At 66.9% G+C, this 55262-nt stretch carries 55 protein-coding genes (2 of these 55 cut by a window edge); 32 read left to right on the forward strand and 23 right to left on the reverse strand.

Going from position 1 to position 55262, the window contains the following annotated elements:
- Together tecA and BDI24065_RS07855 are read left to right on the forward strand one after the other, a co-directional pair.
- Window positions 1-441, forward strand: the 3' portion of a protein-coding gene (gene tecA, locus BDI24065_RS07850) for a type 6 secretion system effector deamidase TecA (RefSeq protein ID WP_175030730.1). The gene continues 39 nt to the left of window position 1, outside the view; 441 of the gene's 480 nt are visible here — the last part of the coding sequence; the start codon falls outside the window, past its left edge; the stop codon is at window positions 439-441.
- A 277-nt stretch (window positions 442-718) separates the two neighbouring features.
- A complete protein-coding gene (locus BDI24065_RS07855; protein ID WP_175030731.1) occupies window positions 719-1612 on the forward strand; it encodes an IclR family transcriptional regulator in 894 nt (297 codons plus the stop codon).
- A gap of 44 nt (window positions 1613-1656) precedes the next feature.
- Here BDI24065_RS07855 and BDI24065_RS07860 read toward each other — a convergent pair whose 3' ends face one another.
- The gene (locus BDI24065_RS07860; RefSeq protein ID WP_175030732.1) at window positions 1657-1959 is read right to left on the reverse strand and encodes a DUF1330 domain-containing protein; all 303 of its coding nucleotides are present in this window, start codon (window positions 1957-1959) and stop codon (window positions 1657-1659) included.
- 145 nt (window positions 1960-2104) lie between these two features.
- Window positions 2105-3184 (reverse strand): porin, encoded by a 1080-nt coding sequence (locus BDI24065_RS07865; RefSeq protein WP_175030733.1) that lies wholly within the window; start codon window positions 3182-3184, stop codon window positions 2105-2107.
- 443 nt (window positions 3185-3627) lie between these two features.
- Between BDI24065_RS07865 and BDI24065_RS07870 the strand changes: the two genes are divergently transcribed.
- The 15 genes from BDI24065_RS07870 (at window position 3628) to BDI24065_RS07940 (ending at window position 17684) form a co-directional block, all read left to right on the forward strand.
- Window positions 3628-3945: a non-heme iron oxygenase ferredoxin subunit gene (locus BDI24065_RS07870; protein ID WP_011354710.1), complete on the forward strand. Its 318-nt coding sequence runs from the start codon at window positions 3628-3630 to the stop codon at window positions 3943-3945.
- A gap of 1 nt (window position 3946) precedes the next feature.
- A complete protein-coding gene (locus BDI24065_RS07875; protein WP_175030734.1) occupies window positions 3947-4258 on the forward strand; it encodes a recombinase-like helix-turn-helix domain-containing protein in 312 nt (103 codons plus the stop codon).
- A gap of 52 nt (window positions 4259-4310) precedes the next feature.
- Window positions 4311-5387, forward strand: a complete 1077-nt coding sequence (locus BDI24065_RS07880; RefSeq protein ID WP_039344090.1) for an aromatic ring-hydroxylating dioxygenase subunit alpha — start codon at window positions 4311-4313, stop codon at window positions 5385-5387.
- A complete protein-coding gene (locus BDI24065_RS07885; protein ID WP_175030735.1) occupies window positions 5380-6150 on the forward strand; it encodes an SDR family oxidoreductase in 771 nt (256 codons plus the stop codon). Before BDI24065_RS07880 ends, BDI24065_RS07885 begins: the two co-directional genes overlap by 8 nt.
- A 37-nt stretch (window positions 6151-6187) precedes the next feature.
- Window positions 6188-6715: a cupin domain-containing protein gene (locus BDI24065_RS07890; RefSeq protein ID WP_043177345.1), complete on the forward strand. Its 528-nt coding sequence runs from the start codon at window positions 6188-6190 to the stop codon at window positions 6713-6715.
- A gap of 18 nt (window positions 6716-6733) precedes the next feature.
- Window positions 6734-7630, forward strand: a complete 897-nt coding sequence (locus BDI24065_RS07895) for an alpha/beta fold hydrolase (RefSeq protein ID WP_175030736.1) — start codon at window positions 6734-6736, stop codon at window positions 7628-7630.
- On the forward strand, window positions 7627-8484 hold the full coding sequence (locus tag BDI24065_RS07900; RefSeq protein WP_175030737.1) for an IclR family transcriptional regulator: 858 nt from the start codon (window positions 7627-7629) through the stop codon (window positions 8482-8484). Before BDI24065_RS07895 ends, BDI24065_RS07900 begins: the two co-directional genes overlap by 4 nt.
- Window positions 8481-9278, forward strand: coding sequence for an SDR family oxidoreductase (locus BDI24065_RS07905; protein WP_175030738.1), 798 nt, complete (start codon window positions 8481-8483; stop codon window positions 9276-9278). Before BDI24065_RS07900 ends, BDI24065_RS07905 begins: the two co-directional genes overlap by 4 nt.
- Window positions 9271-10938: a thiamine pyrophosphate-binding protein gene (locus tag BDI24065_RS07910; RefSeq protein ID WP_175030739.1), complete on the forward strand. Its 1668-nt coding sequence runs from the start codon at window positions 9271-9273 to the stop codon at window positions 10936-10938. The genes BDI24065_RS07905 and BDI24065_RS07910 overlap by 8 nt, the downstream gene beginning before the upstream one ends.
- A complete protein-coding gene (locus BDI24065_RS07915; RefSeq protein ID WP_175030740.1) occupies window positions 10931-11746 on the forward strand; it encodes an aspartate dehydrogenase in 816 nt (271 codons plus the stop codon). Before BDI24065_RS07910 ends, BDI24065_RS07915 begins: the two co-directional genes overlap by 8 nt.
- Window positions 11747-11818: 72 nt before the next feature.
- Window positions 11819-13309, forward strand: a complete 1491-nt coding sequence (locus BDI24065_RS07920; protein ID WP_175030741.1) for an aldehyde dehydrogenase — start codon at window positions 11819-11821, stop codon at window positions 13307-13309.
- An 18-nt stretch (window positions 13310-13327) separates the two neighbouring features.
- Complete coding sequence (locus BDI24065_RS07925) at window positions 13328-14290, forward strand: VOC family protein (RefSeq protein ID WP_175030742.1); 963 nt, start codon at window positions 13328-13330, stop codon at window positions 14288-14290.
- Complete coding sequence (locus BDI24065_RS07930; RefSeq protein WP_175030743.1) at window positions 14287-15531, forward strand: NAD(P)/FAD-dependent oxidoreductase; 1245 nt, start codon at window positions 14287-14289, stop codon at window positions 15529-15531. The genes BDI24065_RS07925 and BDI24065_RS07930 overlap by 4 nt, the downstream gene beginning before the upstream one ends.
- A 30-nt stretch (window positions 15532-15561) precedes the next feature.
- Window positions 15562-16962, forward strand: a complete 1401-nt coding sequence (locus BDI24065_RS07935; RefSeq protein WP_175030744.1) for an MFS transporter — start codon at window positions 15562-15564, stop codon at window positions 16960-16962.
- Between the two features lie 170 nt (window positions 16963-17132).
- Window positions 17133-17684: a GNAT family N-acetyltransferase gene (locus BDI24065_RS07940; RefSeq protein WP_175030745.1), complete on the forward strand. Its 552-nt coding sequence runs from the start codon at window positions 17133-17135 to the stop codon at window positions 17682-17684.
- A gap of 44 nt (window positions 17685-17728) precedes the next feature.
- On the opposite strand, the gene BDI24065_RS07945 is transcribed toward BDI24065_RS07940, so the two are convergent.
- A complete protein-coding gene (locus BDI24065_RS07945; RefSeq protein ID WP_175030746.1) occupies window positions 17729-18121 on the reverse strand; it encodes a hypothetical protein in 393 nt (130 codons plus the stop codon).
- Between the two features lie 42 nt (window positions 18122-18163).
- On the reverse strand, window positions 18164-19090 hold the full coding sequence (locus BDI24065_RS07950) for an ADP-ribosylglycohydrolase family protein (protein WP_175030747.1): 927 nt from the start codon (window positions 19088-19090) through the stop codon (window positions 18164-18166).
- Between the two features lie 177 nt (window positions 19091-19267).
- Here BDI24065_RS07950 and BDI24065_RS07955 point away from each other — a divergent pair, with 177 nt between their 5' ends.
- The 5 genes from BDI24065_RS07955 (at window position 19268) to BDI24065_RS07975 (ending at window position 23509) form a co-directional block, all read left to right on the forward strand.
- Window positions 19268-19495, forward strand: coding sequence for a DUF3079 domain-containing protein (locus BDI24065_RS07955; protein WP_011354727.1), 228 nt, complete (start codon window positions 19268-19270; stop codon window positions 19493-19495).
- A 194-nt stretch (window positions 19496-19689) separates the two neighbouring features.
- On the forward strand, window positions 19690-21357 hold the full coding sequence (gene hcp / locus BDI24065_RS07960) for a hydroxylamine reductase (RefSeq protein WP_175030748.1): 1668 nt from the start codon (window positions 19690-19692) through the stop codon (window positions 21355-21357).
- A 13-nt stretch (window positions 21358-21370) separates the two neighbouring features.
- A complete protein-coding gene (locus BDI24065_RS07965; protein WP_175030749.1) occupies window positions 21371-22393 on the forward strand; it encodes an FAD-binding oxidoreductase in 1023 nt (340 codons plus the stop codon).
- Between the two features lie 116 nt (window positions 22394-22509).
- Entirely contained in the window at window positions 22510-22923 is a 414-nt protein-coding gene (locus tag BDI24065_RS07970) for a PPC domain-containing DNA-binding protein (RefSeq protein WP_175030750.1), read from the forward strand.
- A 76-nt stretch (window positions 22924-22999) separates the two neighbouring features.
- On the forward strand, window positions 23000-23509 hold the full coding sequence (locus BDI24065_RS07975) for a DUF4274 domain-containing protein (RefSeq protein ID WP_175030751.1): 510 nt from the start codon (window positions 23000-23002) through the stop codon (window positions 23507-23509).
- 117 nt (window positions 23510-23626) lie between these two features.
- On the opposite strand, the gene acnB is transcribed toward BDI24065_RS07975, so the two are convergent.
- A complete protein-coding gene (gene acnB / locus BDI24065_RS07980; RefSeq protein WP_175030752.1) occupies window positions 23627-26212 on the reverse strand; it encodes a bifunctional aconitate hydratase 2/2-methylisocitrate dehydratase in 2586 nt (861 codons plus the stop codon).
- Window positions 26213-26793: 581 nt separating this feature from the next.
- Between acnB and BDI24065_RS07985 the strand changes: the two genes are divergently transcribed.
- Window positions 26794-27549, forward strand: a complete 756-nt coding sequence (locus BDI24065_RS07985; protein WP_175030753.1) for a BPL-N domain-containing protein — start codon at window positions 26794-26796, stop codon at window positions 27547-27549.
- A 9-nt stretch (window positions 27550-27558) separates the two neighbouring features.
- Here the strand turns inward: BDI24065_RS07985 and BDI24065_RS07990 are convergent, their stop codons facing one another.
- The 3 genes from BDI24065_RS07990 to BDI24065_RS08000 all read right to left on the reverse strand — a co-directional run bounded on the left by BDI24065_RS07990 (window position 27559) and on the right by BDI24065_RS08000 (window position 29753).
- Window positions 27559-28032, reverse strand: a complete 474-nt coding sequence (locus tag BDI24065_RS07990; protein WP_175030754.1) for a nuclear transport factor 2 family protein — start codon at window positions 28030-28032, stop codon at window positions 27559-27561.
- A 411-nt stretch (window positions 28033-28443) separates the two neighbouring features.
- Window positions 28444-28692 carry an adhesin gene (locus tag BDI24065_RS07995; RefSeq protein ID WP_175030755.1) on the reverse strand — a complete coding sequence of 83 codons (249 nt, stop codon included), beginning with the start codon at window positions 28690-28692 and terminating at the stop codon, window positions 28444-28446.
- 626 nt (window positions 28693-29318) lie between these two features.
- Window positions 29319-29753 (reverse strand): universal stress protein, encoded by a 435-nt coding sequence (locus BDI24065_RS08000; protein ID WP_175030756.1) that lies wholly within the window; start codon window positions 29751-29753, stop codon window positions 29319-29321.
- Window positions 29754-30120: 367 nt separating this feature from the next.
- On the opposite strand from BDI24065_RS08000, the gene BDI24065_RS08005 reads away from it, so the two are divergent.
- The 6 genes from BDI24065_RS08005 to BDI24065_RS08030 all read left to right on the forward strand — a co-directional run bounded on the left by BDI24065_RS08005 (window position 30121) and on the right by BDI24065_RS08030 (window position 34946).
- Complete coding sequence (locus BDI24065_RS08005) at window positions 30121-31605, forward strand: amidase (protein ID WP_175030757.1); 1485 nt, start codon at window positions 30121-30123, stop codon at window positions 31603-31605.
- Window positions 31606-31825: 220 nt separating this feature from the next.
- Window positions 31826-32512 carry a hypothetical protein gene (locus tag BDI24065_RS08010; RefSeq protein ID WP_175030758.1) on the forward strand — a complete coding sequence of 229 codons (687 nt, stop codon included), beginning with the start codon at window positions 31826-31828 and terminating at the stop codon, window positions 32510-32512.
- A gap of 120 nt (window positions 32513-32632) precedes the next feature.
- Window positions 32633-33463, forward strand: a complete 831-nt coding sequence (locus tag BDI24065_RS08015) for an arylamine N-acetyltransferase family protein (protein WP_175030759.1) — start codon at window positions 32633-32635, stop codon at window positions 33461-33463.
- 86 nt (window positions 33464-33549) lie between these two features.
- Window positions 33550-33726 (forward strand): ribbon-helix-helix domain-containing protein, encoded by a 177-nt coding sequence (locus tag BDI24065_RS08020; RefSeq protein ID WP_039344130.1) that lies wholly within the window; start codon window positions 33550-33552, stop codon window positions 33724-33726.
- A gap of 1 nt (window position 33727) precedes the next feature.
- Entirely contained in the window at window positions 33728-34078 is a 351-nt protein-coding gene (locus BDI24065_RS08025; protein WP_175030760.1) for a VOC family protein, read from the forward strand.
- Between the two features lie 7 nt (window positions 34079-34085).
- Window positions 34086-34946, forward strand: a complete 861-nt coding sequence (locus tag BDI24065_RS08030; RefSeq protein ID WP_175030761.1) for a class I SAM-dependent methyltransferase — start codon at window positions 34086-34088, stop codon at window positions 34944-34946.
- A gap of 22 nt (window positions 34947-34968) precedes the next feature.
- Here BDI24065_RS08030 and BDI24065_RS08035 read toward each other — a convergent pair whose 3' ends face one another.
- From BDI24065_RS08035 to BDI24065_RS08060, 6 genes are all read right to left on the reverse strand, one after another.
- Window positions 34969-39810, reverse strand: coding sequence for an NAD-glutamate dehydrogenase (locus BDI24065_RS08035; protein ID WP_175030762.1), 4842 nt, complete (start codon window positions 39808-39810; stop codon window positions 34969-34971).
- Between the two features lie 148 nt (window positions 39811-39958).
- Window positions 39959-40180 (reverse strand): hypothetical protein, encoded by a 222-nt coding sequence (locus BDI24065_RS08040; protein ID WP_175030763.1) that lies wholly within the window; start codon window positions 40178-40180, stop codon window positions 39959-39961.
- A gap of 12 nt (window positions 40181-40192) precedes the next feature.
- Entirely contained in the window at window positions 40193-41077 is an 885-nt protein-coding gene (locus BDI24065_RS08045; protein WP_175030764.1) for a hypothetical protein, read from the reverse strand.
- 341 nt (window positions 41078-41418) lie between these two features.
- Window positions 41419-41607, reverse strand: coding sequence for a 4-oxalocrotonate tautomerase (locus tag BDI24065_RS08050; RefSeq protein WP_069251875.1), 189 nt, complete (start codon window positions 41605-41607; stop codon window positions 41419-41421).
- A 51-nt stretch (window positions 41608-41658) separates the two neighbouring features.
- Window positions 41659-42435 carry a class II aldolase/adducin family protein gene (locus BDI24065_RS08055; protein ID WP_175030765.1) on the reverse strand — a complete coding sequence of 259 codons (777 nt, stop codon included), beginning with the start codon at window positions 42433-42435 and terminating at the stop codon, window positions 41659-41661.
- The gene (locus tag BDI24065_RS08060; RefSeq protein ID WP_175030766.1) at window positions 42410-43303 is read right to left on the reverse strand and encodes an urea transporter; all 894 of its coding nucleotides are present in this window, start codon (window positions 43301-43303) and stop codon (window positions 42410-42412) included. Before BDI24065_RS08060 ends, BDI24065_RS08055 begins: the two co-directional genes overlap by 26 nt.
- Before the next feature lie 256 nt (window positions 43304-43559).
- Between BDI24065_RS08060 and BDI24065_RS08065 the strand changes: the two genes are divergently transcribed.
- On the forward strand, window positions 43560-44126 hold the full coding sequence (locus BDI24065_RS08065) for a putative glycolipid-binding domain-containing protein (RefSeq protein ID WP_175030767.1): 567 nt from the start codon (window positions 43560-43562) through the stop codon (window positions 44124-44126).
- On the opposite strand, the gene BDI24065_RS08070 is transcribed toward BDI24065_RS08065, so the two are convergent.
- From BDI24065_RS08070 to BDI24065_RS08090, 5 genes are all read right to left on the reverse strand, one after another.
- Window positions 44075-44998, reverse strand: coding sequence for an alpha/beta fold hydrolase (locus BDI24065_RS08070; RefSeq protein WP_175030768.1), 924 nt, complete (start codon window positions 44996-44998; stop codon window positions 44075-44077). The two genes, BDI24065_RS08065 and BDI24065_RS08070, sit on opposite strands and share 52 nt — an antisense overlap.
- A gap of 4 nt (window positions 44999-45002) precedes the next feature.
- Window positions 45003-45908, reverse strand: coding sequence for a metal-dependent hydrolase (locus BDI24065_RS08075; protein ID WP_175030769.1), 906 nt, complete (start codon window positions 45906-45908; stop codon window positions 45003-45005).
- Window positions 45905-46840, reverse strand: coding sequence for an SDR family NAD(P)-dependent oxidoreductase (locus BDI24065_RS08080; protein ID WP_175030770.1), 936 nt, complete (start codon window positions 46838-46840; stop codon window positions 45905-45907). Before BDI24065_RS08080 ends, BDI24065_RS08075 begins: the two co-directional genes overlap by 4 nt.
- Before the next feature lie 21 nt (window positions 46841-46861).
- Window positions 46862-48451 (reverse strand): flavin-containing monooxygenase, encoded by a 1590-nt coding sequence (locus BDI24065_RS08085; RefSeq protein ID WP_175030771.1) that lies wholly within the window; start codon window positions 48449-48451, stop codon window positions 46862-46864.
- 246 nt (window positions 48452-48697) lie between these two features.
- Window positions 48698-49369, reverse strand: coding sequence for a lysoplasmalogenase (locus BDI24065_RS08090; RefSeq protein WP_175030772.1), 672 nt, complete (start codon window positions 49367-49369; stop codon window positions 48698-48700).
- A 369-nt stretch (window positions 49370-49738) separates the two neighbouring features.
- Between BDI24065_RS08090 and speB the strand changes: the two genes are divergently transcribed.
- The gene (gene speB / locus BDI24065_RS08095; RefSeq protein ID WP_175030773.1) at window positions 49739-50707 is read left to right on the forward strand and encodes an agmatinase; all 969 of its coding nucleotides are present in this window, start codon (window positions 49739-49741) and stop codon (window positions 50705-50707) included.
- Window positions 50708-50939: 232 nt separating this feature from the next.
- Here speB and BDI24065_RS08100 read toward each other — a convergent pair whose 3' ends face one another.
- Entirely contained in the window at window positions 50940-52235 is a 1296-nt protein-coding gene (locus tag BDI24065_RS08100; protein WP_175030877.1) for a citrate synthase family protein, read from the reverse strand.
- Between the two features lie 103 nt (window positions 52236-52338).
- On the opposite strand from BDI24065_RS08100, the gene BDI24065_RS08105 reads away from it, so the two are divergent.
- Window positions 52339-53772: a CoA transferase gene (locus BDI24065_RS08105; protein WP_175030774.1), complete on the forward strand. Its 1434-nt coding sequence runs from the start codon at window positions 52339-52341 to the stop codon at window positions 53770-53772.
- A 38-nt stretch (window positions 53773-53810) separates the two neighbouring features.
- On the opposite strand, the gene BDI24065_RS08110 is transcribed toward BDI24065_RS08105, so the two are convergent.
- The 3 genes from BDI24065_RS08110 to BDI24065_RS08120 all read right to left on the reverse strand — a co-directional run.
- Window positions 53811-54035 (reverse strand): hypothetical protein, encoded by a 225-nt coding sequence (locus tag BDI24065_RS08110; RefSeq protein WP_175030775.1) that lies wholly within the window; start codon window positions 54033-54035, stop codon window positions 53811-53813.
- A gap of 276 nt (window positions 54036-54311) precedes the next feature.
- Entirely contained in the window at window positions 54312-54515 is a 204-nt protein-coding gene (locus BDI24065_RS08115; protein WP_006485974.1) for a cold-shock protein, read from the reverse strand.
- Between the two features lie 320 nt (window positions 54516-54835).
- On the reverse strand, window positions 54836-55262 hold the final stretch of the coding sequence (locus BDI24065_RS08120; protein ID WP_175030776.1) for a sulfonate ABC transporter substrate-binding protein. It continues 557 nt past the right edge of the window; only the last 427 of its 984 coding nucleotides appear in the window; its start codon lies off the right edge, out of view — the gene reads right to left on this strand; its stop codon occupies window positions 54836-54838.

The following is a 55262-nucleotide window of genomic DNA, read 5'->3' on the forward strand; positions in this document are numbered from 1 at the left end:
GGTTTCGGCGAACGGCAGAAGCACGCCCAGGCACTGATGTTCGGTATGGCCGACATCAACGAGTATGTTTCCGGCGGCGTCTGCTATGACGCCGCGGCCTATGTCCGGTATCTGCTGCGCAGCGACGCGATGATCGCGCCCGGTGCGCTGCTCGACACGATCGGCCAGCACTGGCGGACCCGGTTCAACTTCGAGACCGGCGGCGAATGGGACGGGCGCGCGAGCATTCCGGCGGGAACCGCGGTCGGCTTCTCGCGGGCCGGTACGGTCTTTCATGCTGCGATCGCCGTCGGCGGCAGCCGGATCCGTGCCATCAACGGGGGCCGTCTGGGCAGCGGATGGATGTATGCGGTCGACCTGGCACGCGTGCTCGAGCCGGACGCGGCCGGCGGCTTCACGTACGACCGCGCGAACATCCGGGTTCACCTGTCGCGCCTGTAGGCCCCGGCGCCGGCTGCCCCGCCGGCCGCCATGCGCCGGCCGCGCGCCGCGCACACGGCCGGCGCGCCGCCGTCCGGCGATTTCCGCATGGCGTCGCGCTGTCCATCGCTGCTATCCTCTCGACCGTGAACGACTATATGTGGGGCTGTGGATGCGCATGCTGCGCCGCGGCGATGCACGCGGGTGCGACCCTGCGTGCGCGCCGAGGTAGCATGGCCGCCCGTCCACGACGATCCATGACCTGTTTGGTGACTGATTTCCTTCCGTCCATGTCCACATGGCCAAGACAACGATGAGCGGCGCGCCCGAATCCGCGGCGCCCGGCGACGACGAATCGTCCGGCGGCGGGTCGTCCTATCTGGTGCCGGGGCTCGAGCGCGGGCTGCGGATCCTCGCCGAATTCTCCGCGCGCGAGCCGGTGCTCGGCGCGCCCGAGTTGTCGAAGCGCATCGGCATTCCGCGCACGACCACGTTCCGCCTGCTGCAGACGCTCGAAGCGCTCGGTTTCCTCGAGCGCGTGAACGGCGACCGTTATTTCCGGCTCGGCGTCGGCGTGCTGCGGCTCGGCTTCGAATACCTGAATTCGCTCGAACTGACCGATCTCGGCGCCCCCGTGCTCGAACGGCTGCGCGACGCGACCGGCCTGTCGACGCATCTGCTGATCCGCGACCAGCGCGACGTCGTGTTCGTCGCGAAGGCGCAGAGCAATGCGTCGATGTTCGGTTCGGTGAAGGTGCACGTCGGCACGCGGCTGCCCGCGCATGCGACCGTGCACGGCCACGTACTGATGGGCGACCTGACGCGCGACGCGCTGCGCCAGCTCTATCCGGAAAAGCGGCTCGAGCAGTTCACCGAGCGCACGCCGGGCACTGTCGACGAACTGTACGAACGCGTGCGCCATTACGCGCGGCTCGGCTACGCGGTCAGCGAGGCGGCATTCGAGAGCGGCATTTCGGCTGTGACCGCACCCGTGCGCGATCATTCGGGCTCGATCGTCGCGGCGATCACCGCGACGGTGCCGCGCTCGGAGATCGGCGAGGCCCGCGAAAAGGAGCGGCTCGTCGAGGCCGTGTGCGGCGCGGCGGTCGACCTGTCACAGCGGCTGAACTACCGCCCGCTCGAAAGCGACCCGACGTTCGCGCACGCGCGCCACAAGGTCGCGATGTTCTGAGTGTTCCGATCCGCGGCCGGCGCGTGGCCGCGCCGCCGCCGTGCTCACGCGCCCGGCGCGGGCAGGCCGTGCACGAGCAGCGCGAGCGTATCCGCGCCCGCGTGGCGATCCTCGGAAATCTCCCGGTACTCGGGCGACTCGATGAACCGGCGCGCCGACGCCTCGTCGGCAAACGACATCAGCACCACCTTGTTGCGGTCCCATTCGCCTTCGAGCGCCACCGGCGCGTCGTCGGCCGCGAGCAGGCGGCCGTCGAAGCGGCGAAATACGTCCATGAAGCGGGCCTGATACCGGTCGTATGCGTCGCGGTGCGTGAAGCGAAGTTGCGCCAGCAGATAGACGGCCACGTTCGTCTCCGTTCGTCGGGGTCTGGTGATGCTACCCGTTGCCGGCGCGATGCGCAGGGTGGCATGGGCGCATGTCATGCGCGCAAGAACAAGAGCGGCCCGCGGGCCGCTCTTGTCGTTTCAGGCGACGAACGCCTGACGTCGTTCAGAACGAGTGGTGGATGCCGGTGAGCACGATCACCTGGTTCGCGGTGCTCGACACGCCTGCCGTGAAGAACGCGGCCTGCGCACCGCCCGAACCGTGTTCAACCAGCACGTTCGCATACAGCTGCGTGCGCTTCGACAGCGAATAGATGTCGCCGAGCTCGACCTGCGTCCAGCGGCGGCCGGCCAGCGTCGTGGTCGCCGCGCCGCCCGCGATCGTGTTGAACGCGCTGCTGCGGTAGTTCACGCCCGCGTCGTAGCTCTGGAACGTATCCGAAAAGCCGTTCGACTGCATCTTCGTGCGCGTGTACAGGCCGTGCACGAGGAAGTCGCCGAACTGGTAGGACGCGCCCGCGCCGATGTTCTCGACCTTGCTCGCGGTATAGCCGTTCGCGGTGTTCTGCCCCTGGAACGACGTGATGCCGGTCGTGCTGATCAGGATCGAGCGGTCATGCTCGTTCGAGTACACGGCCGACGCCTTGAACGGCCCGTTCGCATAGTTCAGCGCGACGCCGACCGACTTGCCGGTCGAGAAGTTCGTCGTGTTGCCGAGCGCCATCGTCGCCGCGGCCGAGAAGCCCGCGAAGGTCGGCGAGCGGTACTTGACCGCGTTGTTGTACGGCACGTTGCCGGTCGCGGCGAGCCCGTCGATGTTGCCGGGGTGGAACGCGTACCAGCTCATCGCGAGGTAGGCCGTGCTGAGCGGATCGAGATAGTCGAACGACAGCGGCGTCTGGCGGCCGAGCGTCAGCGTGCCGTAGCGTTCGGAGCTGAGGCCGACGAAGGCCGCGCGGTTCCAGATCGTGTTCGCGGTCGCGAACTGGCCGTTGTTCGTATAGAAGCCGTTTTCGAGCTGGAAGATCGCCGACAGGCCGTCGCCGAGGTCTTCCTTGCCTTTCAGGCCCCACCGATCGGGCTGCGTATTGCCCTGGATCATCGCCCACTTCGCATGGCCGCCGACGTTGTTCACGTACGCGACACCCGCATCCATGCTGCCGTACAGCATCACGCTGCTCTGCGCCCACGCGCCCGACGCGGCGCCCAATCCGATCACTGCTGCTGCTACCGCATGCTTGACCATTTGATCTCCTGAATCTCCAACCTGATGAAAACGTGCCGTGGCGGCATGCGCAGGAACGGCCGGCCGTCGCGCGTTTTCGCCATCGGGTGGGCATTCGCGTGTTCCATATAAGGAACGATGTGCCTCTGATGGAATGGAGTATAGAGGCGTCGAGCGCCGGATCAAAAATAATTTTTTCGGGACGGATGGGCTGCGGGCCAATGCCCGGCGTCGCTGCGCGAAGCCCGCGTAAACCCGGTAAATCCCCGTCACATAACAAAAAATTCATTTCATGAGATGGGCGCACGTGATCGCCGACCCGACGGTCAGTGTTTTCCCTAGGGCGTACACCTTTTTGTTTTACTCGTGGAAAGTCGCTCCTATAATCACCATCCATAAACTGCTGTTCCGGGTATGGAACAAATCGGAACCAACCGAGAGTCGATCAGAAGGAAGGGTGTGAGATGTCTGAACAATGGGTTTGCGCCGGGCACGCCGGCGCGCTGTCGGAAGACACGCCGATCGAGTTCAAGCGGACCGACGGCGTCGAAATCGGGATCTACCGCGTCGGCGACGACGTGTATGCGCTCGAGAACGTGTGCCCGCATGCGTACGCGCTGCTGACGCAGGGGTTCGTCGACGAAGGCACGGTCGAATGCCCGCTGCACGAGGCCGTGTTCGACATCAAGACGGGCGAATGCCTGAAGGGTCCGGGCGGACGCGCACTGAAGCAGTACGCGGTGCGTCTCGCCGGCGAGGAAATCCAGATCAAGGTGGAATGACATGAAAGAAGCGACCGTCAACTTCAATCCCTTCCTGAAGCCGTGGGTGGCGCCGCAGCCGAACAACGTCGCGGGCAAGGGGCAGATCGAGATCCCCGGCCAGGTCGAGAACCAGGTCTGGCAGAACCGCAAGGCCGCACCGACCCAGTACGAAAACGACCTCGGCGATGCGCTCGAACGTGTGTTCGAAGCCGGTGCGACCGAACTGGACGATGTCGTCGCGGGCCTGAACCGCATCGGCTTTCGCGCACCGGACGGCACGGTGTGGACCGCCGAGCGCTTCCGCGCCGAACTGGCCTCGCTCGCGGAATGACCGCTGAAGCGCCGACCGCCGACCCGACGACAACCGCATCCGGAGCACACTGATGACGTCCCCCGAACAACACGCAGCACAACACGACCCGGTCCGTGCCTATCTCGACCGCGGCATCAAGAACTACTGGTATCCCGTCGCGCCGAGCTGGCAGGTGTCGAATGCACCCGTCGGCCTCACGCGCCTGTCCGAGCAGATCGTGCTGTGGCGCGATCACGACGGCAAGGTCCACGCGCTCGAAGATCGCTGCCCGCACCGCGGCGCGCGCCTGTCGCTCGGCTGGAACCTCGGCGGCAACATCGCCTGCTGGTATCACGGCATCGAAGTCGACGGCGGCGGCACGGTCAACCGTGTGCCGGCCGTGTCGAACTGTCCGCTCGAAGGCACGAAGTGCGTGAAGTCGTATCCGGTCGAAGAGAAGGCCGGCGCGATCTTCCTGTGGTTCGGCGACGAAGCGCACGGCGAACCGGCGCCGCTGAACCTGCCCGAGGAACTGGTCGACGACGCATACGGCCACTTCCTGTGCGTGTCGAACTGGAAGTGCAATTACCAGTACGCGATCGACAACGTGATGGACCCGATGCACGGCGCGTACCTGCATGCCACCTCGCACTCGATGGCCGAAGGCGACAAGCAGGCCGACATGCGCGTGCGCAAGACGGAAACGGGCCTGATGTTCGAGAAGATCGGCCAGCGCGACGTGAACTTCGACTGGGTCGAGCTCGGCGAAACGGGCTGCCTGTGGATGCGTCTCGCGATTCCGTACAAGCAGAAGTTCGGCCCGGGCGGCAACTTCGGGATCATCGGTTTCGCGACGCCGGTCGACGGCGACAACTGCCAGGTCTATTTCTGGCGCACCCGCAAGGTCAGCGGCTGGCAGCGCGACGTGTGGCGCTTCATGTACCGCAACCGCCTCGAGGGTCTGCACTGGGACGTGCTCGAGCAGGACCGCTACGTCCTCGAAAGCCTCGCGCCGAATGCGCGCGATCACGAATACCTGTACCAGCACGACGTCGGCATGACGCGCGTGCGCCGGATGCTGCGCACCCGTGCGCAGGAGCATCTTTCCGCGCTCGACGCGCATCGCGCGGCGCAGGCGCAGGCCGCATCGGAGCCGGCAAATGGCTGAGCGCGCTCCGGTCGTGTCGCTCGCGGGGCGCCGCGTGCTCGTCACGGGCGGCGCGCGCGGGCTCGGCGCGGCGTTCGTGAAGGCGCTCGTCGAAGCGGGCGCGCAGGTCGCATTCGGCGACGTGCTGGCCGACGAAGGCCGTGCACTTGCCGCGCAACTCTCCGAAGCGGGCCACGTCGCGCATTTCTTCGCACTCGATCTCGCCGATCCGGCGAGCGTCACGGCATTCGTCGCGCAGGGCGCGGCGGCGCTCGGCGGTATCGATGCGCTGATCAACAACGCGGCGATCACGAACTCGGGCGGCAAGCTGTCGACGGAGCTCGACGTGTCGACCTGGGACGCCGTGATGAACGTGAACGTGCGCGGCGTGTGGCTCGTCAGCAATGCGGCGCTGCCGTACCTCGCGCAGTCGGGCCGCGGCGCGATCGTGAACCTCGCGTCGGACACCGCGCTGTGGGGCGCGCCGAAGCTGCTCGCGTACGTCGCGAGCAAGGGCGCGGTCATCGCGATGACGCATGCGCAGGCGCGCGAGTTCGGTGCGCACGGCGTGACGGTCAATGCGATCGCGCCGGGGCTGACCGAGGTCGAGGCGACGGCCTACGTGCCGGCCGAGCGCCACGCGTTCTACATGCAGGGCCGCGCGCTGACGCGTGCGCAGGTGCCCGACGACGTGACGGGCCCGGTGCTGTTCCTGCTGTCGGACGGCGCGCGCTTCGTGACGGGTCAACTGCTGCCGGTGAACGGCGGCTTCGTGATGAATTGATTGAATTGAAGTTTTCACTCTGATGAAGGAGAGGACGATGGCGGACGCCGATCTCGAACGCAAGTCGTGGGACCAGCCGGAAGGCGCAAGCTTCAACGACTGGATGGAAGGGCGCGTGGCGCGCTATGCGACCCGTCGCTACGACTGGGACGCACTGAAGTTCCAGGCCGACTACGACCCGAAGTACCGCCGCGCGCAGATGCGCTACGTCGGCACGGGCGGCACGGGTGTCGCGAAGGACGTCAACACGGTGCCGGCCGGCGGCTTCACGTTCTCGACGATGGTCATCCCGGCCGGCAACATCGGCCCGAGCCACATCCACATGGACGTCGAGGAAATCTTCTTCGTGCTGCGCGGCAAGATGAAGGTGATCTGCGAGCGTGATGGCGAGACGTGGGAAGCGATCCTCGGCGAGCGCGACCTGATCTCGGTGCCGCCGGGCGTGTATCGCACGGAAATCAACATCGGCGAGGAAGATGCGCTGATGTGCGTGATGCTCGGTTCGCCGAAGCCGATCACGCCGACGTATCCGCCCGATTCGCCGCTCGCGAAGATCAAGCGTTGAGACGGAGCGGGTGAAGCAATGAGTGTCATCGACAAACGTGAACGCGACCGCACCGCGGCGTTCGCCGCGCTGCTCGGGCAGTTTCCCGAACAGCGTTGCGCGGCCGGCGCGGCGGGCACGATCGGTTATCGCGAGGCCGGCGCGCAGCATGCGGGCCGTGCGTTGCCGGTCGTGCTGCTGCACGGCATCGGCTCGGGCGCCGCATCGTGGGTCCGCCAGCTCGACACGCTCGGTGCATCGCGGCGCGTGCTCGCGTGGGATGCGCCCGGTTACGGCGTGTCGACGCCGGTGCACGGCGCGTCGCCGGCCGCCGCCGATTACGCGGCATCGCTGAACGCGTGGCTCGAGGCACTCGGCATCGAACGCTGCGTGCTGGTCGGTCATTCGCTCGGCGCGATCATCGCGGGCGGTCTCGCCCGCGTGATGCCCGCGCGGATCGCCGGCCTGCTGCTGGTGTCGCCCGCGGGCGGCTACGGCAGCGCACCGGCCGAAACACGCGAATCGCGCCGCGACGCGCGGCTCGCGATGCTTGCCGAACTCGGCCCGGCCGGGCTTGCCGAGCAGCGCAGCGGCAACATGCTGTCCGGTTTCGCGAACGAGGATGCGCGTGCATGGGTGCGCTGGAACATGGCGCGCATCGTGCCGGCCGGCTACGCGCAGGCCACGCATCTGCTCGCGAACGCCGATCTCGCAACGGATCTCGCCGGTTTTCGCGGTCGCACGGCCGTGGCCGTCGGCGCGAACGACGCGATCACGCCGCCCGCCGCGTGCGAGCGGATCGCCGCGGCCGCGCACGTCGGGTTGCAGGTGATTCCGCAAGCCGGTCATGCCGGCTATGTCGAAGCACCGGCCGTTTATTCCGCACTGATCGACACGTTCTGCCGTCAGTGCGACCAACAGCGGGGACTGGCATGAACGAACCGCTGCAACAACCCGATTCCGAAAACGGCAAGGCCGAAGCCAGCTACGTGGTACCCGGCCTCGAACGCGGGCTGCGGATTCTCGCTGAATTCTCGCCGCGCGAGCCCGTGCTCGGCGCGCCCGAACTGTCGAAGCGGCTCGGCATTCCGCGCACGACGGTGTTCCGTCTGCTGCAGACGCTCGAATCGCTCGGTTTCCTCGAGCGCGCGGACAAGGATCGCAACTACAAGCTCGGCATCGCCGTGCTGCGGCTCGGCTTCGAATACCTGAGCTCGCTGGAGCTGACCGATCTCGGCCTGCCCGTGATCGAAAGCCTGCGCGATGCGACCGGCTTCACGACGCACATCGTGATCCGCGACGGCCGCGACGTGGTGTTCGTCGCGAAGGCGCAGAGCCAGGCGCCGGTGTTCAGCTCGATCCGCGTGAACGTCGGCACGCGCTTGCCCGCGCATGCGACGACGCACGGCCACGTGCTGATGGGCGACCTGTCGTTGAAGGAACTGCATGCGCTGTATCCGGAAGGCGTGCTGAGCCGGATGACGAGCGCGACGCCGGAAACGGTCGACGCACTGTACGAAGTGATCCGCGAGGATGCGTTGCGCGGTTACGGCGTCAGCAACTCGTCGTTCGAGCGCGGCATCTCGGTGGTCACGGCGCCGGTGCGCAACGAGACGCAGAGGATCGTCGCGTGCATCACGGTGACGGTGCCGAGGCCGGAAATCGACGCGGCGCTGATCGCGGACGGGCTGATCGACAAGGTGCAGCGCGCGGCGGCGGAACTGTCGCGGCGGCTCAATTACCGCTCGGATGACGAGCACACGTTTCTCAAAGCTTTAGGACTGCGATGATTCAGATCGATCTGACCGGGCAGGTGGCGGTGGTGACGGGCGGTTCGTCCGGCATCGGCCTCGCGACCGCCGAACGGTTCCTGCAGGCGGGCGCATCGGTCGCGATTTGCGGCCGCGACGGCGAGCGCCTCGCACGCGCCGAAGCGATGCTCGCTGAAAAATACCCGGGCGCGCAACTGCTCGCCGCACGCTGCAACGTGCTCGACGAGCAGGACGTCGCCGCGTTCGCGCAAGCGGTTTCGACACGCTTCGGTCGTGCCGACATGCTGGTCAACAACGCCGGCCAGGGCCGCGTGTCGACCTTCGCCGACACGACCGACGATGCGTGGCGCGAAGAGCTCGAACTGAAGTATTTCAGCATCATCCGCCCGACCCGCGCGTTCCTGCCGCTGCTGCGCGACGCGCAGGCGCCGACGATCACCTGCGTGAACTCGCTGCTCGCGCTGCAGCCGGAGCCGCACATGGTCGCGACGTCATCGGCGCGCGCGGGCGTGCTGAGCCTCGTGAAGTCGCTCGCGACCGAACTCGCGCCGCAGCGCATCCGCGTGAACTCGATCCTGATCGGCATCGTCGAGTCGGGCCAGTGGCGCCGCCGTTACGAAACGCAGGCGCAGTCCGGCGAAAGCTGGGAGGACTGGACGGGCGCGCTCGCCCGCACGAAGAACATTCCGCTGAACCGCTTCGGCAAGCCTGACGAGGCCGCCTGGGCACTCTTTTATCTCGCAACGCATCTGTCGTCCTACACGACGGGCAGCCATATCGACGTTTCTGGAGGCTTTGCACGCCATGTCTGAAAAAACCACGGTTGGCGAGCTGATTGCCGCCTTTCTCGAGCAGTGCGGCGTGAAGACCGCATTCGGTGTCATCTCGATCCACAACATGCCGATTCTCGACGCGATCAACTCGCGCGGCAACATCCGGTATGTCGGCGCACGCGGTGAAGCCGGCGCATTGAACATGGCCGACGGCCTGGCCCGCGTGTCGGGCGGCCTCGGCGTCGCGTTCACGAGCACGGGCACCGCGGCGGGCAACGCGGCCGGCGCGATGGTCGAGGCGCTGACGGCCGGCACCGCGCTGCTGCACGTCACGGGGCAGATCGAGACGCCGTATCTCGACCAGGATCTCGCGTATATCCACGAAGCGCCGGACCAGCTGTCGATGCTGCATTCGATCTCGAAGGCCGCGTTCCGCGTGCGCACGGTCGAAACCGTGCTGCCGACGATCCGCGAAGCCGTGCGCATCGCGCAGACGGCGCCGACGGGCCCCGTATCGGTCGAGATTCCGATCGACATCCAGGCCGCTGAAATCGAATGGCCGGAAGACCTCGCGCCGGCACACGTCGCGGTGCGCGAGCACGACACCGCCCGCGTCGCGAAGCTCGCCGACGCACTGGCGGCCAAGCGCCGTCCGCTGCTGTGGCTCGGCGGCGGCGCGCGCCACGCACGCGAGGAAGTCGAACGCCTCGTGAAGCTCGGCTTCGGCGTCGTGACGAGCGTGCAGGGCCGCGGCGTGCTGCCCGAGGATCACCCGGCGACGCTCGGCGCGTTCAACGTGCACGCGTCCGTCGAAGCGTTCTACAAGACCTGCGATGCGCTCGTCGTCGTCGGCTCGCGCCTGCGCGGCAACGAAACGCTGAAGTACAAGCTCGCGCTGCCGCAGCCGCTGTTCCGCGTCGATGCCGACGCGCTTGCCGACAACCGCGGCTATCGCAACGAGCTGTTCGTGCACGGCGATTCGAAGCGCGTGCTGGCCGAGCTGGCCGACCAGCTCGAAGGCCGCCTGTCGGTCGATCCGCAATTCGCCGCCGATCTCGCGGCAGCTCGCGAGCAGGCGGTGGCCGACGTGTCGAAGGGCCTCGGGCCGTACAAGCAGCTCGTCGACACGCTGCAGGGCGCCGTCGGCCGCGACTACAACTGGGTGCGCGACGTGACGATCTCGAACAGCACGTGGGGCAACCGCCTGCTGAAGATCTTCGAGCCGCGCTCGGGCGTGCATGCGCTCGGCGGCGGCATCGGCCAGGGCATCCAGATGGGCATCGGCGCGGCGCTGGCGGATGCGGCCGCGAAGACGGTCTGCCTGGTCGGCGATGGCGGCCTGATGGTCAACGTCGGCGAACTCGTCACGGCCGTGCAGGAAAACGCGAACGTGATGATCGTGCTGATGAACGACCAGTGCTACGGCGTGATCCGCAACATCCAGGATGCGCACTACGGTGGCCGCCGCTGCTTCGTGCAGCTGCACCAGCCGGATTTCGCGCAGTTCTGCGCGAGCTTCGGCCTCACGCACTACCGGATCACGTCGCTCGACGACGCGGAAGCGATCGTGCGCGAAGGGATGGCGAAGGCAGGGCCGGTGATGGTCGAGGTCGACATGCTGTCGGTCGGCTCGTTCGCATCGAATTTCGCAGGCCCGCCGGTGAAGAAGGAAGAGCCGTCGGAGCGCCAGTATGCGTAACCACCACGCACCCGTCGACGTCGCGATGATCGGCTTCGGTGCGATCGGCGCGGCCGTGTACCACGCGGTCGAGCACGATGCGTCGCTGCGCATCGCGCACGTGATCGTGCCGGAACACCAGCGCGCGGCGGTGCAGGGCGTGCTGGGCGGCGCGGTGGAGGTCGTGTCGTCGGTCGACGCGCTCGCCCGCCGCCCGGAGTTCGCGCTCGAATGCGCGGGCCACAGCGCGCTCGTCGATCACGTCGTGCCGCTGCTGAAGGCCGGCACCGATTGCGCGGTCGCGTCGATCGGCGCGCTGTCCGATCTCGCGCTGCTCGACGTGCTCGCGCAGGCGGCCGACGAAGGCGACGCGACGGTGACGCTGCTGTCCGGCGCGATCGGCGGGATCGACGCGCTGGCGTCCGCGAAGCAGGGCGGCCTCGACGAAGTGCTGTACGTGGGCCGCAAGCCGCCGCTCGGCTGGCTCGGCACGCCCGCCGAGGCACTGTGCGACCTGCGCACGATGACCGAGGAAAAGGTGATCTTCGAAGGCAGCGCGCGCGATGCCGCGCGCCTGTATCCGAAGAACGCGAACGTCGCGGCGACCGTCGCGCTCGCGGGCCTCGGCCTCGACGCGACGCACGTGCGCCTGATTGCCGATCCGGCCGTGGCGCGCAACGTGCACCGCATCACCGCGCGCGGCGCATTCGGCGAGATGTCGCTGGAAATGAGCGGCAAGCCGCTGCCCGACAACCCGAAGACGTCCGCGCTGACGGCGTACAGCGCGATCCGCGCGCTGCGCAACCGCGCGGCCCGCTGCGTGATCTGACCGGGCCATTGAAGGTCCGCCCGCGCCACGGCGAGGGCGGACGTGCAGAGACAGATTTGTGGGACTTGTGACATGACTCCTTTCGATACGAGCCTCGTACCCGACGGCAACATGCTGATCGGCGGCGAATGGCGGCGCGGCCGTGGCGCGCCTTTCGCGAGCATCTATCCGGCCGACCAGTCGCTGAACATGGAAGTGTCGACCGCGAACGCGGAAGACGCGGCCGAAGCCGTCGTGGCGGCCGATGCCGCATGGCGCCGCGCCGACTGGGCGGGGCTGAAGCCGCATCTGCGCGCGCAGGTGCTGTACCGCATCGCCGATCTGATCATGCAGCGCCACGAAGCGCTCGCGAACCTGCAGCGCCGCGACAACGGCAAGCCGATCGGCGAGACGCGCGTGCTGGTGGCCAGCGCCGCGAACACGTTCCGTTATTTCGCGGCGTGCCTCGAAACGCTCGACGAGGAACTGACGCCGTCGCGCGGCGACTACCTGACGATGAGCGTGTACGAGCCGATCGGCGTGATCGCGGCGATCACGCCGTGGAATTCGCCGATCGCGTCCGATGCGCAGAAGCTCGCGCCGGCGCTGGCCGGCGGCAATGCGGTGGTGCTGAAGCCGGCCGAAGTCACGCCGCTCGTGTCGCTCGCGCTGGCACGCATCTGCGAGGAAGCCGGCGTGCCGAAGGGTGTGCTGAGCGTGCTGCCGGGCAAGGGCTCGGTGATCGGCGACGTGCTCGTGCGCCATCCGCTGGTGAAGAAGGTGTCGTTCACGGGCGGCACCGAAGTGGGCCGCGGGATCGCGCGCATCGCGGCCGAGAAGCTGATGCCCGTGTCGCTCGAACTGGGCGGCAAGTCGCCGACCATCGTGTGCGACGACGCCGATCTCGATCACGCGGTCAACGGCGTGCTGTACGGCATCTTCAGCTCGTCGGGCGAAGCGTGCATCGCGGGCTCGCGGCTGTTCGTGCAGCGCTCGGTGTACGACGAATTCATGAAGCGCCTGGTCGCGGGCGCACGCAAGCTGCGCGTGGGCGATCCGACGCGTCCCGATACGCAGATGGGGCCGCTGATCACCGCGAAGCATCGCGAATCGGTGGAGCGCTACGTGGCGCTCGGCCTCGAGGAAGGCGGCCGCCTGCTGTGCGGCGGCGAGCGGCCGTCGGGCGACGGGCGCGAGAACGGCTTCTTCTATCAGCCGACGATTCTCGAAGGCCTGCCGAACAGCGCGCGCATCTGCCAGGAAGAAATCTTCGGGCCCGTGCTCGTCGCGATGCCGTTCGACGACGAAGCGTCGCTGATCGCGCAGGCGAACGACAGCGTGTTCGGCCTGGCGGCCGGCATCTGGACGCGCGACTACAAGCGTGCATGGCGTATTGCGCGTGCGCTCGAAACGGGCACCGTGTGGATCAACACGTACAAGCTGTTCTCGATCTCCACGCCGTTTTCGGGCTGGAAGGAGAGCGGGATGGGGCGCGAGAAGGGCCGCCTCGGCATCCGCGAGTACATGCAGCAGAAGAGCCTCTACTGGGGCTTGAACGACGCGCCGCTGCCGTGGGCGAACTGAGCGAAGGGGAATGACGCAATGAGCATTTTGGGAATCGAGCAGATCACGTACGGCGTCGACGACCTCGCGACCTGCCGGCGCTTTTTCGCCGACTGGGGGATGAAGGAAGTCTCGCACGACGACACGCGCGCACGCTTCGAGACGCTGAACGGCTGCACCGTGCTGGCCGTCAAGGCCGACGATCCGGCGCTGCCGCCGGCGTTCGAAGCGGGCCCGACGCTGCGTGAAGTCACGTGGGGCGTCGCGACGCAACAGGAACTCGACGCGCTGCGCACGAAGCTTGCCGGCCAGCCCGGCTACTACGCGCAGGACGATGCGGTCGGCTGCATCGACCCGAACGGGATGGCGATCCGCATCGAAGTCACGCGCAAGCGCGCACTCGACATCACGGGCTCGCCGTCGAACGTGTGGGGCCAGACGCTGCGCGTCGACCAGCCGAGCCCGATCTATGCACGCGCGGAGCCGGTCGAGGTCGGGCACGTGGTGTTCTTCACGAACTGCCTCGACGCGCAGGAAAAGTTCTATCACGAGCTGCTGGGCTTCGAGACGTCCGACCGTTACCCGGGCCGCGGCGCGTTCATGCGCTGCGCGCCGCACGGCGGTCACCACGACCTGTTCCTGCTCGCGCTGCCGAACGGCAAGCGTGGCCTGAACCACGTCGCGTTCACCGTGCGCGACATCCACGAGGTGTTCGGCGGCGGCATGCACATCGACCGCTGCGGCTGGGAAACGCAACTCGGCCCGGGCCGTCACCCGGTGTCGTCCGCGTACTTCTGGTACTTCCAGAACCCGGCCGGCGGCCTGATCGAGTACTACGCGGACGAAGACGTGCTGACGCCCGAGTGGCAGCCGCGCGAATTCGAGCCGGGCCCGACCGTGTTTGCCGAATGGGCGGTCGACGGCGGCCTCGACGGTAATACGCGCCGGCAGAAGAACGCGAAGGCGCCGGAAGGCAAGTTCATGACGGAGCGCAAATCGTGAGCGAAGAGAATGCACAGGAGCAGGCCGCGCCCGGCACGGTCGTCGTGATCGGTGGCGGCCAGGCCGCCGGCTGGGTGCTGAAGACGCTGCGCGCGGAAGGCTTTGCGGGCCGCCTCGTGATGATCGCCGACGAGCCGCATCTGCCGTACGAGCGCCCGCCGCTGTCGAAGGCCGTGCTGGCCGGCGACGCCGACATCGAAACCGTGCGCGTCGTGCGTCCCGACGAATTCGACGCGCTGAACGTCGAAGCATGGCAGCCGGAACGCGCCGCATCGATCGACCGTGCACGCCGCGTCGTGACAACCGAAAGCGGCCGCGAGATCGAATACGACCGGCTCGTGATCGCGACCGGCGGCACGTCGCGCCGTCTGCCGGACGCGCTCGTGAAGACCCCGAACCTGCATTACCTGCGCACGCTCGACGAAGCGGCCGCGCTCGGCGAGAAGCTGCGCGCAAGCCAGCGCGTGCTCGTGATCGGCGGCGGCTGGATCGGCCTCGAAGTCGCGGCGACGGCGCGCAAGCTCGGCGTCGAAGCAGTCGTGGTCGAAGGCGCGCCGCGGCTGTGCGGCCGCTCGGTGCCGCAGATCGTGTCGGATTTCCTGCTCGACCTGCACCGCGCGAACGGCGTCGACGTGCGGCTCGGCGCGGCGCTCGCGTCGCTCGACGCGCAGCCCGACGATGCATCGAAGGTGCGCGCGACGCTCGCCGACGGCACGACGATCGACGCCGATTTCGCGGTGGCCGGCATCGGCCTCGCGCTGAACGCGTCGCTCGCGAGCGATGCGGGGCTGGCGATCGACGACGGCATCGTCGTCGACGAATTCGGCGCGACGAGCGACCCGGCGATCTTCGCGTGCGGCGACGTCGCGAACCATCACAACGGCTGGCTGAAGCGGCGCGTGCGGCTCGAATCGTGGGCCAACGCGCAGAACCAGGCGATCGCGGCGGCGAAGGCCGTGCTCGGCGTGCATGCGCCCTACGCGGAGATTCCGTGGTTCTGGTCCGATCAGTACGACGTGAACCTGCAGATCCTCGGCGACCTGCCGGCCGATGCGCAGCTCGTCGTGCGCGGCGATCTTGCCGCACGACGCGCGACGCTGTTTTTCGTGGGCGAAGGACATGTGAGAGGTGTCATCGCCGTCAACAACGCACGTGAGCTGAAGCTCGCGCGCAAGTGGATGAACCAGGGCCGGGCAGTGGATACGGAAGCCCTGGCAGACACGAGCAAGACACTGGCCTGACCGGGCGACGAGACACAGGAGACACCCCGCATGAGCACTTTCGACAACGTCGTGGCCGGTCGCGCCACGATGGAAGCTGCCGCCTCCACGCCCGGCGCGATCATCGCGCGGCTCGAGCGGCTTCCGGCCAACGCGATGCAGATCCGCGCGCGCGTGCTGATCGGCACCGCGACGTTCTTCGACGGCTTCGACGTGATCACGATCGCGGCGACGCTGCCGTTGCTGATTCACAAATGGGGGCTGTCGCCGACGCAGATCGGCATGCTGATCGCGTCCGGCGCGATCGGCCAGCTGATCGGCGCGTTCCTGTTTCCTGCGCTGGCGGAGAAGCACGGCCGCGTGAAGGCGATCGCGTGGAGCTCGGCCGTGATCGGCATCACGAGCATCGCGTGCGGCTTCGCACCGACCTTCGAGATCTTCGTGCTGCTGCGGATCCTGCAGGGTCTGGGCCTGGGCGGCGAGCTGCCGGTCGCCGCGACGTACATCAACGAGATCACGCGCGCGCATGGCCGCGGCCGCTTCGTGCTGCTGTACGAGATCGTGTTCCCGATCGGCCTGCTCGTGTCGATGGCGCTCGGCGCGTGGCTCGTGCCGCGCTTCGGCTGGGAAATCATGTACTTCGTCGGCGGGCTGCCGCTGATCCTGTCGCTGGTGCTGACGCGCATCGTGCCGGAGTCGCCGCGCTGGCTCGCGTCGCGCGGGCGCCTGGCCGAAGCGGGGCGGGCGGTCGGCGCGTTTGAAGCGTCGGTGCGCGGCGAGCTGCCGCCGGTCACGCAGGCGGCCGCGTTCGACGAGATGGTGCGCCAGCATCCGAAGCGCAAGATGAGCGACCTGTTCAGCGCCGCGTATCGCAAGCGTACGCTCGCGGTGGCGACGTTGTGGGCGACCTGCGGGTTCATCCAGTACGGGCTGTCGACGTGGCTGCCGACGATCTACAAGAACTTCTATCACGCGCCGCTGCAGCTTGCGCTGAACCTCGCAGTGATCGGCTCGGTGATGGGCGTGCTCGGGTCGCTCGCGTCGGCGCTGCTCGTCGACAAGCTCGGCCGCAAGCCGGTGATCGTGTGGTCGTTCGTGCTGTGCGCGCTGTCGCTGGCGTTCGCGGGCTTCTATCACGCGTCGTCGGTGTATGTCGTGTCGATCTTCTGCTCGCTGTCGCTCGGGTTGATGGCGTCGGGGTTCATCACCGCGTACGTCTATACGCCGGAGCAGTATCCGACCAGCATCCGCGCGTCGGGCTGCGGGCTCGGCAGCGCATGGCTGAAGATCGCGTCGTTCGTCGCGCCGATGGTGGTGCCGCACGCGATCATCGGCGGCAACCTCGCGCCGGCGTTCTACCTGATCGGCATCGTGCCGCTGATCGCGGCCGTAACCGTGCACTTCGTCGGGATCGAGACGAAGGGGAAGGTGCTCGAAGCGCTTGAAGCGTAAGCGCGGCCGGCGGTAGCGGATGGAGTGAAGAGGCCCGGGCGATGTCCGGGCCTTTTTGTTGGGCGGCAATCCGGTTGCCGCGGTGGGGCGCGGTGTGCGAATGCACGAGATGGCTGGCTTGCGGCTCGCGTGTTCTAATTCACGATCCCGTTTTCAGACCGACCGTCGCCATGGCCCTGTTCGACCCCGTCACGCTCGATACCTCCCGCCTCGTCCTGCGGCCGCTACGCGAAGCCGATGCGCACACCTTCTTCGAGATCTGGTCGGATGCGGAGGCGATGCGCTATTTCTCGTTCTCGCCGATGACGCACATCGAACAGGCGATCGAGCGCGTCGCGCGCAACGTGAAGACGTCTGCGAGCGGGCAGGACCTGATCTGCGTACTTGAGCTGCGGGAAACCGGCGAGGCGCTCGGCGAATGCGTGTTGTTCCATGCGAACGAGCAATGCCGGCGCGCCGAGATCGGCTTCAGCCTGCGGCGCCAGTACTGGCGTGGCGGCTACATGCGCGAAGCAGCATCGGCCATGATCGATCACGCGTTCGGCACGCTGCGGCTGAACCGGCTCGAGGCCGATATCGATCCGCGCAACGTCGCGTCGGCGCGGCTGCTCGAACGGCTCGGCTTCGCGCGGGAAGGGTTGCTGCGCGAACGCTGGATCGTCGGTGACGAAGTGTCGGACAGCGCGCTGTACGGGTTGCTGGCGAGCGACCGGCGCGCGTGATGCTTGACGCGTGATGCGGCCGGGCCGGTGATGGCCCGGTTGTATCAATCCCAGCGGCTGTCTTCCATGTCGGCTTCCACGTCGGCGGTGCCGCCGAATCCCAGCTGCTTGAGCTGTGCGTAGTAGCGCGTGTAGTCGAATTCGCCGTCCGCTTCCCACGGTTCGAGATCCCAGATCACGTCGGCCATCCACGGAATCCAGCGTGGCGGAGGCGGCCACTTCAGGAAGTAGGTCACGCGCTCGCGTTCCGGCCACGCATGTTGTTCCCACCATTCCTGAAACACCATCATGAACGTTTCGCCGCCGCCCATTCGCCATCGCATGCTGTACGGATGCGAATCGGCCGCGATGACCCACGGTGGCGGAACCGTGCCGTACTGCGCGGTGTACTCGGCCACGCTTTGTCTGTACCAGTCTGCGTCCGCGTACTGCCCCATCCGATCTCCTTCCGCTGTTTGCCGCGTATTCTCTTCGAGCGCTCACGGTTTCGCGAGCCAGCCCTCGACCTGTTCTTTCCCGTGCAGCGCCGCGACCCATCGATCGGGCAATGCGTGCTCGCCGTACAGCGCGCCGGCAAGGCTGCCGGCAATGGCCGCCGTCGTATCCGTGTCGTTGCCGAGCGCGATCGCGCGCTTTACGCAGTCTTCGTAGCTGCTCGTCGACAGCAGGCAATGGATCGACGACCAGAAACTGTCGACCACGTAACCGGACCCTTGCGGCGCGTCGAAGCGGCCATCGAGCACGATCTTCAGTTCGATCTCGTCGGCGGTGCCCGCGTAGCGCGTCAGCAACTCGTCTTCGGCCGCGCGCACCGCAGCGGGCGCTGGCTGGCCTTCGAGAATGCCCATTGCCGTCAGGCCATGGAGCGCACAGCACAGCTGCGAGCGCACGTGGCCGTGTGTGACGACGCTCTGCTTGCACGCGAGCCGGATCGCTTCATCGCGCGATTCGGCGACCATCACCACCGGAAAGCAGCGCATCAGCGAGCCGTTGCCGTTGTCGCGTTCGTCGCGGGGGCCGGCAACGGCGGGCGCCGCGCCAGCCGCCAGCGCGTGCAACGCACGCTGCGTCTGCAGGCCGACGTCGAACACGCGTCCATCGGGCGTGAACGCGCCGCGATGAAACCAGTCCTGCAGGTTGCGGGCGAACGTGTCGAGATTCAGGTCGCGGTCGTCCGACAGCGCGTCGAGCAGCGCGAGCGCCTGTGCGCCATCGTCGCTCCAGGTGCCGGGCGGCACGCCGTCGTGGGCGCGCGCAAAGCCGGGCGGCGGCGTCATGTCGATCTCGGCAGGCGGGGGGATCGACGCGGCGTCGTGGAATTCGTACGGCACGCCCAGCGCGTCGCCGATCAGCAGGCCCAGCAGGCCGCCGCGCAGGCGGGATCGTCGGTTCGGAATGTCGGTCATCGGGCAGGCGTCGGGTTGGCGGCTCGCGCCGCGGAATACCGTGCAGACTAGACCAATCGCCTGCGCGTGCCTAGCCGATGCCGTGTCGTTGGTGCGAACGAATGCCGCATGGCCCGCGTGCGCCGGTGAACTAGAGTCGAACCGTAGCGGATGAAACGACATCGGGAAGACACGATCATGGCCAAGAAATTTCCGCTGCATCCCGTGCATCCGGAGCGGATCTGCTGGGGGTGCGACAACTACTGCCCGACGCACGCGATGCGCTGCGGCAACGGCTCCAGCCGTACCCAGCACCCGAGCGAATTGCTCGGCGACGACTGGTATCGATACGGCGACTGGGGCATCGAAGGCGCCGATGCCGACAACGAAAGCGAACGCGCCACCGAAGCCGGCGGGCAGTCGTAGCGACAAGTTGCCTCACCCGGGTGCGTCCGGTTTCTTGATCTGCATCACGGTTGCGAAACGCGTGCCGAAACATCATGAAAAAAGATGCATGAACAACGCATCTTGAAGCGGGCGGGATGCCCGGCGGCCAGGAACCTGCGTTCCGCCGCCGATCGCGCCGACCCGCGCCCCCATGATCGAGAAAGGAGAGCACCGTGTTTTGCTATCAATGCGAACAGACCGACCGGACCGGCGCACGGCCCGGCTGCGCATCGGCGAAAGGCAACTGCGGCAAGGATGCAACGACGGCGGACCTGCAGGACCTGCTGGTCCATGCGGTGAAGGGCATTGCGCAATACGGCGCGATCGCGCGAGCGATGGGCGCACCCGATCGCGACGCCGACCGGTTCGTGCTGTATGCGATGTTCACGACGCTGACCAACGTGAACTTCCATGCGGCCCGTTTCGTTGCGTTGCTACGTGAAGCTGCGCAGATGCGCGACCGCGTGAAGGCCGCATGTGACGCGAGCGCGCGGGCGGCGGGCACGGTCGTCCCGGCGCAGCACGGGCCGGCGATGTGGCAGCCGGCGAACGATCTGGCCGGGCTGCTGGAGCAGGCCGCGAGCGTCGGCGTGGACAACGGGCTCGACAAGGTGGGCGCGGACATCGTCGGCCTGCGCGCGCTGGTGCTGTACGGGCTGAAGGGCGTGTGCGCGTATGCGCACCATGCGCGGGTGCTCGGCTACGAGCGCGACGACATCTACGAAGGAATCGAGGCCGCGCTTGCGTTTCTCGCGCGCGACCCCGACGACGTCAACGCGCTGCTCACGCAGGCACTCGACCTCGGCCGGCTGAACCTCACGGTCATGGAACTGCTCGACAGCGCGAACACCGGCCGCTTCGGTGCGCAGCAACCGACGGCCGTGCGCGTGTCGCCGGTGGCGGGCAAGGCAATCCTCGTGTCGGGCCACGATCTCGGCGATCTGCACGCGCTGCTCGAACAGACGGCCGGCACAGGCATCCACGTGTACACGCACGGCGAGATGCTGCCGGCCCATGCGTATCCGGTGCTGAAGGCGTTTCCGCACCTGGTCGGCAACTACGGCGGCGCATGGCAGGATCAGCAGAGCGACTTCGCGCATTTCCCCGGGCCGATCCTGATGACGTCCAACTGCATCATCGAGCCGATGCCGCAATACCGGCAGCGGATCTTCACGACGGGGCCGGTCGGCTGGCCGGGCGTGCGCCATCTCGAACATCACGATTTCTCGACGCTGATCCGCGCTGCCCAGGCGCTGCCCGGGTTCCCGGCCACGGCGCCGGAGGAAACGATCACGGTCGGTTTCGGCCGGCATGCGGTGCTTGGCGTGGCCGACAAGGTCATCGACGCGGTCAAGGCCGGACAGATCCGCCATTTCTTCCTGATCGGCGGCTGCGACGGCGCGGCGCCGGGCCGCAACTACTACACCGAGTTCGCGGAGCAGGCGCCCGACGATACGGTCGTGATGACGCTCGGCTGCAACAAGTACCGGTTCAATCGCCACGCGTTCGGCGCCATCGGCGGCATTCCGCGCCTGCTCGACGTCGGGCAGTGCAACGACAGCTATTCGGCGATCCGGATCGCGACGGCGCTCGCCGATGCGTTCGAATGCGGCGTGAACGACTTGCCGCTGTCGCTCGTGATCTCGTGGTTCGAGCAAAAGGCGGCGGCCGTGCTGCTGACGCTGCTCGCACTCGGCCTGCGCAACATCCGCCTCGGGCCGACGCTGCCGGCCTTCGTGACGCCGGGCGTGCTGGCGGTGCTGGTCGAGCAGTTCGGCATCCAGCCGATCGGCGACGCCGGCGCCGACCTGGCCGCGTCGCTGGCGCGCCACGCCGCTTGAGCGGGATCGTTCGATGACTTATCGCATCGAGATCACGACACGCGACGGCGAGCGCTTCGGCTTCGGCTGCGACGGCGAGCAGGATCTGCTCACGGCCGCAGCCGACGCCGATATCACGCTGCCGTCGCAATGCCGGCGCGGCAGCTGCGGCGCATGCCAGGCGACCGTCGTCGACGGCGCGTACGAGATGCCGCCCGACAGCGCCGGTGTGTTGCCGGCTGGCCAGCGCGGCGCGGTCCTGCTGTGCCGGACCCGGCCGCGCGGCGATCTGCGGGTCGCCGCGCCGTACGACCGGACCAAGGTGCTGCTGCATCCGGTGCCCGTGCGTACCGCGCGGATCGCGGCGCTCGAGACGATCGCGGCCGACACGATGCGCGTCGAGCTGCAGGTCGAGCCCGACGACGCGTTCGGCTCGGCCGCGGAGTTCGAACCGGGCCAGTTCGCGGAACTCGAGGTGCCGGGCAGCGGGGTGCGTCGCCCGTATTCGCTCGCGAACACGAGCAATTGGGACGGCCGCCTCGAGTTCCTGATCCGGCTGCGGCCGGGCGGCTGGTTCTCGACGTACCTGCGCGAGCGTGCGCGGCCAGGCGATCCGCTGACCGTGCGCGTGCCGATGGGCGGCTTCGGGCTGTTCGCGGACAGCCTGCGGCCGCGCTGGTTCGTCGCGGGCGGCACCGGGCTCGCGCCGATCCTGTCGATGCTGCGGCGCATGGCTGAATTCCAGGAGATGGCCGACGCGCGGCTGTTCTTCGGCGTCAATCAGGAAAGCGAACTGTTCATGCTGGATGAACTCGCGCGATTGCAGGCCGACCTGCCGCAGTTGCGCGTCGATCTGTGCGTCTGGCGGCCTGGCGGGGAGTGGGCCGGGTTGAGTGGGACGCCGGTCGACGCGTTGCGTACGGCGTTCGCGCAGAGCGATGCGTCGCCGGACATCTACGTATGCGGGCCGCCGCCGCTCGTTCAGGCGGTGCGGGACGTGGCGACGGCGGCACGCGTGCCGGATGCGCAGTTCGCGAGCGAGCGCTTTACCGTTTGATGCCGGGGCCCGCGGCGATGCGGGCGCGCCGTGTTCCCGAGCGCGGGTGACTTGCCGGATTCACGGCGCGAACGTACTCTTGGTCGACACCACCCTCCATCGGCAGGTGCTCGACCATGCAAGCCCACCCTCTGCGTCTTTCCCCCGGCGACGACCTGCGCGCGTCGATCGAGCATGCATTGCGTCAGCACGACGCGCATGCGGCATTCGTGATCCAGGGCATCGGCAGCCTGAGCGTCGCGCAATTGCGCTTTGCCGGGGCCGATGTGCCGACCGAGTTGCGCGGCGACCTCGAAATCCTGACGCTGGCCGGCTCGGTATCGCCGGATGGCGCGCACCTGCACATGTCCGTTTCCGATGTGGTCGGCCGCGTGTCGGGCGGCCATGTGGCCAGCGGCTGCGTGGTGCGCACGACCGCCGAGATCCTGCTGGCCGTGCTGCCCGCGCATCGCTTTGCGCGCGAACCCGACCCGCACACCGGCTTCAACGAACTGGTGATCCGCCGCGAACCGGGCGGCGAGGGCGCGTGACGGTCGCGAAGCGGCGTTAGAATCGCCGGTCATTCGACGCTGTTCCGCCATTCACCATTCCGCGAGGCCGCCATCCATGGATGATTCCGAAATCGAACAAAAGGCGTGGGATATCGTGCGCACCTGGCTCGAGGGCGCGACGCCCGAGCAATGGCACCGGTTCGCCGCGCGCTCCAATTACGATGGCAACGGCCGCGCGCTGCGCTGGCTGCTCGACAACCGCAACATCGATCGCGCCACCGCGCTGCTGATCTACTGGAATCTCGGCGCCGCGTGGTTCGTGCAGTACGCGAACGAAAGCGACCTGGGCGACGCGTCGTATCAACTGGACACGTTCCGGCTGGTGCGCGAAGTCGAGCAGCGTTACGCGGAAGGCTATTACGCCGATCACGGGATCTGGTTCGATCCGCATGACTTCGACGGTGCGGGCCCGAACGACTACCCCGACGTCCCGGTCGCGCGGCCGGTGCCGGCGCTGATGCTGAAGCCGACCGACGGCCGCGAGTATGTCGATCTCGACGAGGAAGGGTACGACGAAGGCTTGCCGTTCGAGGTGGCCGAGCGGATTTTCGCGCTTTACGACTGACCGGGCCGGCACGGCCACCCGGCGCCGGATAAAAAAATGGCGCCGCGGGCATTCAGCCTGCGACGCCATTGCGTGGCGCTGCGACGTCAACTACCCGCCGCGGCTCGCTCCGCGTGCTTACAGCTGCACGGTGTCGGCCACTTCCTTGAAGTCTTCGATCTGGTCGAAGTTCATGTACTTGTAGATCTGGTCGCCGTTCGCGCTGAGCACGCCCATGTCGGCCATGTACTCTTCCTTGGTCGGGATCTTGCCCAGACGCGAGCAGATCGCTGCCAGTTCCGCCGAGCCGAGGTACACGTTCGTGTTCTTGCCGAGACGGTTCGGGAAGTTGCGGGTCGACGTCGACATGACCGTCGCGCCTTCGCGCACCTGAGCCTGGTTACCCATGCACAGCGAGCAGCCCGGCATTTCGGTACGCGCGCCGGCCGTACCGAACACGCCGTAGTGGCCTTCTTCGGTCAGCTGCTTCTGGTCCATCTTGGTCGGCGGCGCGACCCACAGCTTGACCGGGATGTCGCGCTTGCCTTCGAGCAGCTTCGACGCGGCACGGAAGTGACCGATGTTGGTCATGCACGAGCCGATGAACACTTCGTCGATCTTCGCGCCTGCGACGTCCGACAGCGTCTTCACGTCGTCCGGGTCGTTCGGGCATGCGACGATCGGCTCGTGGATGTCGGCGAGGTCGATCTCGATGACGGCCGCGTACTCGGCGTCGGCATCCGGCGACAGCAGTTGCGGGTCGGCCAGCCACTGCTCCATCGCCTCGATACGGCGCTGCAGGCTGCGCGGATCCTGGTAGCCCTGCGCGATCATCCACTTCAGCAGCGTGATGTTGCTGTTCAGGTATTCGATGATCGGTTCCTTGTTCAGGTGCACCGAGCAACCGGCTGCCGAACGCTCTGCCGACGCATCCGACAGCTCGAATGCTTGCTCGACCTTCAGGTCGGGCAGGCCTTCGATTTCGAGGATACGGCCCGAGAAGATGTTCTTCTTGCCTTGCTTGGCGACCGTCAGCATGCCTTGCTTGATCGCGTACAGCGGGATCGCGTTGACGAGGTCACGCAGCGTGACGCCAGGCTGCATCTTGCCCTTGAAGCGGACCAGCACCGATTCCGGCATGTCCAGCGGCATCGTGCCGGTGGCGGCCGCGAACGCGACCAGGCCCGAACCTGCCGGGAAGCTGATGCCGATCGGGAAGCGCGTGTGCGAATCGCCGCCGGTGCCGACGGTGTCGGGCAGCAGCATGCGGTTCAGCCACGAGTGGATCACGCCGTCGCCCGGGCGCAGCGCGATACCGCCGCGCGTGCTGATGAAGTTCGGCAGCGTCTGGTGCGTCTTCACGTCGACCGGCTTCGGATAAGCGGCGGTGTGGCAGAACGACTGCATCACGAGGTCGGCCGAGAAGCCGAGGCAGGCCAGATCCTTCAGTTCGTCGCGGGTCATCGGGCCCGTGGTGTCCTGCGAGCCGACCGAGGTCATCTTCGGTTCGCAGTACGTGCCCGGGCGCACGCCCTGGCCTTCCGGCAGACCGCATGCACGGCCGACCATCTTCTGCGCGAGCGAGAAGCCCTTGCCGCTGTCGGCCGGCTGGTGCGGCAGGCGGAACAGCGTCGACGGCGCGAGGCCCAGCGCTTCACGTGCCTTCGCGGTCAGGCCGCGGCCGATGATCAGCGGAATGCGGCCGCCGGCGCGCACTTCGTCGAACAGCACGTCGGACTTGACCTGGAATTCGGCGATCACGTTGCCGTCCTTCAGCGCCTTGCCTTCGTACGGACGCAGTTCGACCACGTCGCCCATTTCCATCTGCGACACGTCGAGCTCGATCGGCAGCGCGCCGGCATCTTCCATCGTGTTGTAGAAGATCGGGGCGATCTTGCTGCCGAGGCACACGCCGCCGAAGCGCTTGTTCGGCACGAACGGGATGTCTTCGCCCGTGAACCACAGCACCGAGTTGGTGGCCGACTTGCGCGAGGAGCCGGTGCCGACCACGTCGCCCACGTAGGCGACCAGGTGACCCTTTTCCTTCAGCGATTCGATGAACTTGACCGGGCCGCGCTTGCCGTCTTCTTCCGGCGTGATGCCCGGGCGTGCGTTCTTCAGCATCGCCAGTGCGTGCATCGGGATGTCCGGGCGGGTGGTGGCGTCCGGGGCCGGCGACAGGTCGTCGGTGTTGGTTTCGCCCGTCACCTTGAACACGGTGATGGTCAGGCTTTGCGGCACTTCCGGACGGCTCGTGAACCATTCGGCGTCGGCCCAGCTTTGCAGCACGGCCTTCGCGTGCACGTTGCCCTTGTCGGCGAGTTCCTTGACGTCATGGAACTGGTCGAACATCAGCAGGGTTTTCTTCAGTGCGTCGGCGGCCACGGCAGCGACGGCTTCATCGGACAGCAGCTCGATCAGCGGCTGGATGTTGTAGCCGCCCAGCATCGTGCCGAGCAGTTCGGTCGCGCGTTCGCGCGAAATCAGCGGGCAGGCGGTCTCGCCCTTGGCCACGGCGGCCAGGAAGCCGGCCTTCACGCGGGCGGCTTCGTCGACGCCGGCAGGCACGCGATGGGTGATCAGGTCGAGCAGCGTCTGCTCTTCGCCGGCGGGCGGGTTCGTCAGCAGTTCCACCAGTTCGGCGGTCTGCTGAGCCGTCAGCGGCAGGGGAGGAATACCGAGCGCGGCGCGGGCGGCCACGTGAGCACGAAAGTTTTCAAGCATGGGGAGACCTGCTGATATTGCGTTTGAGGGGAAGGCCTTGCCGGCACTCCGGGGCTGTTCCAGGCACTGCTTTGAGCGGGATTCTAATCTCAATGCTCTTTAACGTCAAATGTCTTATGTCTTATATAAGAGTTGATCGACGGGAAGCGGGAAAGCGCGGTGGAATGGGGGAGTCGGTCTGTTGGGGCGTGTTTGGGAGGTTCGCCTGGGTGCCGATGCGGGCAAGGTGTTCCGGGCGGTTCTGACCGTGGTCGGGAGGCGCGGTGCGATCCGGGCGTGTCCGTTCGCGTCGGGTGCCTCCGTCGTCGGCTTTGGTTGCCGTCATGTGAACCGACACGAACCGTTCGACGCCTCGGCGGGCGAGAGGCGCTACCGGTAACGAAGCCCCGGGAGCGTGGTTGTTGGCGGCGCATATATCTGCACAAGCACGCAAGAAACGTTACACACAGGCCGCTTCCGGGCACCTACGCTCTGTTTCACGCGACTTTCAATCAGGTTTCAAAAAACGGGGCGAGCATCGGCACGTGCCGGTTGCCCCGTCCTGAACGGCCGCGAGCCCTCAAATCCCGTCGATCAAACACATGCGAGCCAGAGAATCGATTTTCGTGGTGGTGTCCCTCGTCGCGGCGTCGGTCGTTCATGCGGCCACGGCCGACGACGAAGCGCGTGGCTCCGCCAGCCGTCCCGTCGCACTGGTCTATCGCGGCCCGGCCGCATGCGATGGCTGCCCCGAGACGATTGCGCAGCGCCTGCGTGAATCCGGCCACAAGTTTCGCGTGATCTACGTCGGGCCGGCGGAAAAACTCAAGATCACGCCCGCCGTGCTGGCCGGCGCCGCGCTCTATGTCCAGCCGGGCGGCGGGCAGGACATCCCCGGTGCGGCGGCCAGCATCGGGAAGCATTCGCTCAAGGCCGTGCGGCATTACGTGTCGAATGGCGGGCGCTACCTGGGCATCTGCATGGGCGCCTACCTGGCGGGCGATCCGGGTTTCGGGCTGGTCGCCGGCGAGTTCGACTCCGAGGTCGACCGGCCGGGCTCGACGCTCCACGGTATCGCGGACACGGTGACGCCGGTGGTATGGCGCGGGAAAAAGCGCTGGATCTACTTCCAGGACGGCGCGATGCTCCCGGCCGCTCCCGGCGCGGTCGTGCTGGCGACCTATCCGAACCGCGATATCGCGGCCGCGACCTATCGCTACGGCAAGGGGCGCGTCGGGCTCGTCGGCCCGCATCCCGAAGCCGACGAAAGCTGGTACCGCGAGAACGGTCTCAAGAACCCGGACGGCATTCGGCCGGACATGGCCGACGACCTGATCAACGCGACGATGAAGCCATGACGGTGTGTGCTATTTCCGCTTGGCGCGATACGCGTCGAGATTCTTGCGCGCCTGCGTGCGGATCGCGCGTTGCACGAAAGGCGTCCAGCCGAGCAGGGCGCCTTTCAGCCCAAGCGCCTGACGCGCCCAGCGCCACAGGTCGAAGCTGTCGCGATGCTCGACGATGCGTCCGTCGCGAAACCGGAACCGCGCGTCGATCCGGTTCACCACCATCCGGTTGGTCGCCGTGAAGCGGTAATGGGCGATCCACTCGGCGCGCCCGGCTTGTTGATCCGCGTCGACGTCGCCGAACGTCAATGAAAAATCCTGCGCACGCGCAACCAGCATGCGCCACATGTCGCGTGCGAGGTCGCCGCGCAGCTCGCCGAATGCGGGATCGCTGAAGACGACGTCATCGGCATAGCAGGCGAGCATCGCGTCGATGTCGCGCTGCTGGAACGCCGTGTAGAAGCGCTGGATCAACTCGGTGTGCGGATGGCTCATCTTTGGGTGGGTTGTCGTTGGCGATGAAGCGGGTCTCGACGCGCCGGCCGGATGCCGGGCAGGCCACTGTAGCGGAAATCAAACAGGCTGTCGCCGATGGCAGCGGCTGTGCGCGTCGGTTCTCCCGGCGGTTCCGCCGGCCGGGCAATGGATGGGCGATCCGGCGCTGGAGGCCGATCGCGCGTCGACCCGAGCGTGCGTGTCGACTGCCGGAAACCCGTTGTCGATGCGTCTTCCCCGCGACGAGTCGGACCGCGAGCAGACGTTCAGCGTGAACGGCGTCCGGACCGTGACATCCGTCGCGACATCGATCGAGACAATGACCGTCAACAGCGGGAATTGAGGCTGGCGGGCGCGGCTCCGGTTCAGCCGTCGTGACCCGAGCGCGACCGGAGCGTCAACGGACACCCGTCAGCGGTTCGCCAGCGCGACGTCCTGGTTGCCGCGCCCCGTCACCAGGCAGCCCGACATGAAGGCTTCGCTCTGGCTGCCGGCGGCCGCTGCGCCGAAGCCGCGGCCGAGCGCGTCGACCTTCACCTGCGCGGCACCTTGTTCGCACGCAAGCGGGCTGGTGTCGCGGCCCTGCGCATGCAGGATCGCGCGATCGCCAATGAGATACGCCAGCAGCGCGAAAACAGCGATATGTACGGCTCGTCTCATGGTTCGTCTCCTCGTTGCTCAAGCGTAACGCGGACCCGTTTGACGAAGCACTTGGGGGTTCCCCCGGTAAACGTCTGCTGAAATATGGGGCGGAAGGGGGGATCCTGTCCCGTTTTTCGGGTGTCGTGTGCGGAGCGAGGGCGCGCCTTCCATGCGGCCGGCAGGTGAAACCGGACGGGCGGCGAGGCATGCGCGCGACGGTTTTCAGCGTGACAGGTACGCGATTCGCAGGAGTTTGACGAATGTCAGGGTACGGGCGGGAGGGGCCGGCCGCGCGGCCATTCAAAGCGATAGCATGAATGCATGATTTGACGGAACGCGATCGCGGAGGAATGCATCGGTTCCGGCAAGCAGGTGCGTGTTGAACATCGCTATCGAAATAGTGAGGAATCCAAATGCTTAACGTCTCTTCTGTCCTGATCAGCCTCGCCCCGATGTGGGCCATCCTGCTCGTTGCGTCTTCGGCTGCCGCCTATTTCGTGTTCTGGCGCAAGGTCATCGACTAAGCGCCGTGGGAACGCCGGTGCGCGTGTGAGCGGCAACGTGCACACGTGTCGCACCGCGCGTTGCAAACCTGAGGCCCGTCAACGAACGGGCCGTTGCCGTATCGCCGCGCGTCATCGCCGTCATTGCACGGCCGTGACCGGCACATTCGAAATCCGCACCAGCCGGCTCATCACGCTGCGGCGGAACACCGACAACAGCGTATGCAACGGATCGTGCCGCGGCGCGACGACCACGATTTCGTCGCACCCCGTCTCCGCCGCGACGGCCGCGATCGTATCGGCCACCGGGCCCACCTTCATCACGACGCTGTACTTGACGCCGGCCTCCCGTAGGATCCGCTCGGCCATGGCCAGATCGTCGGACGCGAACTTCTCCTCGATCGAACGCAGCCGCGACAGCGGATGGTAGGCCTCGAGCCGCGTGGATTCGAGCGGTGCCTGGACATTGATCAGCACGATCTCCGACGCGCACCGTTCGCGATACAGGAAGGTCGCGTGGCGAACCGCCTGAAGCGAGCGGGGAGAGTGGCCGACCGGAACCAGCAGCTTGAGCATGAACGTTGTCCAGGAATCGAGATGATTCCAGCGTAGCGCGCCGCCGGGCCGAACGATCTAAAGAGAACGGGCGGCCGCGTAAAAATGTCGTCAATGCGCACCGCGCCGTGCCGCGCCTAATTGAAATATAAGAAATTTAAGTTTATGCGCATAAACGATTTCATCGGCCGGGGCGGCGCGCGCGACGCGTGGCCGGCCGCCCCGATTCAGTCGGAACCGCAATGAATCGCGGCGGAAAATATCGAAGGTTGCCGATCCGGCGTCGCGTAGAGTAGTGCATCGGCCGCGGCGCGGCCGCTCCCGGCCGGTTCGGGAGCGACTGCCGCCATGCGGCCCGCCATTCCATTCCGATTCCAGGAGACTCCGCATGCCGCACGGCGCCCCGCAGCTTCTCGCTCCCGCTTCCATCCCCGTCGATCCGATCGTGCGCCTGTCGGCGGGCGAGCTCGCGTCGGCGATCCGCAGCAAGGCCGTGTCGTGCGTCGAGACGATGCGCGCGTATCTCGATCACGTCGAACGCGTGAACGGGGCGGTCAACGCGATCGTCGCGCTGCGCGATCGCGACGTGCTGCTCGCGGAAGCCGCGGAAAAGGATGCCGCGCTGGCGCGCGGCGAGTACCACGGCTGGATGCACGGGATGCCGCAGGCGCCGAAGGATCTGGCGATGACGAAGGGGCTGCGGACGACCTACGGCTCGCCGATTTTCCGTGAGAACGTGCCGCACGCCGATTCCGTGGGTGTTGGGCGGATGCGCGCGGCCGGCGCGATCTTCATCGGCAAGACCAACACGCCCGAATTCGGGCTCGGCTCGCACACGTTCAACGAAGTCTATGGCGCGACGCGCAACCCGTACGACCTGACGAAGAGCGCGGGCGGCAGCAGCGGCGGCACGGCGGCGGCGCTCGCGTCGCGGATGTTGCCGGTGGCCGACGGCAGCGATTTCGGCGGTTCGCTGCGCAATCCGGCCGCGTTCTGCAACATCTACGGCTTCCGCCCGTCGCAGGGCCGCGTGCCGCGCTGGCCGGGCGTCGACGTGTTCGTGCAGCAGCTCGGCATCGAAGGGCCGATGGGCCGCACGGTCGGCGACGTCGCGCAACTGCTCGCGATCCAGGCCGGCTACGACCGCAACGATCCGCTGTCGCTCGCGGAGGATCCGGCCGTGTTCGCGCAGCCGCTCGACACTGACCTGCGCGGCAAGCGCATCGCGTGGGTCGGCGACTGGAACGGCTATCTCGCGACCGAAGCTGGCGTGCTCGCGCTGTGCGAACAGGGGTTGGCGACGCTGCGCGAGATCGGCTGCGACGTCGATGCCGCGCTGCCGGCGTTCGCGCCCGACCGGATCTGGCGCCTGTGGCTCGCACACCGGCACCTGCTGTCCGGCGGCGGGCTGCTGGCGCACTATCGCGACCCGGCGCGGCGCGCGCTGCTGAAGCCCGAGGCGATCTACGAGGTCGAAGGGCTGCTCGCGATGCAGGGCGCGGCCGTGTTCGACGCGAGCGTCGAGCGCACCGCATGGCATCAGGCCGTGCTGAGCTTCTTCGACCGCTACGACTTCATCGCGGCGCCGACCGCGCAGGTGTTCCCGTTCGACGTCGACCAGCGCTGGCCGAAGGAAATCGCGGGTCGCCCGATGGATACCTACCACCGCTGGATGGAAACGGTCGTGCCTTGGACGCTGGCCGGCTGCCCGGTGATCAGCGTGCCGGTCGGCTTCAACGACGCGGGGCTGCCGATGGGGATGCAGCTGATCGGGCGCCCGCGTGCCGATCTCGCCGTGCTGCAGCTCGCGCGTGGTTACGAGCAGGCGGCTGACCTCGTCGGGGGGCGGTTGCCGGGGTGGATGGCTGCGTAACGCGGCGCCGCCACCATTGATGCGGAGCAGGAACGAATGCCGGCACACGCATGGAAATCGCCCGGTAAACGCGGACGAATCCGCCCGAACACGTACGCCGGTCGCGGAATTGCAAGCGGCCGTGCCGCGTGATTTCGTTTCGATGTGTTTCAGTCGTTGCGGCCGCAAGCGGCGCGCTTCGACAATATCGGCCTCAACAATTCAGGCACGAGGAAAACACATGAAGCAGATTCGCGCGACGGGCCGGCACCTGGTCACGGCAGGCATCGCGTTCGGCATCCTGGCAAGCGGCGCCGCGCATGCGCAGTTTGACCTGCAGTCGATCGGCGCATCGCTGCTCGGTGGCGGGCAGCAGCAGGCGGCGCCCGCGCAGGGCGGTGTCGCGCAATTGCTGCAGGCCTATGTCGGCGCGAACCAGCAGGTGCTGACCGGCCAGTCGTCGCTCGCGTCGGCGATGGGGCTCAGCGGTGCGGCCGGGCAGGCGCAGCAAGCCGCGAGCCAGCTGACCGGCGGCAATGCGCTGACGCCGGCCGCGCTGTCGCAGATGGGCGGCGCGCAGCAATCGGTGTCGCAGGCGCTCGGCCAGGCGTTCGCGAGCGGTGGCGCGACGCACGGGCCGATCGACAAGCAGGCGTTCAGCAACGGGCTCGCGTCGCTCGGGCAGGGGCTCACGCAGTATTCGCAGCTGCAGTCCGGGCTCGGCAATCTCGGTTCGACGAGCGCGGCGTCGCTGTTGCAGTCGGGCCTGAATCCGCAGAACATGCAGGCTGCGTCGTATATCGCGCAAAGCGCGCCGGGCCAGTTGCAGTCGCTCGCGACGACGCTCAGCCAGGCCGTGCAGTTCGCGACGAGCCAGGGCATTTCGGTGCCGTCGGTCGCATCGTCCGCGCTGAAGCTGCTGCCGTAACGTTGCGCGGGGTTGCGCGATGCGGTGCCGGCATCGCGCGCGACGACGAAGATGGCCCCGCACAACATGGGGATTTCGCACGATGCTATCGTGGCGTGTCCCTTTTTTCGGTGCAGGTTCATGACAGACTCGTTTGACCTCTCGCGCTATTTCTCCCGCATCGGCTACGACGGCCCGGTCGAGCCGACGCTCGACGTGCTGCGCCGGCTGCATCTGCTGCACCCGCAGGCGATTCCGTTCGAAAACCTCAATCCGCTGACCGGTGCGCGCGTCGCGCTCGACCTGCCGTCGATCGTCGACAAGGTGCTGGCGCATCGCCGCGGCGGCTACTGCTTCGAACTCAACAAGCTGTTCTACACCGCGCTCACGACGATCGGCTTTCGCGTGACGCCGATGATCGCGCGCGTGCGCTGGATGCAGCCGCCGGAAGTCGCCACCGCGCATACGCACATGCTGCTGCGCATCGACCTCGACGGCGCGGCCTGGCTCGCGGACATCGGCTTCGGCAGCGCCACGCTGACCGCGCCGCTGCGTTTCGTGCCGGACGAGCGGCAGCTGACACCGCACGGCGCGTTCCGCGTCGTCGCCGCGCCGGTCGACGGTGAATTCGAGGTGCAGTTCGAGACGCCCGACGGCTGGCAGACCACCTATCGCTTCCAGCCGAAGCGGGTCGAGTGGATCGATTACGACGCCGCGAACTGGTTCACGTCGACCTATCCCGAATCGATCTTCCTGCATAACCTGATCGCCTGCCGCGTGCTGCCGGACGGCCGTGCCGCGCTGCGCAACACCACGCTGACGATCCGCGACGCGGCGGGCGTCGGGCACGCCGTCACGTTCGACGATGCGGCCGCATGGGGCGCATGCCTGCGCGACACGATCGGCATCGACACGACGGGATTCGATCTCGACGCGCTGTTCGCGCGGCTGGCGGCGCGCGCCGCGACGTAACCCGGATTCACGACAGCCCATGGCGGCCCGACACACGGGCCGCGTCCCTGGTTGACTTTTGCTAGATTGCTAGCATACTAGCAATCATGACCGACGAAGAAGTCAAGCAATTCAACGTGTACCTGCCGCTGAGCCTGATCCGGCAGGTCAAGCATCGCGCCATCGAAACGGAGCAATCGCTGTCCGCGCTGGTGGCCGACGCATTGCGCGCGTACCTGGCCGCGCCGCCGCCGGGCGCGGGGCCGTCCACCAAGGAGGAGTGACATGTCATCCGAGCGAATCGAAGCCGTGTACCTGACGACGCACAACTGGGGCAAGTCGGCGAAGTTCTTCCAGGCCCTGGGCTTCACGCTGGAGTTCGAAACCGATCACCACTCGGGCCAGCTGCGCAATGGCGACGGCCCCTTCCTGTTCATCGCCGAAGTACCGCCGGGCGAGACGCCGGACATGCAGGTCGTGCTCAAGGTGCCGAACGAACAGGCGGTACAGCCGCAGCCGATCGTCGACGTTGTCACGCCGTTCGAGGACACGCACTGGGGCACGCGCGACATGACCGTGCGCGACCCGGACGGTCGTGTATGGCGCCTGCAGGCGCCGGGCAAGCAGGGCGCGTGAGGCGGCCATGACCGAACCCCGCGAAAGCGCCCCCGACAGCACCGCCGCGCGCGTCGCGCTGTGGCGTGCGCTGCACGTCGAACTCGACGCGCCGCCGCACGTGCTCGCCGACGAAGTCGGGCTCCAGCTGCTCGCGCCGGAACCCGGCTGGCAGCAGCGCGGCGACATGGATCCGCAGTTCACGCGGCCGTTCCGTGCGTCGATCGTCGCGCGGGCACGCTTCATCGAGGATCTGGTGGTCGAGCAGGCTGCGCGCGGCGTGAGCCAGTACGTGATCCTCGGCGCGGGCCTCGACAGCTTCGTGCAGCGCCGGCCGGAGATGGCGTCGCGCGTGACCGTCTTCGAAGTCGACCCGCCCGCGCCGCAGGCGTGGAAGCAGCGCCGTCTGGTCGAGCTTGGCTTCGGCGTGCCCGACTGGCTGCGTTTCGTGCCGGTCGATTTCGAGGCGAAGCAATCCTGGCGCGCTGCGCTCGTCGGCGCGGGCTTCGATGCCGGCAAGCCGGCGGTCGTGGTGTCCACCGGCGTCAGCATGTACCTGACGCACGACGCGAATGCGGCCGCGTTGCGCGAAGTCGCATCGCTCGCGCCGGGCTCGACGCTCGCGATGACGTTCCTGCTGCCGCTGGAGCATGCGGATCCCGACGTGCGTCCGGGGCTGGAAATGGCCGCGAAGGGCGCGCGCGCAAGCGGCACGCCGTTCATCAGCTTCTTCATGCCGGCGCAGATCCAGGCGCTCGCGTGGGAGGCCGGTTTCGCGGCGGCCGCGCATGTATCGGCCGCCGATCTGACACGCCGCTATTTCGCCGCTCGCACCGACGGCCTGCGGCCGCCGAACAACGCGGAAGAGCTGCTGGTCGCGACGGTCTGAGCCGTCGCATTCAGCACACGCGTCAAGCGCGTTCGAGCACCGCCATTTCACGCACGACCACGAGCAGCACCGCGAGGCTCGCGCCGCCCGATGCGCGCAGGTCCGCGAGCAGGTGCTCGTAGCGCGCGAGCGCGGCTTCGCGGCGTTCACGCCACGCACCGACGATCGTTTCCGGCGTGGTCGAATCCGGCGATTCCGCGAGCGCGCTCGTCGCGAGCGTGCGCTTGAGGCGTGCAACTTCCGCAAGCGCAGCCGCGCGCGCCAGCATGTCCCAGTGCGTCGGTGTCGGCAGCGTCGCCGCGCGCTCGCCGATCCAGCTGTAATTGAGCAGCGTGCCGAGCGAGAAATAGACGCCCGCGACGAGTTCGAGGCTGCGGTTGCTGGCCGCGGCCACTTCGGCGATGTCGAGCAGCGCGGCCGAGATGTCGCCGCTTGCGACGCGCACCGCCAGCGCGCTGTCGACGCCGGCTTCGACCAGCACGCGCTGCCGCTCGGACAGCGCTTCGAGATCGTCGGCCGGCAGCAGCGACGGCAGTTGCGGTGCAAGCCGCTCCGCCGCATCGCGGCAGCGCGCGATCAGCTCGGCGACGCCGCCGTCGGCCACCGCGCCGGATTGCAGATGCCGCAGGAACCACAGCGCCGCGCGCTCCAGCAGCCGTGCGACATCGACGAACATGCGCGCCTGCACGTCGTCGGCGACACGGTTGTCGAGCGCGTCGATGTCGCGCCACACCGCATCGAGGTCGAACACGTCGCGCGCCATGATGCATGCCCGCACGATGTCGCCGGGCTTCGCGTCGGTTTCCTCCATCAGCCGGTGCACGAACGCGCTGCCGACGCGGTTCACGAGCGCGTTGGTCAGATGCGTCGCGAGAATTTCGCGGCGCAGCGGATGGCGGCGCATCGGTTCGCTGAAGCGCTGCTGCAGCGGTTTCGGGAAGTAGTCGACGAGCATCGCGGCCACCAGCGGATCCTCGGGCACGTCGGATTCGAGCAGCGCGTCGTACAGCCACATCTTGCTGTACGCGAGCAGCACCGCGCGTTCCGGTGACGTGAGGCCGAGCTTCGCGGCTTGCCGTTCCGCGACTTCGTCGTCGGTCGGCAGGAATTCGATCACGCGGTTCAGGCGGCCCGCGCGTTCGAGCCAGCGCATCAGGCGCGCCTCGGCGTCGAGCAGCTCGACCGCGTAGCGACCGGCAATCGACAGCGCCTGCGTCTGGTAGTAGTTGTCGCGCAGCACGAGCAGCCCGACTTCGTCGGTCATCTCCGCGAGCAGCGCATTGCGCTGCTTCTCGGTCATCTCGCCGTCGGACACGACGAGCCCGAGCAGGATCTTGATGTTGACTTCGTGATCCGAACAATCGACGCCGGCCGAGTTGTCGATCGCATCGGTGTTGATGCGGCCGCCGCGTTGCGCGAACTCGATCCGGCCGAACTGCGTGCAGCCGAGGTTGCCGCCTTCGCCGACCACCTTGCAGCGCAGGTCCGTGCCGTTCACGCGCACCGCGTCGTTCGCGCGGTCGCCGACCTGCAGGTGGGTTTCGCGCGCGGCCTTCACGTAGGTGCCGATGCCGCCGTTGTACAGCAGGTCGACCGGCGCCTGCAGGATCGCGCGGATCAGCTCGGCCGGCGGCAGTGCGTGCGCGTCGATGCCGAGCGCGGCCTGCACGGCCGGCGACAGCGGGATCGTCTTCGCGGTGCGCGGATAGACGCCGCCGCCCGACGAGATCGATGCCGGATCGTAGTCGGCCCAGCTCGAGCGTTCGAGCGCGAACATGCGTGCGCGCTCGGCGAAACTCGCCGCGGGATCGGGGTTCGGGTCGAGGAACACGTGCCGGTGATCGAATGCGGCGACGAGCCGGATATGCGGCGACAGCAGCATCCCGTTGCCGAACACGTCGCCCGACATGTCGCCGACGCCGACCACCGTGAAGTCGGTCGTCTGCGTATCGATGCCCATCTCGCGGAAGTGCCGCTTCACCGATTCCCATGCGCCGCGCGCGGTGATCGCCATCTTCTTGTGGTCGTAGCCGACCGAGCCGCCGGACGCGAACGCGTCGTCGAGCCAGAAGCCGTATTCGCGCGAGATCGCGTTCGCGTAGTCGGAGAAGGTGGCCGTGCCCTTGTCGGCGGCGACGACCAGGTACGGGTCATCCGGATCGTGGCGAACCACGTCGGGCGGCGGCACGATCGCGTTGCCGGCCAGATTGTCGGTCAGGTCGAGCAGGCCGCGCAGGAAGGTCTGGTAGCACGCGATGCCTTCGCGCATCCACGCTTCGCGATCGCTCGGCGGCGGCGGGTTCTTCACGACGAAGCCGCCTTTCGAGCCGACCGGCACGATCACGACGTTCTTCACCATCTGCGCCTTCATCAGCCCGAGCACCTCGGTGCGGAAATCCTCGCGGCGATCCGACCAGCGCAGGCCACCGCGCGCGACTCGCCCGCCGCGCAGGTGCACGCCCTCGACCCGCGGCGAATACACCCAGATCTCGAACATCGGCTTCGGTTCGGGCAGGCCGGGCACCTTCGCCGGATTGAACTTGAACGACAGGTACGGTTTCGATTCGCCGTTCGCGTCGACCAGGAAGTAGTTGGTGCGCTCGGTCGCGTTGATCACGCCGAGGAACTGGCGCAGGATGCGGTCCTCGTCGAGGTTCGGCACCTGGTCGAGCGCGCCTTCGATCGCCTTCAGCAGCCGTTCGGCCTGCACGTCGCGCGTGTCGCCGGTGGCCGGGTCGAAGCGCAGCAGGAACAGCTCGACGAGCTGCCGCGCGATCGCCGGGTTGCCGGTCAGCGCGCGCTCGATGTATGCATCGCTGAAGGTCGAGCCGACTTGCCGCAGGTACTTCGCATACGCGCGCAGGATCGTCACTTCGCGTGCGCTCAGGTGGGCGCGCAGCACGAGGCGGTTGAAGTCGTCGTTCTCGATCCGGCCGCTCCAGATCTGGTCGAACGCATCCTCGAACAGGCCTTTCACGCGCTCGATGTCGAACTCGGTGTCGTCGGCGAGTTCGAGGCCGAAGTCGTGGACCCACGCATGCGCGGCGTCCTGTGTCTGGATCCGGTACGGGCGCTCCTCGTCGACGCGCACGCCGAGATGCTCGAGCATCGGCAGGCTGCGCGACAGCGCGATCGGGTCGCCCGCGCGATAGACCTTGAAGCGGAACGCACGCGCCTCGGCCTCGATCGGCCGGTACAGGTTCATCGCGAGCTGCCCCGAATCCTTCACGCGCTCGATCAGCTCGATGTCGCGCACGGCGGTGCGCGCCGGATAGTCGTCGCGATAGCCGGCCGGGAACGAGTCGGCATAGCGCTGCAGCAGGCGGTTGCCTTGCTCCTCGCCGAATGCGTCGAGCAGCGCGTCTGCGAGGTCGTCCTGCCAGCGGCGCGTGACCTGCACGAGCCGCGTTTCGAGCTCGCGGGTGTCGACGTCGGGCATCGTGCCCGGTTCCGCATGCACGACGAAATGGATGCGCGCGATTGCCGATTCCGACAGCAGCGGCGTGAATTCGACGTTCACGCCGTTGTACGCATCGACGAGCAGCTTCGCGATGCGCCGGCGCAGGTCGGTGTTGTACTTGTCGCGCGGCACGAACACGAGGCACGACACGAAGCGGTCGAAGCGGTCGCGCCGCACGAACAGGCGCGTGCGCTGGTGTTCCTGCAGCCGCAGGATGCCGAGCGCGATGTCGTAGAGCTGGTCTTCGTCGGCCTGGAACAGCTCGTCGCGCGGATAGGTTTCGAGCACCGTCACGAGCGACTTGCCGAGATGTCCTTTCGGCAGGAAGCCCGCGCGCCGCACGATGTTCGCGCACTTGCGGCGCACGATCGGGATCTCGGCGCTCGACACCATGTAGGCGGTCGACGTGTAGAGCCCGATGAAGCGGCGCTCGCCCGCGACCTTGCCGTCGGGGCCGACGAGTTTCACGCCGACATAGTCGAGATAGCCGGGCCGGTGCACGGTCGCGCGCGAATTCGCCTTGGTCAGGAAGATCGGCCAGGAGCCGGTGATGATGTCGGCGGCGGCCTGCGGCAGCGGCGTGACGTCGGGCGCGCCCGACGTGCGCAGCGATTCGCGCAGGATCCCGAAGCCGGTGCCCTCGATGCCGCGCAGCCCGAAGCCGGTGCCGTCGGATACCAGCGCGTAGTCGCGCTGGCCGAGGAACGTGAAGTGATCGGCGGCCATCCATTCGAGGAACGCGCGCGCCTCGATGTCTTCCGCGGTCGATTCGCGCGCCTTCATTTCCTTGATCGTCGCGCGGGCGATCTCGACGATCTTCGGCCAGTCTTCGACCGATGCGCGCACGTCGCCGAGCACGTGCGCGATGTCGTTGCGCAACGTGTCGAGCAGCGCGGCATCGCCGCAGCGGTCGACTTCGAAATGGATGAACGACGCGAGCTGCGACTGGCCGTCGCCGGGCGTCGCGCCGCCTGCATCGACGCGCTCGATGCCGCCATCGCTGCCGCGCCAGATGCGGAATACCGGGTGCAGGGCCGAATGCAGCGCGAGCCCGAGGCGGTTGACGGCCATCGTCACCGAATCGACGAGGAACGGCATGTCGTCGTTGACGATCTCGATGACCGTGTGGTCCGAGTGCCAGCCGTGCTGGTCGAGGATCGGGTTGTACACGCGCAGCCGTTCGCTGCCGGGCACGAATTTCTGGGCGGTCTGCCAGTGCGCCATCGCGGCGCCGTAGAGATCGGCGATGCTGCGGCTTTGCAGATCGTCGGCATCGACGAAATCGTAGTAATGACGCAGGAAGGGTTCGACGATCCGGAACGTGGCTTCGGGCAGGCGCCCGCGCGCGAATTCGACGACGTCCGAGAGCAGGTGTGCGACGACTTCCTCGTTCTTCGCTTCCATGGCGGTCTCCTCGTCGGGTGGCCATCGGCTGCTGCGTCTGTCCGGCATTATGCGCCGATTGCGTGACAAAGCGATGTGCGGGCGCACAACGAGAGGCGGCCGGAAGAGGCTGCGTGCAGCGCCCGTCGCGGGCGCTGCAGTGTGTGAATCAGGTCAGTTCTGGCGGCTTCAGGTCGGGATGCCGCTTGTAGAGCGGGTTCATGAAATCGAGCAGCATCGTGTTCAACAGAGAGGAAACGAATTCGCGATAGGCAACGAATTCGGCATCCGGGCAGGATGCCTTGACTGCCAGTAGAGAGCGATCGAGATCAGCCCCCATTTGTAAGACCATATCGTTCAGGGCGGTTGCGGCTTGCTTGTCTGTAATCATGTGCTCACCTTGTTAACGTCCTGCCAACGCATTGCAGCTGTTGACGCAGTTCCAGAATTTGAATCCGAAGTTTCCGGTTGGCAAAGTCGTTGCGGAACACTTGGCTCGACACATTGCTCTCCATTGCGTACAGGACATGTTTCTGGGTTGCGGCGTCATGCCTAGAGTGTTGTCGACTGCGGGAGGTGCAACGAAAATGAAGTTCGTTGATTCTCGCTTCGTCGTATAGATGACGGCGAGATCCTCCGAAAAAAGCAAGGTTGCGTCAAATTCGTGGTTGAGCCTGCTCGCGCAGGCTTTCGTTGCTGGAGAGAGCGTCAAGCGCAACCCGTCTTCCGAGCGAAGCGGTTGTATTTTCCCCGTCAGTCTGCACGTGCCGATATCGACTGATGCATCAACGAGGTTTTTGTCGATGCGAAGCTGGACAAGGCTATCGGAGATGGTTGCCTGCCACGTTCCTGCACGGATGGCGCCTCGAGCCTGATTGGTGGAGCGATAAGGTTGTGCAACGAAGCTGGTTGTTTCGCCGTTGCTGCCCAGCATGACGCCGATAGATCCTCGGCTCGTCTCCTGAACGCCGATCGTGACGCTGGACGATGCCGAAGTCCATGGAACATAGTCGGTGCCGGTTGAGCCGGCTAGTTGGTCGTAGATGACGTATCCGGAAATATTCTCCTTGCTTCCATAGACAACCAGGAAGCGATTCGCAGCAATCTTGACGATCTTGTACGTCGTCCCGTTCTCGTCAGCCTTCCATGCCTCATGAAGTGTGACGGAGTGTGGATTCGATGTGGTGTCGGGCTGTGTGGAAACTGAGCTGCCAACGCTCGGATTCGCGAATGAAATCAACGAAAACAGCAGGACGGCGGAGTAGCGTTTGATGGTCCTAATTTTCATGGTGTCTACCTGCAATGATGAATGGAGTATCGGTGTAGACGTACTTGCCGGGTTCATTGCTGGCGGTAACACCGATGAACGGTGATTGGCTGGCTAGATTGTCGAATGTGGATTTGCGATTTTTGTTTCGTTATGAAGTTCTATTTTGAGAAATAAATAAATCGAATTCTGAAGCTTGTTTCGACTATGAAAGTTAATTGCAATATTTCGTGGCGTCAACGTTAATATATTGGGATAACTAATTGATGAAATGGCGCAGAGGTAAGGGCGAACCTGCGGCAGAGAAACGAAGGCTGCGCGCTATCGTGGTCCGGCGGCGCGCAGTCTATCTGAGGGGACGCTCAGCGCTCGTCGCTCCACAGCTTCCCCGCCGTCGCCCAGTTCTCTTTCTTCACGTCGGTGAGAATGATATCGACCGAGCCAGGCTCGCAGCCGAGCGTCTCGCACGTGACGCGCGTGATGGCTTCGACGAATTCGCGCTTCTGGTCGACGGTGCGGCCTTCGAAGAGCTGGATATTGAAAGTCGGCATGACGGAGTGCTCCGATGGTTGGGATGAATGATTCGGGGGAAGCCGGCGGCGTCAGTCGCGATACGTCGGATCGATCCGGTCGAGCCGGCGCAGCAGCGCCGGCCATTCCAGTTCGCCCTCGATCGCGCCGCCGTCGCGCAGTTGTTCTGCGGTCCGGTCTGCGACGGCCGGGTCGGGCAGCACGAGCGGCCCGCCGCCGGCCTGCGCGCGCACCTGGATGTCGCACGCCTTGATCAGCGTATCCATCAGCACATAGGCTTCGGCCACGGTGCGGCCAACCGTCAGCGTGCCGTGGTTGCGCAGCAGCATCGCGGATTTCGCGCCGAGGCTCGCGGTCAGCCGCGCGCCTTCGGCCGGCGAGAATGCGAGCGCCTCGTAGTCGTGGTACCCGAGGTCGCCATGAAACCGCAACGCGTGCTGCGACGCGGGCAGCAGCCCGTCGCGCTGGATCGACACGGCGATGCCGGCCGTATTGTGCAGATGCATCACGCACACGGCGTCGGCGCGTGCGGCGTGCACGGCCCCATGCAGCGCGAAGCCCGTCACGTTGACCGCATGCTCGCTGTCGCCAATCCGGTTGCCGGCCAGGTCGATCTTCACGAGATTCGACGCGCGGACTTCGTCGAACGTGAGGCCGAACGGGTTGATCAGGAAGTGGCCGGGCTCGCCGGGCACGGTTGCGGAAAGGTGCGTGTAGATCAGGTCGTCCCAGCCGTTCAGCGCGACGAGCCGGTACGCGGCGGCGAGGTCGACGCGCATCCGGCGTTCGGCGTCCGAGATCGGGCCGCCGGGTTTCACGGCATCAGGACGGTGTGCGAATGACGACATCGGGTTCTCCGAGGGTGAAGCGGCGCGCGACGGCCACCGTGACCCACGACGCGAGCGCGAACGGGGCCGTGAACGCGGGAATGCCGGCGCGCGTCGCGAGCCACTGGATCAGCGCGGCCAGTGCGGCGGCCGCGAGTGCCGCGCGCGGGCCGCGCGGCATCAGCGCGAGCGCGGCGAGTGCGCCATTGAAGCCGAGCAGGCCGTCGGCGAACGATGCGCCGCTGGCGCCGAGCGCGACCAGCAGCACGGTCGATACCAGCGCGCCGCCGAGCGCGAACGCGGCCGCGCGGCGCGACGCGACGGCAAGGCCGGCGACGATCGACACGCCGGCCCATGCGCCTTGCGCGAAGGTGGTCTGGGCGATGCCTGAAAGAAGGGCATCGGCGGCGGAAACAAGCGTCAGCGCCGGGCCGGCCATCGTGCCGCTGGCATGCTGCAGCGCGACAAACGGTAGCCACAGCGCGGTGACGATGAGGCACGGGCTCGAATACGGGCACTGGCGCCAGCGTGCGAGCGGCAAGCGCATCGCGCGCTGCACGAGCGCCGCGCCGATCGAGGCCAGCGGCACCAGCGCGACGGCGGTGAGTTGATGGGGCGCGCACAGCACGGCGATCAGCGCGGCGAGCGCGCCGTTGAAGCCGTGCAGCCCCTGTTCGACGTCGCGGCGCTCGGCGCCCGTCAGCACGGCCGTCATGCTGGCGGCGGCCGAGCCGACCAGCGCCGCGCTCGCGAGCCGCAGGTCGGTCAGCGCCAGAGCCGCGAGCAGCAGCGTACCGGTGAGTGCATTTGCCTGCAGCACGATCTGCCCGATGCCGCGCAGCAGGATACGCAGGTCGATCGACGGCGGGACGGGGCGGGCGGTAGGCATGATGGCGGCGGAACAGGACGAGCCGCGAGCATAGGACACAATCCCATGCACCGGAATAGGGAATTCTGGATAGTCAGGATTTGTGGTCGATGCCCCGAAACGGTGAATCCGGATGTCGACTCGTGCCCGAACGCCGCGCCGTTGGCCCTTTCGGCGGGGCTGCCCGTTCGGGACGCGAATCCTGACGGTGGCCGGCACCTTCGTCGGGCGATTCGTGCGACGATGCCTCGCATCGGGAAAACCGGGAGGCGGAACGATGCGCGAAGTGCGTTGGGCGTCGCTCGAAGGCGACGGGGTCGAACATCTGACGTTCGACCGGAGCGGCGGCGGGATCGTCGTCGAAAGCGCGGTGGTCGGCCAGCGGTATGGCCGTGCGTACGGGCTCGCTTATCGCGTCGAGTGCGACGCGCACTGGCGCGTGACCTACGCGGTGCTCAAGGTGATGGGCGGCGGCACGCTGGAACTGCGCAGCGACGGCGCCGGCCGCTGGCACGATGGTTCAGGCCGCGCACTGCCGGAACTCGACGGCTGCATCGACATCGACATCGCGGCGACGCCGTTCACGAATTCGCTGCCGATCGGCCGCCTCGGGCTCGCGCGCGGCGAGCGGCGGCCGATCGACGTCGCGTACATCTCGACGCCGGACCTGAAGGTCACGCCGGTCAAGCAGGCCTACGCGTGCCTCGAGCCGGGCCGGCGCTACCGCTACGAAGGAATCTTCCGCGACTTCACGGCCGAGATGGCAATCGACGACGACGGGCTCGTCGTCGATTACGAGACGCTGTTCAGACGCCTGCCGGCGCCGGCGCCCGCGGTGCGCTGAACCCTGGCCGCGGCCGGGGCGAGCGCCGGCCGCTCCTGCGCGGACGCGAAGCGGTCGATCCGCGACGCGATCATGTCGGGGTGGCGCAGCACGATCCAGTGCGTGCCGTCGATTTCCTCGCGCACGTGGTCGCCGAGCCAGCGGTCGAGGTCGACCGACATCTCGGGCGTCACATAGCGGTCGCGCACCGGCACCAGGATCTGCACGGGTGCCTGCGCGTACCGTTCGCGCGGCTTGCGTGCCCGTGCGATGAAGTTCGCACGGTACAGCTGCAGGCCGTTCAGCGCGTTTTTCAGTTGCACGGGGTCGCGCTCGGCGCGCACGCGTTCGGTGAGCTGCAGCCAGCGCGGCCACAATGCCGCGCCGCCGAGCCGCCACACCAGCGACGGCACAAGCGGCAGGTGGAAGAACGCGATGTACCACGACTTCAGGCTCTGCTTGAGCCGCATCTTCGCGCGGAACACGTGATCGAGGCACGGGCCCGAGATCGACGTGTACGACGCGATCCGGCCGCGGAACGCGGGGTCGGTCACGGCCTCCCAGCACTGGATCGAGCCCCAGTCGTGGCCGACGAGATGGAACGGCCGGCCGCCGCACGTCGCATCGGCCACCGCCTTCAGGTCGGCGGCGAGCCGTTCGAGCGTGTAGTCGGCGCGGCGGCGCGGCGCATCGGACGCACCGGCGCCGCGCACGTCGTACGCGATCACGCGGTAGCGCTTCGCGAGCCGCGCCCGGATCGGCGCCCACACGGCTGCCGAATCGGGGTAGCCGTGCACGAGGATCAGCGGCGGGGCGCGACGCGACCCGCTTACGTAGACGGCGAGTTTCACGTCGCCGGACTGGACGGTCAGCATCTCGTGGGCGCGCGCCATGGCGTCATGCCTGCGGAACCGGGTGCAGCGGCACGCGGCGCGGGGCGGCTTGCGCGGCGTAGCGCGCATTGGTCGCGTCGATGTTCTCGAGCAGCGTGTCGAGCCCCTGCAGGTACTGGTGGTTGTCGTGGTCCCACGGGTGGAAGCCCGGGCGGAAGTAGTCGAGCCATTCGCGCGCGATGCTCGGGAACACGCCGTGCTTCGGGCCGTACAGGTACTTCACGAGGCGCCACATGCCGCCGAACTTGCCGTGTTCGCGACGGTGCGCACGCATCAGTCGCACGTGGAAGTCGAACACGATGGTCCAGAAGAGCAGCGTCGTCGTCAGCATCGTGCCCGTGCGCAGCAGGTAGCTGCCGAGGCCGGGTTTCATCACGGTGGTCCATACGTCGTACGACACGGCCTTGTGCTCGGTTTCCTCCATCGCATGCCACATCCACATCTGCTGGTAGCCTTCGACCGAGCCGTCGATCCGGTGCTCGTGGCCCGACAGCAGCTGGTTCGCGAGGATCGCCGTGTAGTGCTCGAGCGCGATCGTGATCGCGAGCTGCATCGAATGCGGCAGCACCTTCTTGAACCAGCCGAGGATCGTCCACAGGCGCTTGTCGAGCTTGTGCGCGGGCAGGCCGGACGACTGCAGCAGGTCGTTGTATTCGATGTGCTCGCGCGTGTGCATCGCTTCCTGGCCGATGAAGCCGAGCACCTGCTTCTTCAGCTCCGGATCCTCGATCCGGTCGCGATAGTTGCGCACCGAATCCATGAAGAAGCGTTCGCCGGCCGGGAACAGCAGCGACAGCGCGTTCATGAAGTGCGTGACCGGTACGCCCTGCACGTGCCAGTCACGTGCGCGTTCGGGGGGCAGCGCGAAACGGATGTCGCGCCGCACGGGCATCATGTTCGGGGTCGTCATGATTGTTCACCTCCCTGGTTGCCTGCATTGTTGTAGGTGGCGTGCAGCGGTGCGGGCGCCGGCGTGCCGCGTGCGGCGTCGCGGCGGGCCCTCGCGGCCTCGCGGCGCGTCGCGAGCACGACGAGCGCCTGGTACGCACACGGCAGGACGCGCGCCATCCAGTCCCCGGCCTTCGCGTCGCGGCCGATCAGCACGCGGCGCTTGTTCTTGCGCACGCCGGCGAGGATCGTGCGCGCGGCATCGTCGGCGGTCGTGATGAAGAACTTCTCGAACGTGTCCCGGCCTTGTTGCTCGCTCGCGACCATGAAGCCGACCATGTTCTTCGAGACCCGGCTGGCCTGCGCGATGTTCGTGCGGATGCCGCCCGGATGCACGCAGGTTGCCGACACGCCGCACTTCATCATGTCGAGTTCCTGGCGCAGCGATTCGGTGAAGCCGCGCACCGCGAACTTGGTCGCGTTGTAGCCGCTCATGCCCGGTTGCGCGAAGATCCCGAACAGGCTCGACGTGTTGATCACGTGGCCGTCGCCCGATGCCTTCAGGTGCGGCAGGAACGCCTTCGTGCCGTGCACGACGCCCCAGAAGTTGATGTTCACGATCCACTCGAGATCGCTGTATTCCATCCCTTCGATCGTGCTCGACAGCGCGACGCCCGCGTTGTTGAAGATCAGGTTGACCTTGCCGTGTTCCTTCGCGGTGTCGTCGGCCCACGCGAACATTGCTTCGCGGTCGCCGACGTCGAGGACGCGCGTCGACACGCGCACGTTCGGCGCGATCGTGCGGACGATCCGCTCGGTTTCGGCGAGGCCGACGGCGTTCTTGTCGGCGAGCGATACGTGACAGCCGGCCTGCGCGAGCTGGATCGCGAGCGAGCGGCCCATGCCCGAGCCGGCACCCGTGATCGCGGCGACCTTGTTGGCGAAATCTCTCATGTCGGTTGCTCCTTGTCTGGCTCAGGCCGCTTCGGCGGACGTGGAAGTCGAAGCGGAAGCGGCGGGCGCGGCGACGGGCCGCGCGGTCGTGTCGTGTTGCGGCGCGCGATACGCGTGGTAGTCGGCGATCGAGAAGTGCGCGGTCGCCTGGCGGAAGCGCCACGTGAAGCCCGGCCACAGCGTCGTGTTCTTGCCGGTGCGCGGATCGAGGTACCAGCTCTTGCAGCCGCCCGTCGACCAGATCGCTTTCTTAAGCTTGCCCTGCAGGTCGCTGTTGAATTGCGCCTCGACGAGCGGGCGCACCTCGATCGCGTCCGCCCGTTCGCGGTGCATCGTCTGCAGCGCGCCGAGGATGTACTCGATCTGCGACTCGATCATGAACACCATCGAGTTGTGGCCGAGGCCCGTGTTCGGGCCGACGATCATGAAGAAGTTCGGGTAGCCCGGCAGCGTCGAGCCGAGATACGCGTGCGCGCCGTCGCGCCATGCATCGACGATGTCGAGCCCGCCGCGGCCGATGATCGCGCCGCGCGGATACGGATCGGCCACCTGGAAGCCGGTGCCGTAGATCAGGCAGTCGACTTCATGGCGGCGGCCGTCGGTCGTCACGACCGCGTCGGCATCGATGTGGTCGATGCCGGTCGTGATCACGTCGACGTTCTTGCGCGACAGCGCCGGGTAGTAGTCGTTCGAGATCAGCACGCGCTTGCAGCCGAGCGTGTAGTTCGGCGTGACGGTCTTGCGCAGCTCCGGATCGGGAATCTGCTTGCGGATGTGGCGCAGGGCGAGCTTCTGCACGTTCTTCATCAGCGACGGATGGATCGCGAAGCCGAGCACGCGCGATTCGAGCATCCAGTAGATGCTGCTGCGCACGGCCTTCTGCGTGAACGGCAGCGTGCGGAACAGCCACTTCTCGAGCCCGGTGAGGTTGCGGTCGGGCTTCGGCATGATCCACGGCGGCGTGCGCTGGAACAGCGCGAGTTCCTTTACGCGCGGCGCGATCTGCGGCACGAACTGGATCGCGCTCGCGCCGGTGCCGATCACCGCGACGCGCTTGCCTTCAAGCGCATAGTCGTGATCCCACTGCTGCGAGTGGAACGCGCGGCCCTTGAAGTTCTCGACGCCGGGAATCGACGGCAGCGCGGCGCGCGACAGGCCGCCCATCCCCGACACCAGCACGCGCGCGGACAGCCGCTTGCCGTTCGCGAACGTGAGGCGCCAGCGTTGCGCGGCCTCGTCGTACTCGGCGCGCTGCAGCTCGTGGTTCAGGCGCAGGTGCGCGCCGATCCCGAAGCGCTGCACGCAGTCTTCCAGATAGGCGCGGATTTCCGGCTGCGGCGCGAACATGCGCGTCCAGCGCGGGTTCGGCGCGAACGAGAACGAATAGACGTGCGATTGCACGTCGCATGCACACCCGGGGTAATGATTGTCGCGCCACGTGCCGCCGACCGACGCGGCCTTCTCGAGGACGACGAAGTCGGTCACGCCTGTTTGACGCAGGCGGATCGCCATCCCGAGGCCGGCGAAGCCGGTGCCGATGATGGCGATGTCGATGGTTTCGTCCAGGCCGTCGTGGCCGGGCGGACCGAAAGGCAACGTGCGAGCATTCATCCGGGTGTCTCCGATTTGGCTCATTTTCGAATGTTACATTGTTTGATGTAACGATAGTGGGTGAGCCCGGAAACCGCAAGAGGCTAGAAGCGGCGCTCTAAGGGCCGGAAGCCAGACGGGAAAAGGCTGAGCGGGGTTTGGAACGGGCCGGTTTCCGCCATGCGGGATGCGCGGAAAGGGCCGTCGACAGGGCGAGAGAGGGCATAGACGAGACCGCCGGCGCGCGGCGGTCTGTTTGAAACAGTATCAGGGACGGATCGAGCGGGCGGCCGTCTCATGGAAAACCCCGGCCACGATCGTGACCTGCGCGAGCGCGTAGAGGCCCCAGATCAGGTAATCGATGCCCGGAAAGCCGCCGAGGAAGCGGCCGACGCCGATCAGCGTATCGGAGCCGACGAAGATCAGGCTGCCGATGGCCACCAGCGGGCCGCGCGTGCGGGCGGCGAGCGCGAAGCTCGCCATGGCGCACAGCACGAGCATGTAGACGGCGACCGGTGCGATCAGCTCGCCGAGGTGCGGGAAGAACGCCACGTAGAACGCCGGTGCGGCGATCCACAGCCCGACGAGCGCGGCGATGCGCCAGCCATGCGGGCGGGCGCGCCAGCGCATGAAGATCGCGCAGTAGCACAGGTGCGTGAGCAGAAACGCGCCGAGGCCGAGGACGAACGACAGCGGCCAGTCGGGCAGCGCGAGCAGCACGTCGCCGAGCACGGCCGTCACGAGCGCCGCGCACAGCCACGCGCGTTCGCGTGGCGCGCCGCAGGTACTGCCCGCCGCGAGCAACAGGATGCCCATCGCGGCTTTCGCGGCGGCCTGGCCGGGATAGGGCGCCGCGGCGAGCGAAAGTCCATATAGCAGCGCGGCGACGACGGCGAGCGGCCAGAGCCGGCGGTAGGTGGCGGGAAGGGTGGCGATCAAGGCGGGTGTCTCCGGTTTGTTGTTGTCTGCGGTGGACGGTGCGCGGTCGAGGGCGCGGCTGTCGGCCATTATCCGGAAGAAAGGGCGGGCGAAAACCGGCGAATCCTTCTAGGAATCGAAGGCGGTGCGGGAGCGGTTGCCTTCTGCGCTTTGCCCCGGTTGAACCGGGGCAACGACTTCAATTCGGCTTGCTATGATCGCCGCGGTATTGCCGTTGTCGATGTGGTTGTTGCTGTCGCTGTCGTTGTTCCGCCCGGCCGCGCGACTGGATGCCCAGCCGGTGCGGGCCCGATGAATCCATGCCGTGCCCGGCCCGTGCGCTCATGCGAAGCGGGGCAGGCTGACCTCCCCACGAAAACAGGTCCGACCATGACCGAACTTCTCCACGGCGACGGCGCGATCCGTCGCACGACGCCGTACGGCTCGTCGATCGAAAACACCTATGCGGGCGTGCTGTCGTTCATGCGCCGCAACTATTCGCGCGAACTCGAAGGTGTCGACGTCGCGATCTCCGGCGTGCCGCTCGACCTCGCGACGACCTATCGCTCCGGCGCGCGGCTCGGCCCGGCGGCGATCCGCGCGGCGAGCGTGCAGCTCGCGGAGCTTCATCCGTACCCGTGGGGCTTCAACCCGTTCGACGATCTCGCGGCTGTCGACTACGGCGACTGCTGGTTCGACGCGCACAACCCGCTGTCGATCAAGCCCGCGATCGTCGAGCATGCGCGCACGATCCTCGGTTCCGGCGCGAAGATGCTGACGCTCGGCGGCGACCACTACATCACGTATCCGCTGCTGGTCGCGCATGCGGAGCGCTACGGCAAGCCGCTGTCGCTGATCCATTTCGACGCGCACTGCGACACGTGGGCCGACGACGATCCGGACAGCCTCAATCACGGGACGATGTTCTACAAGGCCGTGAAGGAAGGGCTGATCGATCCGGCGACATCGGTGCAGGTCGGGATTCGCACGTGGAACGACGACTTTCTCGGGATCGAGCGGCTCGATGCGGCGTGGGTGCATGACCATGGTGCGCGCGCGGCGGTCGAGCGGATCGTCGATATCGTCGGCGCGCGTCCCGCGTATCTGACTTTCGATATCGATTGCCTCGATCCGGCGTTCGCGCCCGGTACGGGCACGCCGGTCGCCGGTGGGCTGTCGTCGGCACAGGCACTCGCGATCGTGCGCGCGCTCGGCGCAGTGAACCTGGTCGGCGCGGATGTGGTCGAGGTCGCGCCCGCGTACGACCACGCGGACATCACGGCGATCGCGGCCGCGCATGTCGCGTGTGACTTGCTGTGCCTGTGGCGGCAGAAGAAGGTGGCGGGGACGCTGAAGTAAGTCGGCATGCGCGTGCTGCCGGTGCGGTGCGCGCATCGCCGGATCGATGTGCGGTGTGCTGTTTGCCTGTCATGTGGCCGGTGAAAGCAGTCTTCGCGGATTTCCGTGGAGGGGCCTTGGCGACCCGTTGGCGAAATCCGCGAAACGTCAGCGGGTGGCTGCCTCCGTACGCTAACGAGGCGTTGTCGTGTCACCGACGATGTGCGCCGACGTCATCACATCAAGCGAAAAACTATCGACTCCTGAAGAAAGCCGCAAGCATGTCGCTTTCCGGAGCCGCGCGATGCGTCGTTTGCTGCTTTCCCGACCGTCCGCGCGATCGCGCATGATCCGCCCCGACGCAGGCGCCGTCAGGCCAGGTCCCCGTATAAACCGCACGCGGCCTGATGAGATCGGATTGCTCGCGCTGCTCCAGCCCATGCGCGATCCAGCCGATCGAGCGACCAAGCGCGAACAGGCCGAATGCGGCGCCGACGGGAAGCCGCAAATGCCGGCGCAGTGCCACCAGCGCGAGATCCAGCGAGGGCTTGTGGCCAACGAGCGCGCTCCCGGCATCGATCATCCTTCTCCATTGAGGATGGCGCGGCAGGATCCGCGACAACAGATACGTCGCGCGCACATCGCCGTCCGGATAGAGCGCATGTCCGAAGCCCGGCAAGCCGTCTCCCCGGGCGAGACGCACGGCCATTTTTTGCTCGACGTCCTTATTACCCAGCTCGTCCCACAGTGCTTCGCCACGCGCGGTGGTGGCGCCGTGCCGCTCGCCCGACAGGCCGGCCAGGCCGCCGACCACGACGGCCCGCAAGCTCGCGTTCGTCGACGCAATGCATCGCCCCGTAAAGCTCGACGCGTTCAACTCGTGATCCGCGCACAGCACGAGCGCCATCCTGATCAGTTCGGCGCCCGCAGGCCCGACGCCCCATGCCCGCGCGCATTGCGCGTGGATGGGTGCCGTATCGATCCGGGTGCGCAGCAGGCATGCCGCCAGAATCCGCACGAGATCGCCGCAACCCTGCGCCTGACGATCGGCCGACGGCTGCCAGATCGCCGTCGGCGCATCCTCGCTTGCGACGGTGAAGAGCGGGAGCAGCGCCTGCTCGGCGCGTTGATCGTTGTAGTGCCTGAAAAGCGTTCGCAGTACCGGGGGCGTCGCGGGGACGCGACGGCCGAAAGCGGTCTGCTCGTCGCATCGCCATAGCAGCGCCGCGACTTCCTCGAGACTCGCGCGGGCAGCGAGATCGAGTGCATCCACACCGCGATAGAAGAGCCGGCCGCCATCGATCAACGTGATGCTCGATTCGAGCACGGGCGAGCCCCAGTTCAGCGCGGCCTTCGCCACTTCCTTCGGCTTGCGGCCGCGTGCGCGTTGATCGGCGAGGCGGTCGACGTCGGCCGCGAGGTAGCGGCTTTCACGGTGACTGCCGCCCGGTTCCGCGCGAAGCAGGCCGCGGCTGACGTACGCATAGAGGGTTTGCCGCGAGACACCGAGCCTTGCCGCGGCTTCGGTCGAATTCAGGTAGTTCGACATCGTGCGCAGGGGGAATCGTTCGACAGGTTGATCAGGATAATCAACGTTGACAGCAAATGCGAGCGAGACGATCTTTGCCTCACCTAATTCATGCGAGGCGAACATGCGAGTCGATCAAATGTCGAGTGAACGGGCCGCATTCGATGAGGATCGGGTGTCGCGTCATCTGCGGACGTTCTGGCGGGCGGCGGGCGGGGCGGAGGCTTTTCCCGAATCGTGCAGCTTCAGTGGCGCGGGAGAACTGGTGTCCGCGTTTCGCGTAACCGACATGGCCACGGCGGCGATCGGCGCGGCAGGGACGTCCGTTGCCGAATTGCTGCATGCGTCGACCGGGGCGTTGCCGGTGGTGCGGGTCGACCGGCGCATGGCGTCGCTGTGGTTCGGCACGTCGCTGCGTCCGCAGGGCTGGACGATGCCGCCTCAATGGGATCCGGTGGCCGGCAACTACCGGGCGCGCGATCGGTGGATCCGCTTGCACACCAACGCGCCGCATCATCGACTGGCCGCGTTGTCGGTGCTCGACTGTGCCGCCGACGCGCAGTCGGTCGCGCAAGCGGTGAATCGATGGGATGCCGGTGTGCTCGAAGACGCGATCGTCGAGCGCGGCGGTTGTGCCGCCGCGATGTACTCGGCGCAGGAGTGGGCCGGGCATCCGCAGGGCAAGGCGGTCGCAACCGAACCGCTGCTGCATGTTCATGCCGCGACCGATGCCGTCGCACATGCGTGGCGGCCTGCGAGAGACCGGCCGTTGCGCGGCATTCGCGTGCTCGACCTGACGCGCATTCTCGCCGGCCCTGTGGCGACGCGCTTTCTTGCGGGCCTGGGTGCCGATGTGTTGCGTATCGATCCGTACGGCTGGGAAGAACCGGGCACGGTGCCCGAAGTCGTCCTCGGCAAGCGGTGTGCGCGGCTGAACCTGAAGGATGGCGCGGATCTCGATACGCTCAAGCAGTTGCTGCGCCGCGCGGATATCGTCGTTCACGGGTACCGGGCCGATGCGCTCGCGCGCCTCGGGCTCGATGCGGCGCGTCGGCGCGAACTGAATCCCGCGCTCATCGACGTATCGCTCGACGCTTATGGCTGGGGCGGTGAATGGCGTTGCCGGCGCGGCTTCGACAGCCTCATTCAAACGAGCACGGGAATCGCGGAGGCGGGCATGCGCGTGACGGGCAGCGACGAGCCGGTGAACCTGCCCGTTCAGGCCATCGACCACGCGACGGGCTACCTGATGGCGACGGCCGCCATTCGCGGGCTGACGACGCGAATGAAAGAGGGCGTCGGTACGGAGGTGCGCGCTTCGCTGGCGCGCACGGCGGCCGAGTTGCAGTTGCGGTCGGAGCCGATGAGCGAGGTGGTCGAACTGGTCGCCGACGGTCAACGCGATCGTGCGGAGCACGTCGAACCGACGTCGTGGGGGCCGGCATCCCGGCTCCTCCCGCCCGTGCAGATCGGCGATGCACCGCTCCGATGGCTTTATCCGGCGCGCGCACTGGGTTCGTCTGAACCCGAGTGGTTGTCGTCGAACGACGATCTTTGAAGCGGTGCGATGAGTCGGCTGGTGCCGGCGCGTTGCCTTTAACCGCGCGTGTCGACCCAGTTGCGTGCCCAGCGGGCCGAATGCTGCAACGCCTGCTCCTCGCTCGCGAAGTAATCGAGCGAATAGAACTGGTAGCGGCCTTCGGTGCGTGGGCTACCGGCGCGCTCGAGCAGCAGGTTGGAGGAAAAACTACCGTCGGGCAAACGATGCGCCGAGGGTTGGACGGCATAGCCGTTGTACTGTTGAATTTGTTCGTTATGCATTTTAATTTTAATGATGTTCGAGTGCGCGCGTGCCGTGCGGAATGTGCACGGGTACGCCGATTCAAAGCCATTGCGAGCTGAATCTGAAGCAGTCGTAAAGCGAAAAGGGCTTGGCAGCCAGAGGGGGAATGAAGTGCAACGAGGCGTGTGGCGCTCGGCGAGCTGCTGAATGAACCGTTGCAGCTAAGAGCAATTGCGCCAACTTTGGGAGACCAATCTCCGCGAGGATGTCGCTGCAACCCGGCGCCCGTTACGGGAGGCCGGGTCCTTCAAACTTTACAGCGGCTTGATGTTGGCCGCTTGCAGACCCTTCGGGCCTTGCTTCGTCTCGAAGCTCACCTTCTGATTTTCAGCCAGCGTCTTGAAGCCGTCGGCGCGAATTTCGGAGAAGTGGGCGAAGAGATCGTCGCCGCCGTTGTCGGGCGTGATGAAGCCAAAGCCTTTGCTGTCGTTGAACCACTTGACGATACCGGTATCCATGAAGATTCCTTGAGAAAAAATATGAAGATTTGCTCTGTAATAGAGCACGTGAAGCGTCAAGGAGGGAGAGGACAACGAATACCGCTGAGGAGCGATCAATTGATGAACAGCAATCGGACTTCTTGAACTTCGACCGACACATTAACCGCTGGGCGGTGCCGGCGTCAATCGCTAACTTGTAACTGTTTCCCCAGGCGAGCTGTTTTGCGGAGGAAGCGATGTGGCCCTGCCTGGCTGCGCGCTACCCGGCATGACGTGGAGGTTAGGCCGACGAGTCGTGTGCCCATCGGCCTTTTCGAACCAGGCGCGCTGCGTTCCCGCTACTTCGCCGCGAGCGCACTCTGCACGCTTTTATCGACCCATGCGTTGTCGGCCACGGTCAGTTTCTGCGGAATCAGCTTTGCTGCATAAAACGCATCGGCGACACCCTGCTGGGCCGCGACGATCTTTTCGTCGAGCGGCACCGCGCCAAACGGGACGCGCTTGATCCACGTCTCGACGAGCGGTTGCGGCAGGCCGACCTTCGGTGCGATCAGCGCGGCCGTGTCGGCCGGATGCGTGTTGACCCACTGGCCCGTCTCGCGCGCCTGCTTCAGGATCGCGCCGACCACGTCCGGATGCTGCTGCGCGAAGTCCCGCGTGGCTTCGTAGAAGTTGTTGGTCGCCGCGAGGCCCGTGTAGTCGGACAGCGTGCGCACCTTCAGCGCATTCTGCGCGGCTGCATAGTACGGATCCCAGACGACCCAT

It is taken from the genome of Burkholderia lata (assembly GCF_902499025.1).
Classification (GTDB): Bacteria; Pseudomonadota; Gammaproteobacteria; order Burkholderiales; family Burkholderiaceae; genus Burkholderia; species Burkholderia lata_C.

Excerpts from the sequence above, each read along its gene's own strand:
- BDI24065_RS07990 (WP_175030754.1), bottom strand. The coding sequence starts at position 28,032 with ATGAGCCATCCGCACACCGAGTTGATCCAGCGCTTCTACACGGCGTTC.
- BDI24065_RS07910 (WP_175030739.1), top strand. The coding sequence starts at position 9,271 with ATGTCTGAAAAAACCACGGTTGGCGAGCTGATTGCCGCCTTTCTCGAG.
- BDI24065_RS08035 (WP_175030762.1), bottom strand. The coding sequence starts at position 39,810 with ATGGAAGCGAAGAACGAGGAAGTCGTCGCACACCTGCTCTCGGACGTC.
- BDI24065_RS07970 (WP_175030750.1), top strand. The coding sequence starts at position 22,510 with ATGCAAGCCCACCCTCTGCGTCTTTCCCCCGGCGACGACCTGCGCGCG.
- BDI24065_RS07865 (WP_175030733.1), bottom strand. The coding sequence starts at position 3,184 with ATGGTCAAGCATGCGGTAGCAGCAGCAGTGATCGGATTGGGCGCCGCG.
- BDI24065_RS08105 (WP_175030774.1), top strand. The coding sequence starts at position 52,339 with ATGCGAGTCGATCAAATGTCGAGTGAACGGGCCGCATTCGATGAGGAT.
- BDI24065_RS08065 (WP_175030767.1), top strand. The coding sequence starts at position 43,560 with ATGCGCGAAGTGCGTTGGGCGTCGCTCGAAGGCGACGGGGTCGAACAT.
- BDI24065_RS08055 (WP_175030765.1), bottom strand. The coding sequence starts at position 42,435 with ATGTCGTCATTCGCACACCGTCCTGATGCCGTGAAACCCGGCGGCCCG.
- BDI24065_RS08085 (WP_175030771.1), bottom strand. The coding sequence starts at position 48,451 with ATGAATGCTCGCACGTTGCCTTTCGGTCCGCCCGGCCACGACGGCCTG.
- BDI24065_RS08110 (WP_175030775.1), bottom strand. The coding sequence starts at position 54,035 with ATGCATAACGAACAAATTCAACAGTACAACGGCTATGCCGTCCAACCC.
- BDI24065_RS08005 (WP_175030757.1), top strand. The coding sequence starts at position 30,121 with ATGCCGCACGGCGCCCCGCAGCTTCTCGCTCCCGCTTCCATCCCCGTC.
- BDI24065_RS08015 (WP_175030759.1), top strand. The coding sequence starts at position 32,633 with ATGACAGACTCGTTTGACCTCTCGCGCTATTTCTCCCGCATCGGCTAC.
- BDI24065_RS08010 (WP_175030758.1), top strand. The coding sequence starts at position 31,826 with ATGAAGCAGATTCGCGCGACGGGCCGGCACCTGGTCACGGCAGGCATC.
- BDI24065_RS07955 (WP_011354727.1), top strand. The coding sequence starts at position 19,268 with ATGGCCAAGAAATTTCCGCTGCATCCCGTGCATCCGGAGCGGATCTGC.
- BDI24065_RS08080 (WP_175030770.1), bottom strand. The coding sequence starts at position 46,840 with ATGAGAGATTTCGCCAACAAGGTCGCCGCGATCACGGGTGCCGGCTCG.
- BDI24065_RS07965 (WP_175030749.1), top strand. The coding sequence starts at position 21,371 with ATGACTTATCGCATCGAGATCACGACACGCGACGGCGAGCGCTTCGGC.
- BDI24065_RS07985 (WP_175030753.1), top strand. The coding sequence starts at position 26,794 with ATGCGAGCCAGAGAATCGATTTTCGTGGTGGTGTCCCTCGTCGCGGCG.
- BDI24065_RS08025 (WP_175030760.1), top strand. The coding sequence starts at position 33,728 with ATGTCATCCGAGCGAATCGAAGCCGTGTACCTGACGACGCACAACTGG.
- BDI24065_RS07895 (WP_175030736.1), top strand. The coding sequence starts at position 6,734 with ATGAGTGTCATCGACAAACGTGAACGCGACCGCACCGCGGCGTTCGCC.
- BDI24065_RS07995 (WP_175030755.1), bottom strand. The coding sequence starts at position 28,692 with ATGAGACGAGCCGTACATATCGCTGTTTTCGCGCTGCTGGCGTATCTC.
- BDI24065_RS07925 (WP_175030742.1), top strand. The coding sequence starts at position 13,328 with ATGAGCATTTTGGGAATCGAGCAGATCACGTACGGCGTCGACGACCTC.
- BDI24065_RS08040 (WP_175030763.1), bottom strand. The coding sequence starts at position 40,180 with ATGATTACAGACAAGCAAGCCGCAACCGCCCTGAACGATATGGTCTTA.
- BDI24065_RS07855 (WP_175030731.1), top strand. The coding sequence starts at position 719 with ATGGCCAAGACAACGATGAGCGGCGCGCCCGAATCCGCGGCGCCCGGC.
- BDI24065_RS07880 (WP_039344090.1), top strand. The coding sequence starts at position 4,311 with ATGACGTCCCCCGAACAACACGCAGCACAACACGACCCGGTCCGTGCC.
- BDI24065_RS08100 (WP_175030877.1), bottom strand. The coding sequence starts at position 52,235 with ATGTCGAACTACCTGAATTCGACCGAAGCCGCGGCAAGGCTCGGTGTC.
- acnB (WP_175030752.1), bottom strand. The coding sequence starts at position 26,212 with ATGCTTGAAAACTTTCGTGCTCACGTGGCCGCCCGCGCCGCGCTCGGT.
- BDI24065_RS07950 (WP_175030747.1), bottom strand. The coding sequence starts at position 19,090 with ATGACCGACATTCCGAACCGACGATCCCGCCTGCGCGGCGGCCTGCTG.
- BDI24065_RS08075 (WP_175030769.1), bottom strand. The coding sequence starts at position 45,908 with ATGACGACCCCGAACATGATGCCCGTGCGGCGCGACATCCGTTTCGCG.
- BDI24065_RS07900 (WP_175030737.1), top strand. The coding sequence starts at position 7,627 with ATGAACGAACCGCTGCAACAACCCGATTCCGAAAACGGCAAGGCCGAA.
- BDI24065_RS07915 (WP_175030740.1), top strand. The coding sequence starts at position 10,931 with ATGCGTAACCACCACGCACCCGTCGACGTCGCGATGATCGGCTTCGGT.
- BDI24065_RS08030 (WP_175030761.1), top strand. The coding sequence starts at position 34,086 with ATGACCGAACCCCGCGAAAGCGCCCCCGACAGCACCGCCGCGCGCGTC.
- BDI24065_RS07905 (WP_175030738.1), top strand. The coding sequence starts at position 8,481 with ATGATTCAGATCGATCTGACCGGGCAGGTGGCGGTGGTGACGGGCGGT.
- BDI24065_RS07870 (WP_011354710.1), top strand. The coding sequence starts at position 3,628 with ATGTCTGAACAATGGGTTTGCGCCGGGCACGCCGGCGCGCTGTCGGAA.
- BDI24065_RS08070 (WP_175030768.1), bottom strand. The coding sequence starts at position 44,998 with ATGGCGCGCGCCCACGAGATGCTGACCGTCCAGTCCGGCGACGTGAAA.
- BDI24065_RS08060 (WP_175030766.1), bottom strand. The coding sequence starts at position 43,303 with ATGCCTACCGCCCGCCCCGTCCCGCCGTCGATCGACCTGCGTATCCTG.
- BDI24065_RS07885 (WP_175030735.1), top strand. The coding sequence starts at position 5,380 with ATGGCTGAGCGCGCTCCGGTCGTGTCGCTCGCGGGGCGCCGCGTGCTC.
- BDI24065_RS08115 (WP_006485974.1), bottom strand. The coding sequence starts at position 54,515 with ATGGATACCGGTATCGTCAAGTGGTTCAACGACAGCAAAGGCTTTGGC.
- speB (WP_175030773.1), top strand. The coding sequence starts at position 49,739 with ATGACCGAACTTCTCCACGGCGACGGCGCGATCCGTCGCACGACGCCG.
- BDI24065_RS07875 (WP_175030734.1), top strand. The coding sequence starts at position 3,947 with ATGAAAGAAGCGACCGTCAACTTCAATCCCTTCCTGAAGCCGTGGGTG.
- BDI24065_RS07920 (WP_175030741.1), top strand. The coding sequence starts at position 11,819 with ATGACTCCTTTCGATACGAGCCTCGTACCCGACGGCAACATGCTGATC.
- BDI24065_RS08045 (WP_175030764.1), bottom strand. The coding sequence starts at position 41,077 with ATGAAAATTAGGACCATCAAACGCTACTCCGCCGTCCTGCTGTTTTCG.
- BDI24065_RS07940 (WP_175030745.1), top strand. The coding sequence starts at position 17,133 with ATGGCCCTGTTCGACCCCGTCACGCTCGATACCTCCCGCCTCGTCCTG.
- BDI24065_RS08000 (WP_175030756.1), bottom strand. The coding sequence starts at position 29,753 with ATGCTCAAGCTGCTGGTTCCGGTCGGCCACTCTCCCCGCTCGCTTCAG.
- BDI24065_RS07890 (WP_043177345.1), top strand. The coding sequence starts at position 6,188 with ATGGCGGACGCCGATCTCGAACGCAAGTCGTGGGACCAGCCGGAAGGC.
- BDI24065_RS07935 (WP_175030744.1), top strand. The coding sequence starts at position 15,562 with ATGAGCACTTTCGACAACGTCGTGGCCGGTCGCGCCACGATGGAAGCT.
- BDI24065_RS07975 (WP_175030751.1), top strand. The coding sequence starts at position 23,000 with ATGGATGATTCCGAAATCGAACAAAAGGCGTGGGATATCGTGCGCACC.
- BDI24065_RS08020 (WP_039344130.1), top strand. The coding sequence starts at position 33,550 with ATGACCGACGAAGAAGTCAAGCAATTCAACGTGTACCTGCCGCTGAGC.
- BDI24065_RS07945 (WP_175030746.1), bottom strand. The coding sequence starts at position 18,121 with ATGGGGCAGTACGCGGACGCAGACTGGTACAGACAAAGCGTGGCCGAG.
- BDI24065_RS08050 (WP_069251875.1), bottom strand. The coding sequence starts at position 41,607 with ATGCCGACTTTCAATATCCAGCTCTTCGAAGGCCGCACCGTCGACCAG.